Annotated in this window: 42 protein-coding genes and 1 tRNA gene (1 of these 43 cut by a window edge); 27 read left to right on the top strand and 16 right to left on the bottom strand. The window is 64.7% G+C overall.

The features are described 5' to 3' along the window. On the top strand, nucleotides 1-2,275 hold a 2,275-nt coding region (locus J5M67_RS05880; RefSeq protein WP_207884385.1), incomplete at its 5' end, for a calcium-binding protein. Nucleotides 2,276-2,411: 136 nt separating this feature from the next. Here the strand turns inward: J5M67_RS05880 and glp are convergent. Both glp and moaB read right to left on the bottom strand, forming a co-directional pair. After that, nucleotides 2,412-3,626: a gephyrin-like molybdotransferase Glp gene (gene glp / locus J5M67_RS05875; protein ID WP_207884384.1), complete on the bottom strand. Its 1,215-nt coding sequence runs from the start codon at nucleotides 3,624-3,626 to the stop codon at nucleotides 2,412-2,414. Next, nucleotides 3,623-4,162 carry a molybdenum cofactor biosynthesis protein B gene (moaB, locus tag J5M67_RS05870; RefSeq protein WP_207884383.1) on the bottom strand — a complete coding sequence of 180 codons (540 nt, stop codon included), beginning with the start codon at nucleotides 4,160-4,162 and terminating at the stop codon, nucleotides 3,623-3,625. Before moaB ends, glp begins: the two co-directional genes overlap by 4 nt. A gap of 70 nt (nucleotides 4,163-4,232) precedes the next feature. On the opposite strand from moaB, the gene mobA reads away from it, so the two are divergent. From mobA to J5M67_RS05855, 3 genes are all read left to right on the top strand, one after another. Next, nucleotides 4,233-4,820 carry a molybdenum cofactor guanylyltransferase MobA gene (mobA, locus tag J5M67_RS05865; protein WP_207884382.1) on the top strand — a complete coding sequence of 196 codons (588 nt, stop codon included), beginning with the start codon at nucleotides 4,233-4,235 and terminating at the stop codon, nucleotides 4,818-4,820. 92 nt (nucleotides 4,821-4,912) lie between these two features. Continuing rightward, nucleotides 4,913-5,134 (top strand): YgdI/YgdR family lipoprotein, encoded by a 222-nt coding sequence (locus tag J5M67_RS05860; RefSeq protein WP_207884381.1) that lies wholly within the window; start codon nucleotides 4,913-4,915, stop codon nucleotides 5,132-5,134. Nucleotides 5,135-5,279: 145 nt separating this feature from the next. Next, nucleotides 5,280-5,356, top strand: a tRNA-Pro gene (locus tag J5M67_RS05855). A gap of 151 nt (nucleotides 5,357-5,507) precedes the next feature. Here the strand turns inward: J5M67_RS05855 and J5M67_RS05850 are convergent. Both J5M67_RS05850 and J5M67_RS05845 read right to left on the bottom strand, forming a co-directional pair. Then, a complete protein-coding gene (locus tag J5M67_RS05850; protein ID WP_279381555.1) occupies nucleotides 5,508-5,747 on the bottom strand; it encodes a glutaredoxin family protein in 240 nt (79 codons plus the stop codon). A gap of 15 nt (nucleotides 5,748-5,762) precedes the next feature. After that, complete coding sequence (locus J5M67_RS05845; protein ID WP_207884379.1) at nucleotides 5,763-6,320, bottom strand: TetR/AcrR family transcriptional regulator; 558 nt, start codon at nucleotides 6,318-6,320, stop codon at nucleotides 5,763-5,765. Nucleotides 6,321-6,465: 145 nt separating this feature from the next. On the opposite strand from J5M67_RS05845, the gene J5M67_RS05840 reads away from it, so the two are divergent. From J5M67_RS05840 to J5M67_RS05825, 4 genes are all read left to right on the top strand, one after another. After that, the gene (locus J5M67_RS05840; RefSeq protein ID WP_207884378.1) at nucleotides 6,466-7,062 is read left to right on the top strand and encodes a glutathione S-transferase family protein; all 597 of its coding nucleotides are present in this window, start codon (nucleotides 6,466-6,468) and stop codon (nucleotides 7,060-7,062) included. 16 nt (nucleotides 7,063-7,078) lie between these two features. Beyond that, the gene (locus J5M67_RS05835) at nucleotides 7,079-7,993 is read left to right on the top strand and encodes a pyridoxamine 5'-phosphate oxidase family protein (protein WP_207884377.1); all 915 of its coding nucleotides are present in this window, start codon (nucleotides 7,079-7,081) and stop codon (nucleotides 7,991-7,993) included. A gap of 15 nt (nucleotides 7,994-8,008) precedes the next feature. Beyond that, nucleotides 8,009-8,932 carry an MBL fold metallo-hydrolase gene (locus J5M67_RS05830; protein ID WP_207884376.1) on the top strand — a complete coding sequence of 308 codons (924 nt, stop codon included), beginning with the start codon at nucleotides 8,009-8,011 and terminating at the stop codon, nucleotides 8,930-8,932. A gap of 115 nt (nucleotides 8,933-9,047) precedes the next feature. After that, the gene (locus tag J5M67_RS05825; RefSeq protein WP_207884375.1) at nucleotides 9,048-10,331 is read left to right on the top strand and encodes an OprD family porin; all 1,284 of its coding nucleotides are present in this window, start codon (nucleotides 9,048-9,050) and stop codon (nucleotides 10,329-10,331) included. Between the two features lie 59 nt (nucleotides 10,332-10,390). Here the strand turns inward: J5M67_RS05825 and J5M67_RS05820 are convergent, their stop codons facing one another. Further along, nucleotides 10,391-11,599 (bottom strand): ammonium transporter, encoded by a 1,209-nt coding sequence (locus tag J5M67_RS05820; RefSeq protein ID WP_207884374.1) that lies wholly within the window; start codon nucleotides 11,597-11,599, stop codon nucleotides 10,391-10,393. Between the two features lie 406 nt (nucleotides 11,600-12,005). Here J5M67_RS05820 and J5M67_RS05815 point away from each other — a divergent pair, with 406 nt between their 5' ends. From J5M67_RS05815 to J5M67_RS05795, 5 genes are all read left to right on the top strand, one after another. Continuing rightward, nucleotides 12,006-12,323 (top strand): YqjD family protein, encoded by a 318-nt coding sequence (locus J5M67_RS05815; protein WP_207884373.1) that lies wholly within the window; start codon nucleotides 12,006-12,008, stop codon nucleotides 12,321-12,323. A 3-nt stretch (nucleotides 12,324-12,326) separates the two neighbouring features. Then, entirely contained in the window at nucleotides 12,327-12,710 is a 384-nt protein-coding gene (locus J5M67_RS05810) for a phage holin family protein (RefSeq protein WP_207884372.1), read from the top strand. Next, nucleotides 12,707-13,027, top strand: a complete 321-nt coding sequence (locus J5M67_RS05805; RefSeq protein ID WP_207884371.1) for a hypothetical protein — start codon at nucleotides 12,707-12,709, stop codon at nucleotides 13,025-13,027. The genes J5M67_RS05810 and J5M67_RS05805 overlap by 4 nt, the downstream gene beginning before the upstream one ends. Nucleotides 13,028-13,102: 75 nt before the next feature. Beyond that, nucleotides 13,103-14,269, top strand: a complete 1,167-nt coding sequence (locus J5M67_RS05800) for an EAL domain-containing protein (RefSeq protein ID WP_207884370.1) — start codon at nucleotides 13,103-13,105, stop codon at nucleotides 14,267-14,269. A gap of 70 nt (nucleotides 14,270-14,339) precedes the next feature. Next, a complete protein-coding gene (locus J5M67_RS05795) occupies nucleotides 14,340-15,671 on the top strand; it encodes a deoxyguanosinetriphosphate triphosphohydrolase (RefSeq protein ID WP_207884369.1) in 1,332 nt (443 codons plus the stop codon). A gap of 3 nt (nucleotides 15,672-15,674) precedes the next feature. Here the strand turns inward: J5M67_RS05795 and J5M67_RS05790 are convergent, their stop codons facing one another. The 3 genes from J5M67_RS05790 to J5M67_RS05780 form a co-directional block, all read right to left on the bottom strand. Next, the gene (locus tag J5M67_RS05790; protein ID WP_207884368.1) at nucleotides 15,675-19,322 is read right to left on the bottom strand and encodes a transporter substrate-binding domain-containing protein; all 3,648 of its coding nucleotides are present in this window, start codon (nucleotides 19,320-19,322) and stop codon (nucleotides 15,675-15,677) included. 8 nt (nucleotides 19,323-19,330) lie between these two features. After that, the gene (locus tag J5M67_RS05785; RefSeq protein ID WP_207884367.1) at nucleotides 19,331-19,957 is read right to left on the bottom strand and encodes a response regulator transcription factor; all 627 of its coding nucleotides are present in this window, start codon (nucleotides 19,955-19,957) and stop codon (nucleotides 19,331-19,333) included. 940 nt (nucleotides 19,958-20,897) lie between these two features. Next, nucleotides 20,898-21,242: a YggL family protein gene (locus tag J5M67_RS05780; RefSeq protein WP_207884366.1), complete on the bottom strand. Its 345-nt coding sequence runs from the start codon at nucleotides 21,240-21,242 to the stop codon at nucleotides 20,898-20,900. Between the two features lie 267 nt (nucleotides 21,243-21,509). On the opposite strand from J5M67_RS05780, the gene dacB reads away from it, so the two are divergent. Then, nucleotides 21,510-22,955, top strand: coding sequence for a D-alanyl-D-alanine carboxypeptidase/D-alanyl-D-alanine-endopeptidase (dacB, locus tag J5M67_RS05775; protein WP_207884365.1), 1,446 nt, complete (start codon nucleotides 21,510-21,512; stop codon nucleotides 22,953-22,955). A gap of 31 nt (nucleotides 22,956-22,986) precedes the next feature. On the opposite strand, the gene J5M67_RS05770 is transcribed toward dacB, so the two are convergent. Together J5M67_RS05770 and rlmKL are read right to left on the bottom strand one after the other, a co-directional pair. Then, nucleotides 22,987-25,401, bottom strand: coding sequence for a diguanylate cyclase (locus J5M67_RS05770; RefSeq protein ID WP_207884364.1), 2,415 nt, complete (start codon nucleotides 25,399-25,401; stop codon nucleotides 22,987-22,989). 113 nt (nucleotides 25,402-25,514) lie between these two features. Continuing rightward, nucleotides 25,515-27,698: a bifunctional 23S rRNA (guanine(2069)-N(7))-methyltransferase RlmK/23S rRNA (guanine(2445)-N(2))-methyltransferase RlmL gene (rlmKL, locus tag J5M67_RS05765; protein WP_207884363.1), complete on the bottom strand. Its 2,184-nt coding sequence runs from the start codon at nucleotides 27,696-27,698 to the stop codon at nucleotides 25,515-25,517. A gap of 485 nt (nucleotides 27,699-28,183) precedes the next feature. Between rlmKL and rmf the strand changes: the two genes are divergently transcribed. Further along, on the top strand, nucleotides 28,184-28,402 hold the full coding sequence (rmf, locus tag J5M67_RS05760) for a ribosome modulation factor (protein WP_207884362.1): 219 nt from the start codon (nucleotides 28,184-28,186) through the stop codon (nucleotides 28,400-28,402). A 103-nt stretch (nucleotides 28,403-28,505) separates the two neighbouring features. Here rmf and J5M67_RS05755 read toward each other — a convergent pair whose 3' ends face one another. Together J5M67_RS05755 and J5M67_RS05750 are read right to left on the bottom strand one after the other, a co-directional pair. Further along, on the bottom strand, nucleotides 28,506-29,531 hold the full coding sequence (locus J5M67_RS05755) for a quinone-dependent dihydroorotate dehydrogenase (protein ID WP_207884361.1): 1,026 nt from the start codon (nucleotides 29,529-29,531) through the stop codon (nucleotides 28,506-28,508). A gap of 53 nt (nucleotides 29,532-29,584) precedes the next feature. After that, complete coding sequence (locus J5M67_RS05750) at nucleotides 29,585-29,806, bottom strand: DUF2835 domain-containing protein (protein WP_207884360.1); 222 nt, start codon at nucleotides 29,804-29,806, stop codon at nucleotides 29,585-29,587. Between the two features lie 149 nt (nucleotides 29,807-29,955). On the opposite strand from J5M67_RS05750, the gene J5M67_RS05745 reads away from it, so the two are divergent. Continuing rightward, complete coding sequence (locus tag J5M67_RS05745; RefSeq protein WP_207884359.1) at nucleotides 29,956-30,837, top strand: DUF6685 family protein; 882 nt, start codon at nucleotides 29,956-29,958, stop codon at nucleotides 30,835-30,837. Between the two features lie 11 nt (nucleotides 30,838-30,848). On the opposite strand, the gene J5M67_RS05740 is transcribed toward J5M67_RS05745, so the two are convergent. Continuing rightward, nucleotides 30,849-31,262 carry a helix-turn-helix transcriptional regulator gene (locus J5M67_RS05740; protein WP_207884358.1) on the bottom strand — a complete coding sequence of 138 codons (414 nt, stop codon included), beginning with the start codon at nucleotides 31,260-31,262 and terminating at the stop codon, nucleotides 30,849-30,851. Nucleotides 31,263-31,385: 123 nt separating this feature from the next. Between J5M67_RS05740 and J5M67_RS05735 the strand changes: the two genes are divergently transcribed. Both J5M67_RS05735 and J5M67_RS05730 read left to right on the top strand, forming a co-directional pair. Further along, on the top strand, nucleotides 31,386-31,595 hold the full coding sequence (locus J5M67_RS05735; RefSeq protein WP_207884357.1) for a DNA-binding protein: 210 nt from the start codon (nucleotides 31,386-31,388) through the stop codon (nucleotides 31,593-31,595). After that, nucleotides 31,592-31,861: a hypothetical protein gene (locus J5M67_RS05730; RefSeq protein ID WP_207884356.1), complete on the top strand. Its 270-nt coding sequence runs from the start codon at nucleotides 31,592-31,594 to the stop codon at nucleotides 31,859-31,861. Before J5M67_RS05735 ends, J5M67_RS05730 begins: the two co-directional genes overlap by 4 nt. Here the strand turns inward: J5M67_RS05730 and J5M67_RS05725 are convergent. Then, nucleotides 31,852-32,382: a hypothetical protein gene (locus tag J5M67_RS05725; protein ID WP_207884355.1), complete on the bottom strand. Its 531-nt coding sequence runs from the start codon at nucleotides 32,380-32,382 to the stop codon at nucleotides 31,852-31,854. The genes J5M67_RS05730 and J5M67_RS05725 overlap by 10 nt on opposite strands. Before the next feature lie 201 nt (nucleotides 32,383-32,583). Here J5M67_RS05725 and J5M67_RS05720 point away from each other — a divergent pair, with 201 nt between their 5' ends. Further along, nucleotides 32,584-32,796, top strand: a complete 213-nt coding sequence (locus J5M67_RS05720) for a hypothetical protein (protein ID WP_207884354.1) — start codon at nucleotides 32,584-32,586, stop codon at nucleotides 32,794-32,796. Between the two features lie 159 nt (nucleotides 32,797-32,955). On the opposite strand, the gene J5M67_RS05715 is transcribed toward J5M67_RS05720, so the two are convergent. Further along, on the bottom strand, nucleotides 32,956-34,896 hold the full coding sequence (locus J5M67_RS05715; RefSeq protein ID WP_207884353.1) for an amidohydrolase: 1,941 nt from the start codon (nucleotides 34,894-34,896) through the stop codon (nucleotides 32,956-32,958). A gap of 162 nt (nucleotides 34,897-35,058) precedes the next feature. Between J5M67_RS05715 and J5M67_RS05710 the strand changes: the two genes are divergently transcribed. Beyond that, complete coding sequence (locus J5M67_RS05710; protein ID WP_207884352.1) at nucleotides 35,059-35,685, top strand: TetR/AcrR family transcriptional regulator; 627 nt, start codon at nucleotides 35,059-35,061, stop codon at nucleotides 35,683-35,685. A gap of 322 nt (nucleotides 35,686-36,007) precedes the next feature. On the opposite strand, the gene J5M67_RS05705 is transcribed toward J5M67_RS05710, so the two are convergent. Continuing rightward, nucleotides 36,008-40,870, bottom strand: a complete 4,863-nt coding sequence (locus tag J5M67_RS05705) for an NAD-glutamate dehydrogenase (RefSeq protein WP_207884351.1) — start codon at nucleotides 40,868-40,870, stop codon at nucleotides 36,008-36,010. 320 nt (nucleotides 40,871-41,190) lie between these two features. Here J5M67_RS05705 and J5M67_RS05700 point away from each other — a divergent pair, with 320 nt between their 5' ends. The 7 genes in view from J5M67_RS05700 to J5M67_RS05670 are tightly spaced (at most 47 nt apart) and all read left to right on the top strand, a layout consistent with a single transcriptional unit that may run on beyond the window. Beyond that, nucleotides 41,191-42,072 carry a DUF1353 domain-containing protein gene (locus tag J5M67_RS05700; protein WP_207884350.1) on the top strand — a complete coding sequence of 294 codons (882 nt, stop codon included), beginning with the start codon at nucleotides 41,191-41,193 and terminating at the stop codon, nucleotides 42,070-42,072. 47 nt (nucleotides 42,073-42,119) lie between these two features. After that, nucleotides 42,120-43,079 carry a MoxR family ATPase gene (locus J5M67_RS05695; protein WP_207884349.1) on the top strand — a complete coding sequence of 320 codons (960 nt, stop codon included), beginning with the start codon at nucleotides 42,120-42,122 and terminating at the stop codon, nucleotides 43,077-43,079. Between the two features lies 1 nt (nucleotide 43,080). Then, a complete protein-coding gene (locus tag J5M67_RS05690; RefSeq protein ID WP_207884348.1) occupies nucleotides 43,081-44,025 on the top strand; it encodes a DUF58 domain-containing protein in 945 nt (314 codons plus the stop codon). After that, complete coding sequence (locus J5M67_RS05685) at nucleotides 44,022-44,519, top strand: DUF4381 domain-containing protein (RefSeq protein ID WP_207884347.1); 498 nt, start codon at nucleotides 44,022-44,024, stop codon at nucleotides 44,517-44,519. Before J5M67_RS05690 ends, J5M67_RS05685 begins: the two co-directional genes overlap by 4 nt. After that, entirely contained in the window at nucleotides 44,512-45,555 is a 1,044-nt protein-coding gene (locus J5M67_RS05680; protein WP_207884346.1) for a VWA domain-containing protein, read from the top strand. Before J5M67_RS05685 ends, J5M67_RS05680 begins: the two co-directional genes overlap by 8 nt. Beyond that, the gene (locus J5M67_RS05675; RefSeq protein WP_207884345.1) at nucleotides 45,552-47,315 is read left to right on the top strand and encodes a VWA domain-containing protein; all 1,764 of its coding nucleotides are present in this window, start codon (nucleotides 45,552-45,554) and stop codon (nucleotides 47,313-47,315) included. The genes J5M67_RS05680 and J5M67_RS05675 overlap by 4 nt, the downstream gene beginning before the upstream one ends. Continuing rightward, a protein-coding gene (locus tag J5M67_RS05670) for a BatD family protein (RefSeq protein ID WP_207884344.1) crosses the window boundary here: on the top strand, nucleotides 47,312-48,285 show its 5' portion. 676 nt of this gene lie beyond the right edge of the window; 974 of the gene's 1,650 nt are visible here — the first part of the coding sequence; its start codon is at nucleotides 47,312-47,314; its stop codon lies off the right edge, out of view. Before J5M67_RS05675 ends, J5M67_RS05670 begins: the two co-directional genes overlap by 4 nt.

Below are 48,285 nucleotides of genomic sequence, written 5' to 3'. Positions count from 1 at the left end.
GACCACGGCAGACCGTGATGCCGGCGATAGCAAGGCCTATACGATCGACAGTGCCGGTACGACCAGCGGGTCCTTCGATATCAACGGAACCAACTACCAGCAAAAACTGGTCGGCAACTTCGGCACGCTTTACCTGGCTAACAGCGGCGCCTATGAGTACGTCCCCAACGACAGCGCCATCGAGGCGCTGGAGGCGAACACCAGCGAGGGCTTCACGCTCAAGGTGACCGACGGCTCGGGCGCGACCGACACCAAGACCCTGACCATCAGTTTGACCGGTGCTCAGGACGCTCCGGAGGTGACAGCGGTGGTTGCCGGCTACACCGACACGGCGGCCGACAATACCTTCGCCGACACGGTAGGCACCCTGAGCGTCAGCAGCCGCGACGGCGATACCAGCTTCACCTTCGCCCTGGCTGGCAGCAGTGACTCGCTGATGTCGGGTTACGACCGGCAAGACGCCAGCAGCAACTTCGGCACCCTGTACCTGAACAGCAGCACTGGGGCCTACAAGTTCGTCGCCAACGATGCTGCCATCGAGGCCCTGGAGGCTGGCAACAATCCGAGTGCGATCTATCACGTGACCGCTTCGGCCGATGGCATTGCCTCACCCAGTCAGACCATCACCATCAACCTCACCGGTGCCGAAGACGCACCAGTGGTGGCACCGGTAGTCGCCTCCTACACCGATACGGCAGCCGACAATACCTTCGCCGACACGGTAGGCACCCTGAGCGTGACCAGCCGCGATGGCGACACCAGCTTCAGCTTCGCCCTGGCCGGCAGCAGCTCATCGCCGCTCCCGGGTTACGACCGGCAGGACGCCAGCAGTACCTATGGCACCCTGTACCTGAACAGCACCACTGGCGCCTACAAGTTCGTTGCCAACGACGCGGCCATCGAAGCGCTGGAGGCCGGCAACAATCCAAGCGCGATCTATCACGTGACGGCAGCGGCTGATGGTGCGACTTCGACCAGCCAGACCATTACCTTCAACTTCACTGGCGCCGAAGACGCTCCAGTGGTGGCGCCTGTGGTGGCGTCCTATACCGACACGGCGGCTGACGACACCTTCAATGACACGCTTGGCACCCTGAGCGTCAGCAGCCGCGACGGCGACACCAGCTTCACCTTCGCCCTGGCCGGCAGCACCACGACGGGACAACTGGACTACAACCTGCAGAACACCAGCAGCGGCTACGGCACGCTGTACCTGAACAGCAGCACCGGCGCCTACAAGTTCGTCGCCAACGACGCAGCCATCGAGGCGCTGCAGTGGGGCGCCAATCCGAATCTGGTGTACAACGTGACCGCTGCGGCCGATGGCGTAACCTCGGCCAACCAGACCATCACCATCGGCATCACCGGAGGCAACGATGCGCCGCGCGACCTTACCTTGACTGCGGACACCTCCAATTCGTTCGTTACAGGCAATGGTGTTCCCGGCAACAACGGTGCCATCGGAACTATCAGCGTGACCACCGGTACCGACGTGGACGGCGGAGGCGCATACACCTACAGCCTCTTCAGCGCCAAGTCCGGAGCCCTGGGCGCCGCGAGCATCATCACCGACGCGAGCGCGCAGTTCGCCGTCAGTGCCGCTGGCGCGCTCAGTACCCCGACTGGGCTCGCTTCCGGCACCATCTACGAAGTGACCGTCCAGGCAAGCCAGGGCACGGGAAGCGCGCAGGCCACCTACAACGAAACCTTCAGCATCGTCACCGGTACCAATGCCGGGACCGAAAGCCTGCCCGGCGGTGGCTATGACTTCCGCTCCGGCGACGACGTCATCTATGGCCGGCAGAACGTCGACATCATCGTGGCGGGGTCGGGCAATGACACCGTGTTCGGCCAGGACGGCGACGACGAGATCTACGGCGGCACCGGCGTCGATCTGCTGTATGGCGGCAAGGACAACGACTCCTTCGTGTTCTCCACCGGCGACACCGGCATCACCCTGGCCACCGCGGATACCATCGGCGACTTCAACTCGGCGAACGACACCATCGTCACCTCGCTGAACGCAGGCAATGTCACCATCGCCAATGGCTCGGGGCTGGCTGACTTCAATGCCTTCGTCGCTGCCGCCAACACCGTAATGGCAAGCGGCTCTGCGACCAACGGCGCCTACATGGCCTGGAACGCAGCGGGCTCCGGCAATGGCTGGCTGGTCATCGACGAGAACCAGAACCACTCCGTTGATACCGGCGACACCCTGATCGTTCTGACCGGGGTAAATGCGGCGAATGCGTTCTCGACGACCGATATCGCCTGAGCCGTTGCTGATCCGTCAGCACTAAAAAACGGGGCCGCAAATTGCGGCCCCGTTTTTTTCCGGCCAAGAGCCGGCGCATCGGAACGATGCGGCGTTCGCGAGCAAGCTCGCGCCTACAAATCAGCCTGCGAGCGGATCAATCGAGCAATTCGCTGAAGGGAATGAAGGCCAACGAGTCGCCCTCGGCCAGCGTCGTCCCTTCGCGCACTTCCGCCAGGCCTTCGGCCCAGGCTGCGCTGCGCAGCACGCCGGAGCTCTGGTTGGCATAGGGCACCGCGCGGCCATTCTCCAGACGCGCGCGCAAGTACTCGCGGCGGTTGCCCGGCTTGGTCCAGCTGAACCCGGCGGGTACCTGCACACGCAGCGGCTCGACCTTCTGCATGCCCAGGCGACGCATCAGATAAGGCCGCGCCAGCAGCGCGAAGGTCACCAGGGTGGACGCGGGATTGCCCGGCAGGCCGATCACCGGAACCTGCTGGTAATGGCCGACGGTCAGCGGCTTGCCCGGCTTGATCGCCAGTTTCCACAGCGCCAGCTCACCTGCCTCGCGCAGGGCGGCGCCGAGGAAGTCCGCCTCGCCGACGGACACGCCGCCGGTGGAAAGGATCAGGTCCACGTTCGACAACCCGGCCAGCGCCTGGCGGGTGAGTTCGAGATCGTCCGGCAGGATGCCCGCGTCCACTACCTCGCAGCCGAAGCGTTGCAGCCAGGTGCGCAGCAGGTGGCGGTTGCTGTTGTAGATCTGCCCGAGCGCCAGCGGCTTACCCGGTTCGACCAGCTCATCGCCAGTGGACAGCAGCGCCACGCGCGGGCGGCGGCGCACGTTCAGTTCGGATTCGCCGAGCGAAGCGGCGAGGCCAATCTCGATGGGCCCCAGGCGCGTGCCGGCCGGCAGCACGCAGTCGCCCTTGCGGGTTTCCTGGCCCTGCGGACGGATGTGCTGACCGACCTTGAGCGCTTCGAGAAAGCGCACGCGGCCATCGTCCAGCACCTCGGCGTTTTCCTGCATCTCTACGCAGTCGGCGCCTGCCGGTACCGGCGCGCCAGTAAAGATGCGCGCGCAGGTGCCCGGCTGCAGCGGTTCACCCGCCTGGCCGGCAAAGATCTTCTGGCTGACCGGCAAAGGCTCGCCCTGCCAGTCGGCCAGGCGCAGCGCGTAACCGTCCATGGCGCTGTTCGGCCACGGCGGCAGGTCCAGCCCGGCCAGCAGCGGCTCGGCCAGCACACGGCCATCCGCTTCGGCCAACGACAAGGTTTCGCTCCCGGTGATCGGGGATTGTTCGGCCAGGGTCAGCAGACGGGCCAGGGCATCCTCGACCGGCAGCAGGCCGGGCTTGTCGCAGCCGCTCATCCGCGGCTCTCGCAGGGCGCCGCCTTCTTCAGGTGCGGCACGAAGTTGCACGGGCGATGACGAGCATCGAGCTGCTCGCCGAGGATGCCGTCCCAGGCGGTGCGGCAGGCGTTGGTGGAGCCCGGCAGGCAGCAGACCAGGGTGCCGTTGGCGAGGCCCGCCAGCGCGCGGGACTGCACGGTGGAGGTGCCGATGTCGGCCACGGAAATCTGTCGGAACAGCTCGCCGAAGCCGTCCACCACCTTGTCCAGCAGGCAGGTCACGGCTTCCGGGGTGCTGTCGCGGCCGGTGAAGCCGGTGCCGCCGGTGATCAGCACGACCTGCACTTCATCCTCGGCAATCCAGGTCGCCACCTGGGCGCGGATGCGGTAAAGGTCATCCTTGAGCAGGACGCGCGCCGCGAGGTTGTGCCCGGCGGCCTTCAGTCGGTCAACGAACAGCTGGCCGGAGGTATCGGTTTCCAGGGTGCGGGTGTCGCTGACGGTGAGGACGGCGATGTTCAGCGGGACGAATGGCTGCTCGGCCTTGTGGCTCATGATGAGGGCCCTTGCTTGTGAGGTTGGAATGCGCGGTGTTATATCACAGGCCCGCCCTGGAGACCCTGACATGCCACACGCCCCACTGCCGCCCTGTTCCGTGCTGATCCTCGCCGGAGGCCGTGGTCAACGCATGGGCGGGCAGGACAAGGGCCTGCTGCCCTGGCAGGGCCGGCCGCTGGTGAGCTATGCCGCCGCCCTCGCCCGCCCGCTGAGCGACGACCTGATCATTTCCTGCAACCGCAACCCGGACGAGTACGCGCTCTACGCGGACCGCCTGGTGCACGACGACAGCCCCGACTTCCCTGGCCCCTTGGCCGGTATTCGCGCCGGGCTCGCCGTGGCGCGGCACTCGCACCTGCTGGTGCTGCCCTGCGATGCCCCGTTGCTGGACCGCGCACTGCTGGAGCGGCTGTTGCAAGCCGCGGCCGCATCGCCGAGCGACGTGCAGATGCTACGCAGCGGCGATCAGTGGGAGCCGCTGTTCTGTGTGATCCCCGCCGCCCTTCGGCCGCAGATAGAGGAAGCCTGGCAACGCGGCGACCGCAGCCCCCGCCATGTTTTCTCGCACTTGGGTTTGCAGGCGGTGGACTGCCCTGTCGCCGACCCGCGCCTGGCGAACCTCAATACACCCGAACTGCTCTACGACGCCCGCTAGCGACGATCTCGAAAAAATTCCGGGAACTTTGACGGAAAAATCCCTGTCGGAACCGTCGTACATTTTTGTTCGCTCATCAGGAGATTCACCCCATGACCAACCGGATGCTTCCCGCCTTCCTGCTCGCCCTGGGCATTGGCGTGCTTGCAGGTTGCTCCACACCGTCCGTCATCACGCTGAACGACGGCCGCGAGATTCAATCGGTCGACAAGCCCAAGTTCGATGATGAATCCGGCTTCTATGAGTTCGAACAGCTGGATGGCAAATCCATCCGCGTGAACAAGGATCAGGTGCGGACCGTCAAAGAGCTCTGAGTTCCCCGTGCATGAAAACGCCCTGCAGGCCCTGGCCGGTCTGCGGGGCGTTCGCTTTTTTACGGGGAGCGAAAAATATTTCTGAAAAATTTTTCGCTAACCCCTTGTGCATCAAAAGTTTTTCGGTAGAATGCGCGCCATCAAACGGAGCGTAGCGCAGCTTGGTAGCGCGTCTCGTTCGGGACGAGAAGGTCGCTGGTTCGAATCCAGTCGCTCCGACCAAATCCCGAAAAACCCGCCTAACGGCGGGTTTTTTATTGCCTGCAATTTTTCATCCCAGGAAGAATCCGCAGGCACAAAAAAGCCCGTCCAATGGACGGGCTTTTTCATGAGCGGATCCCGGCGGCCCGGAGTTGCCCGTCGACACGCGCACTCAACTACTGAGGAAGCTGGCGACCTGCTCGGTATCGAAGGGCCAATTGAGCTCGGCGCCGCTATCGCAGCGACGCAGCACGGGGATGGTCAGGCCATAGCGCTCGACCCACTCCTCGCGGTCGGCAATGTCCACCAGTTCGACCATCAGGCCATGTTCGACGAAGGGCATCAGCACCGCTTCCGCCACTTCGCACAGATGGCAACCCAGGGTGCCGAAGAGCTGGCATTCGGGGGGCATGTTCGACTCCATGGTTCAGACTCCGGCGTGTTGCAGCAGCGCGTCGGCCGCCGCGCGGGCTTCCAGGGCCTGGTTCGCCGGCCCCTGCATGTGCGCCATCACCAGCACGCCTTCCAGCAGGTATTGCAGCTGCCGCGCCAGCACCTGCGGCTGGATAACCCCCAGGCGCTCCAGCTGGGCAACGTAGTAGCGCTCGATGAAAGCCTTGTGTTCCGCAGCCTGGCGGTGGATCGGATGATCGCGATCGTGGAACTCGCCGGCGGCGTGGATGAAGGCGCAGCCGCAGAAGCCCTCCGCGCCGAGCATGTCCTGCAAAGCGTCGAAGGTCACCAGGATCGCAGCACGCGGCTCCATGTGCCGCTCGGCGACACTCATGCGCTCGGCCATGCGAGCGTGGCGCTCTTCTAGCGCCGCCATGATCAGCTCGTCCTTCGACTTGAAGTGTTTATACAGGGTCATCTTCGCCACGCCGGACTCCGCGAGGATGCGGTCGATGCCGGTGGCGTGGTAACCCTCGCGGTAGAACAGGTCCTGGGCGGTGCTGAGCAGCAGTTCGCGTTTGCTGGATGCCATGGAATTACCTCCTGACCCGACATTATGCGCGAGCCGTGGGCCTGTGGCGCGACCGACGGGCAATCTTTCCGCTTGAACTATACAGACCTGTCTGTCTATTATCCATTCCGCAGTCGCCACAACAATCAACGCAAAGGAATTCGCCATGAAACTGCACGACGTCCCGCTCTCCGGTAATTGCTACAAGGTGCGCCTGTTCCTCGGGCTGATCGGTCAACCCGCCGAACTGGTGCCGGTCGACCTCGTCGGTGGCGCGCACAAGCGCCCGGCCTTCCTCGCGATCAACCCGCGCGGCCAGGTGCCGGCGCTGGAGGACGGCGAGCTGCGCCTGGGCGACTCCCACGCCATCCTTGTCTACCTCGCCCGGCAATACGCCGAGCCGCGCTGGAATCCGCAGGACGCGGTGACGCAGGGGCGCATCGCCCATTGGCTGAGCTTTTCCGCCAACGAAGTGCAGCATGGCCTGGCGCAGGCGCGCGTGATCCTGCTGTTCAAGCGCCCCGGCGACCTGCCCGCCGCCCAGGCCAAGGGTCGCCATGCGCTGGAACTGCTCGACGCCACCCTCGCCGGGCATCGCTGGCTGGCGCAGACCCAGGAACCGACCATCGCCGACGTTGCCGTCTATCCCTATGTGACGCTGGCGGAAGAAGGCGGCCTGGAGCTTTCCGGCTATCCCTATGTACAGGACTGGCTCGCCCGCGTCCGCGCGCTGCCCGGCTACGTACCGCAACCTCGGCTGTAAGGCCCGGAGGTATTCGATGGACACGCCCTTCCACCCCGGTGAACTGGCGATTCAGGAGCAGGCCGGCGTACGCGAGAGGGTCGCCGAGTTCGGTAGCCGGGTGGTCCGCAGCTTCATGCCGGACCAGCACCGCGAGTTCTTCGCCCTGCTGCCGTGGCTGCTGGTCGGCAGTGTCGATCCTGACGGGCAGCCCCAGGCCTCGGTGCTCTGGGGCCCGCCCGGCTTCACCCACTCCCCGGAACCGGAGCGCCTGCGCATCGATGCCCTGGCCGAAGCGGACGACCCGCTGCACGCCAACCTGCGCGAAGACGCCCAGCTGGGCCTGCTCGGACTCGAACTGCCGACCCGGCGGCGCAACCGCCTCAACGGCCGGGTGGAGGCCGTGGATGACGAAGGCTTCAGCGTTCGCGCGATGCAGTCCTTCGGCAATTGTCCGAAGTACATCCAGTCGCGCCACTGGCAGGCCCTGCCACGCACGCCGGGGCCGAGTCTGGGTGGCGTCGGACTCGACTCACGCTGGGTAGCGCTGGCGACCCGCAGCGACACCCTGTTCATCGCCAGCCGCCATGCAGGCGAGAACGGCGGCGTCGATATCTCCCACCGCGGAGGCCCGCCGGGCTTCCTGCGGCGGGGCGAAGACGGCCTGCTCTGGCTGCCGGACTACGCTGGCAACAACCTGTTCAACACCCTTGGCAACCTGGCGCTGGAGCCGCGCTGTGCCCTGTTGCTGATCGACTTTGACAGCGGCGACCTGCTGCACCTGCAAGCGACCGCACGCATCCACTGGCCACAGGACGGTACGCCGAACTGGGCACCCGGAGCCCAACGCATGCTCAGCCTGCAACCCGGCGCCTGGTGCCTGCGGCGCGCACGTCTACCCCTGGGCTTCTCCGAATTGCAGTACTCACCCTTCCTGCCGACCGCTGACTGAAAAGGAATCCGTCCCATGCGTCTGTTCTCCCTGCTGCTGGCCGGGGCGCTCGCCCTCGCCTGCCTGAATGCCACCGCGGCCGATCTGCGCTTCGCGCTGGTCCGCACCGCCGGCGTGACCACCCTGGAGGCCTTCACCGTCGCCGGCGGCGACTGGACCCGCCCGGTACCGGTCAACCACACCGCCGTGCTGATCCAGCACCACGCCGCGACGCTGCTGTTCGACACCGGCCTGGGTAGCCAGGCGGACGCGCAGTTCAAGCAGGACATGCCCTGGTGGGACAAGCCACTGTTCCGCTATGAGGGGCTGAACCCGGTGCGCGATCAGTTGCAGGGCAGCGGCATCCGTATCGACCGCATCCTGCTGTCCCATGCGCATTGGGACCACGCCTCCGGCCTGTCGGACTTCCCCGACGTACCGGTCTGGGCGCCCTATGAGGAGATCAACTACGCCCACATCGCCCAGCCGCCGGCCGTTTTCCCCAGCCAGTTCCGCCACCCGGTGAAGTGGGTGCCCTATCAGTTCGAGCCGAAGCCTTTCATGGGCTATGACGAGAGCCTCGACCTGTTCGGCGACGGCAGCCTGGTGCTGGTGCCCATGCGCGGCCATACGCCCGGTGCGGCAGGCCTGTTCATCACCCTGGACGACGGTCGGCGCTTCTTCTTCACCGGCGACACCACCTGGCGGCTCTCCGGCTTCACCGGGCCCCACGAGAAGTTCTGGATCAGCAGCAAGCTGGTGGACAACGACCGCGAGCGCACCCTGGCGGAAGTGGCGCATGTGCACCTGCTGATGCGTTCGCACCCGGAACTGACCGTCATCCCCGCCCACGACGCCCAGGTGCAGGACCGCCTCGGCTACTACCCGCACTGGGTAGAGGCAAACCCACGGCCCACGCCGCCCGGCGCTTCGATAGCCAGCTCACTAATCAACGACTAAGGTCTAAGAGTCGTCAACTATTTGTAATGATTTAGTAGGTAGGCTGTAACAGTTCGACATGCCGACCCCATCCGGCATCACCGACCTGCCCCAAGCGCTCGAGGAGACAATAACAATGAGCAAGACCCCGATCGCCCGTGCCGTGGCCCTGGCCGCGCTGGGTACCAGCGTTACCGTTCCGAGCATTGCCCACGCTGAGTTCATCAAGGACAGTAAAGCCAGCGTCGAGATGCGCAACTTCTACTTCAACCGCGACTTCCGTAGCTCTACCCCGGCCCAGCAGAGCAAGGCCGAGGAATGGGCTCAGGGCTTCATTCTGCGTTACGAGTCGGGCTTCACCGAGGGCACTATCGGTGTGGGTCTGGATGCCATCGGCATGCTCGGCTTGAAACTGGACTCCAGCCCGGACCGCACCGGCACCGGCCTGCTACCCAAGCAGGCCGACGGCTCCGCTCCGGATGACTACAGCAAGCTGGGGGCCACCGCCAAGTTTCGCTACGAGAAGAACGTGCTGAAGACCGGCACCCTGATTCCGAAGCTGCCGGTCATCGTGTCCAACGACAGCCGCCTGCTGCCGCAAGTCTTCGTGGGTACCGGTGTCAACTCGACCCAACTCGACGGCCTGACCTTCGACGCCGGCCGCCTGAACCAGACCAACCTGCGCGACTCCTCCAACTACCAGGAGATGACCCTCACCACCGGCGGCAAGAAGAACATCGCCGTCACCAAGGGCCTGACCAGCAACGAGTTCTACTACGGCGGCGGCACCTACAACTGGACCAAGAACTTCAGCACCGGCTACCACTACGGCGAGCTGAGCGACTTCTACAAGCAGCACTTCGTGACCATGGGCTGGACCCTGCCGATCGCCGACGGCCAGTCGCTGAAGACCGACCTGCGCTACGCCAAGTCCACCGACGACGGCGGCAGCAACGTCGACAACAAGGCCATCAACGGCATGGTCACCTACAACCTGGGCTACAACGCCTTCGGCCTGGGCTTCCAGAAGATGAGCGGCGACACCGGCTTCGCCTACGTCAACGGCACCGATCCCTACCTGGTCAACTTTGTGCAGATACTGGACTTCGCCAACAAGGACGAGAAATCCTGGCAGGCCCGCTACGACTACAACTTCGCCGGTCTCGGCATCCCCGGCCTGACCTTCATGACCCGTTACGTGAAGGGCACCGACATCGATCGCCTGAACACCACCGAGGAAGGCCGCGAGTGGGAGCGCGATACCGACATCGCCTATGTGTTCCAGGACGGCGCACTGAAGGGCCTCGGCGTCAAATGGCGTAACGCGACCACCCGCAGCAACTATGCCGCCAACACCGCGTCGAGCAACTACGCAGACGAAAACCGCCTGATCGTCAGCTACACCATGCCGCTCTGGTAACCCCGGCAGCGGAACGCAAAAAGCCCGGCACATGCCGGGCTTTTTTCATACCGCGCCACCTAGTCCTGGTTGATCGCACCGATCTTGTGGATCGACAGGTCGGCACCGTAGTACTCCTGTTCCTGGGTCAGGCGGATTCCCACCGCAGTCTTGATCAGGCCATAGACCAGCAGGCCACCGGCGAATGCCAGGGTCACCCCGGTCAAGGTTCCGACGAGCTGGCTGGCCAGACTCACACCACCGATGCCGCCCAGCGCCGACTGGCCGAAGATCCCGCAGGCGATGCCACCCCAGGCGCCGCACAGGCCATGCAGCGGCCAGACACCGAGCACGTCATCGATCTTCCAGCGCACCTGGGTCGCAGTGAACGCCCAGACGAACAACGCACCCGCCAGCATGCCGGTGACCAGCGCACCGATCGGGTGCATCAGGTCGGAGCCGGCACAGACCGCCACCAGTCCGGCCAGCGGACCGTTATGCAGGAAGCCCGGGTCGTTTCGCCCCACCAGCAGCGCCGCCACGGTGCCGCCGACCATCGCCAGCAATGAATTGACCGCCACCAGTCCGCTGGCACCGACCAGGGTCTGTGCGCTCATCACGTTGAAGCCGAACCAGCCGACGATCAGCACCCAGGAACCCGCCGCCAGGAACGGGATGTTCGACGGCGCGAAGGCCACCAGGCGCCCCTCGCGATAGCGGCCATTGCGCCGCCCCAGCAGCAGCACCGCCGCCAGCGCCAGCCAGCCGCCGAAGGCGTGCACCACGACGGAGCCGGCGAAATCGTGGAAGGTCGCGCCGAACTCCGCCTTCAGCCAGTCCTGGAATCCGAAATTGGCGTTCCATACCAGCCCCTCGAAGAAGGGATAGAGGAACGCCACGATCAGCGCCGTGGCGCACAACTGCGGGCCGAACTTCGCGCGCTCGGCGATGCCTCCGGAGATGATCGCCGGAATCGCAGCGGCGAAGGTCAGCAGGAAGAAGAACTTCACCAGGGCATAACCGTTCTCCGTCGCAAGCGTCGCCGCCGGGTGCAGGAAGTTCACGCCGTAGGCGATCCAATAGCCGACGAAGAAGTAGGCCAGGGTCGAAATGGCAAAGTCCGAGAGAATCTTCGACAGCGCATTGACCTGGTTCTTCAGGCGCACCGTGCCGACTTCGAGGAACGCAAAGCCGGCATGCATGGCCAGGACCATGACCGCGCCCATCAGGATGAACAGCGTGTTGGAGCCGTGGACCAGGGTTTCCACGGCGCTATTGAGGTTTTCCATCGCTACAGGCAGCCCCGAAGGTCAAGGGGAAAGCACCAAAACGGCCCGCGACCACCACACCCCGCACCACCCTGAAGCAGCGATGCACCAAGCGGGAGCCGACTGCCGCCCCGGATTCGCTCACAGGCGATTGGGCCAGCCAGGCAATTTCCTGTACTTCCTTTTGTTTTTCAGTGTGTTGAGCGGATTCCTCCGGCTTTCCATCACTCCGGAAGCGCCCCGCGACGGGGCACTCCGCTCTCCTTGCGCACCAGTGAAATGCAAGCGGCATACCATCCGCAGAAAAAATCAGCGGCTAGGCTTCAGCCCGTGGCTTCGGCATCGCCGGGTACGCAACTTATGAGAAACTTCCCCGGACTATGGGGCTCGAAAACTACAGAACCTCAACTCGATCAAGGAGCATCACATGCCTCGCAAGACCGCAGTGAACGCCGCCAAGGAAGAACTCCTGGCGGAATTCCAGGCCCTCGTCAGCGATACCGAGAAACTCCTGCAGAGCTCCGCCGACCTAGCAGGCGCCGAAGCCGATCAGATGCGCGACCAGATCAACTCCAGCCTCAAGCGCGCCCGTGAAGCCATCTACTCCACCAAGGACGCCGTACGCGACCAGGGCAAGGCTGCGGCGGATGCCACCGAGGAGTATGTCAACGAGCATCCGTGGCAGGCCGTGGGCATCGCAGCCGGCATCGGTTTCCTGCTCGGCCTTCTGGTAAGCCGGCGCTGATCCATGAGCGACGGAACGGATGCCGACAAGGCCAACTCCCCTTCCCTGCGGCGCCTGGGCGCCGCATTCCTCGGGCTGCTGCATGGGCACGTCGAACTGTTGGGCATCGAACTGCAGGAGCAGAAGGCACGCACCGTACAGCTCCTGCTGCTGGCAGGGCTTGCCCTGGTGTTCGCACTGCTCCTGCTGATCGGCCTGTCGACGCTGATCCTGCTGCTGTTCTGGGACAGCTATCGGCTGCAGGCGGCCACCGGCCTCTGCCTCTTCTATATCGCGGGCGGCGCCCTGTGCGCCTGGCGCCTGTACCAACTGCTCAGCGACGAGAGCTCGCCCTTCAGTGCGACGCTCGACGAACTGGCCCGAGACCGGGAGCGCCTGTTGCCATGAGCGAACTGCCGGAATCTGCGCGCAACCTGTCACGGGCAGAATTGCGCAAGGCCATCGTACGACTGCGCCTGGAAATGCAGCGCCAGCAGCTCAAGCGCGAGAGCGACCTGCTGCTGCATCCGCTCAAGCATGCCCGCGAGATCGGCCAGAGCCTGCGCGGTAGCACACCGCTATGGGCCGGTGCCGGCGGCGCAGCGGCCCTGGCATTGCTGTTCGGCAAGCGTCGGTGGATTCGCCTGCTGCGCATTGGCATCGCCCTTGCGCCCCTTCTGCTGCAACTGCGCAAACCGCGGAGCGAAACACCGCCGCCGCCCTGAGTGGCCACATTCTTGCTACATGACAGTTACCCGCGCCGTTGGCGCTTGCTGTCACCCCCATCAAGGATGTGCCCCGTGACCGAAGGACAACCACTCGCCTGCTTCCAACCCTTCATCGACACCGCGACCGGCCTGGTCGCAGGTGTCGAGGCCCTGGGTCGCCTGCGCCAGGACAATGGAGAACTGCTGTCGGTCGGCCCGCTGTTCGTCAACCCGCGGGTGGGCCTGAGCGAACTGCGCCGGCTCGACCGGCAGATCCGCGATGCGGCTCTGGCGCGTATCCACGAAGCCCCCTCGGACTGGTTCCTCAGCCTGAACATCTCGCCGCGCTGGATCGGCCGCCTGCGCCCGAACCAGCCGCTCCCCAGCCTCAAGCAGCTGGAGCAGCAAGGCGTGCCGCCCAAGCGCGTGGTCTTCGAGATCACCGAACTGGGCGGCGGCCAGCAGCGGCTGCCAGAGGTGGTTGCGCGCTACCGCGAAGCCGGTGCGCGCATTGCCATCGACGATTTCGGCGCCGGCTACTCGCAGCTCGACCGCGTGCTGGCGCTGCAGCCGGACATCCTCAAGCTCGACATGCGCCTGTTCCAGGCGGCCGCTCGCGGCGGGCCAAGCGGCGACGTGGTGAAAGCCCTGGCGCAGATGGCCGAGAAGACCGGCTGCTGGATCATCGCCGAAGGCGTAGAGACCGAGGAAGAAATGGACTTCGCCCTGGAGTGCGGCGCGCGCTACGTGCAGGGCTACCTGTTCGCCAGGCCCGCACTGGAGTTCCCGGCCAGCAACGCTTTCCGCGACGCCTTCGCCCAACACCGGGATCGCTACGTGCGCCGCAAGCTGCAGGAACGCGCCAGCCTTATCCAGCTGCGCCGGCAACTCGCCGAGCTGGCGGACATGCTGCGCCCTTGGGCCGAGAGCGGCGCCATCCTCAGCAGCCTGCCTCCAGCACCGGAATCCTTCACCCGCCTGCTGCGCATCTACCAGTGCGACCGCCACGGCACCCAGACCTCACCGAACCTGGAGTGGAACGGCCTGTTCTGGAAGGAAGACCGGCGTTACCTGGGCCACAACTGGTCCTGGCGCCCATACTTCTACCAACTGCTGGCCGAAGGCTGGGAAGAACGTCGCCTGATGCTGTCCAACACCTACCGCGACGCCACCACCAACCAGTACTGCATGACCGCCGGCCAGTTCATCGACCAGGGCCGACGCCTGCTCCTCATCGACATCGATGCCGAAGGCCTGTAGCCGCGCGATTGAGATTGCCGGCGCGAACGGCTAGCGTTGCCGGTAACTCTTCACGATCGCGGAACCACGAATGGACTGGCACACCCTGCTCCCCCGAGAACGCCTCGGCAAACCGGTACACAGCAGCGCCGAACTCGGCCGCAGCGCCTTTCACAAGGACCACGACCGTATCATCTTCTCCGGTGCCTTCCGCCGCCTGGGCCGCAAGACCCAGGTACACCCGGTGTCGAGCAACGACCATATCCACACACGCCTGACCCACTCGCTGGAAGTCGGCTGCGTCGGCCGCTCGCTGGGTATGCGGGTCGGTGAAATCCTTCGCGACCGCCTGCCTGAATGGTGCGACCCGGCGGACATGGGCGTCATCGTGCAGTCCGCGTGCCTGGCCCACGACATCGGCAATCCGCCCTTCGGCCACTCCGGCGAAGACGCGATCCGCCACTGGTTCCAGCATGCCGCCGGACGTGGCTGGCTGGACGACATGCACGACGAGGAGCGATCCGACTTCCTGCATTTCGAAGGCAACGCCCAGGGATTCCGGGTACTCACCCAACTCGAATACCACCAGTTCGACGGCGGCACCCGCCTGACCTACGCGACCCTCGGCACCTACCTGAAATACCCCTGGACCGCCCGCCACGCCGACTCGCTGGGCTACAAGAAACACAAGTTCGGTTGCTACCGCAGTGAACTGCCGCTGCTGGAACAGATCACCCAGAAGCTGGGCATGCCGCAGCTGGAGACCGAGCGCTGGGCGCGCCATCCACTGGTCTACCTGATGGAAGCCGCGGACGACATCTGCTACGGCCTGATCGACCTGGAAGATGGCCTGGAGATGGAGTTGCTCGACTACGCCGAAGTCGAAGCGCTGCTGCTCGACCTGGTCGGTGATGACCTGCCGGAAACCTACCGCCAGTTGGGTCCCAATGACTCCCGTCGACGCCGGTTGGCCATCCTCCGGGGCAAGGCCATCGAACACCTGACCAATGCCGCGGCACGGGCCTTCGTCGAGCAGGAACCGGCGCTGCTGGCCGGGCAGCTGACCGGCGACCTGGTGGAACACATGCACGGCCCCGCCAAGCGCTGCGTGCAACGGGCCAAGGCCATGGCACGGGAGAAAATCTTCCAGGACAAGCGCAAGACGCTCCATGAAATCGGCGCCTACACCACCCTGGAAATCCTGCTCAACTCTTTCTGCGGCGCAGCCCTGGAGCAGCATGGCGGACGCACGCCATCCTTCAAGCACCGGCGAATCCTCGACCTACTCGGACATAACGCACCGGACCCGAGCTGGACGCTATACCGTTCCTTCCTGCGCGTTATCGACTTCATCTCCGGCATGACCGATAGCTATGCCACGGAACTCGCGCGGGAAATGACCGGCCGCTCCAGCCCGAGCTGAGCCTTAAGCCACCCGCCCTGAGCGGGACAGTTGCGCGTTGAGCCCCCGCTGCAGGTCGTCCATCGCCGCGATGACGATCGATACCCTCGCGCGGATCTCCGACAGGTCAGGATGATCACGGCAGGCGGTCTCCAGCCTGGCGCAACCGTCCTGCAAGGCAACGGCGTTCACCAGGCGTGCAGCGCCCTTCATGCGATGCGCCAGGTCCCCCAATTGCTTCCAGTCCCGCGCATCCAGCAAGGGGCCGACCTGCTCGATGTCGGCGTCGTTGCTGTTGTGCAATTCCTCCAGCAGGCGGCGGATAAGGACGGGGTTCCCTTCCGTCATTTCCTCCAGCAATCGCAAATCGACACCTTGCGCCGCTTCACCCTCGGCGTCAGCCACGATGCCGGGGACCGACTCCAGACGCTTGCGCAGGTTCTCAAGGCCAATGGGTTTGAACAGGCAGTCGTTCATACCGGCACGACGACAGTTCTCCACCTCGTCCGGCTGGGCATTGGCGGTGAAGCCGAAAATCACGCAGGGCTCCCCGTCCATCTCCGCCTCCAGCTCACGAATGCGGTGCGCCAGGTCGTAGCCGTTGAGCACCGGCATGTTGCAGTCGGTGATTACCAGATCGAAATCACCGGGATGCCAGATCTGCAATGCCTGAGCCCCATCGGATGCCACGTCCACCTGATGGCCCAGGTGCTCAAGCTGCTGACTCAACAGCAGTCGGTTGGCGGCATGGTCATCCACCACCAGCACCCGGAGCGAGCGGCCCCGCGCCTGAGGTGCAGCCTTGGGAGCCACCGTTTCTTCAGGCAACGGCTCCAGCACCTGCAGCAACAGACTCACCGAGACCTGCGTCCCCTGCCCCAGCTGACTTTCCAGGCACACGTTACCATCCATCATTTCCGCCAGCTTGCGGCAGATGGTGAGCCCTAGGCCAGTCCCGCCACGCGAGGCATGGCTGTTCTGCGAGGCCTGGCTGAAGGGTTCGAAGAGCTGGGCCTGATCGCTGGCGGATATCCCGATACCGCTGTCGTGAACCGAAACATTCAGCGCAATGCGCTCCCCGGCGAGGCGCTCCCCGCGTACCCGGATCCGCACCTGGCCCTTGTCGGTGAACTTGATGGCGTTGCTGACCAGGTTCGACAGTATCTGCTTGAAGCGCAGCGGATCGATGAGCACATCGACGGCAGCCTCCGCCTCTATCTCGACCTTGAGCTCCAGCCCCTTCTGCCGCGCCAGGCCATCGAACACCCTGGCGATGGACTCGACCAGCTCGCGCAACCGGGCCCGCTCCGGCATCAGGGTCAAACGCCCGGACTCGATCTTGGCGACATCGAGAATGTCGCCGATCAGCGTCAGCAGCGACCTGGCCGAGTCATAGGCGACTTCGACCGGCTCGCGCTCCCAATGGCCATGATCGGCGCGCGTCAACGCCAGTTCGAGCATGCCGATCACCGCGTTCATCGGGGTACGGATTTCATGGCTCATGGTGGCCAGGAACGTGCTCTTGGCGCGGTTGGCCTCTTCGGCCTGATCCTTGGCGGCCTGCAACTGATGATGCAGACGCTCGCGCTCGGTGACATCGAGCCAGCCGCTCACCAGCCCCAGCACCTCGCCCTTTCCTCCGTGATAAGGCGTCGCCCAGTGGTAGACCTCCATTTCCTTGCCGCGCAGTCGGAAAACCCGGTCCGCGGTCAACGCCGTCCCCCGATCCATGGCCTGGAGAAGCTCCTCATGCAGCGCCCTGGCCTCCTCGGCGGGCAGCCAGTCGCAATCGATGAGACGGCTGCCCTGCGCGGTATCGCGGCTCATGCCCGTCACCTCGAGGAAGCTGCGGTTGCAGGTAATCAGCCGCCCCTCCCGATCCCGCACTGCAACGGGGTGGGGAATGCCATCGATCATCGCGCGCTTGAACCCGAGTCGATAGCTGAGCTCCTTCTCCGACACCTGTCGGCGGCGGACCTTCACCTGCAATCGCCAATTCCACAGCAACACCGCACAGAGCAGCACGATGCCGCCCCAGACCAGTCGCATGATCTGGCTGCGGTAGCCGTCCCAGATGCTATCGGGATTTTCGGCAGTCGCGGACCAGCGGCCGATGACGTTGGCCATATCATCTGGAGAAATCGCCAGTATCGCCTTGTTCAGGATGCTCAGCAGCTCCGGGTCCGCCAGGGAGACGGCGATGGAGAACTGACCCGGCTCCCGATCCAGGGAAGCCGCCACGCGCAGGTCGCGGTAATAGCGAGAAAGCAGGTAATTCGCCGATGTCGACAGGTGTATGCCTGCATCCACCCTGCCCTCGCTGATCATCGGCAGGTCATCGACATTGTTCTCCACGAGGACGAGCTGCACCTCCGGGTGCCGCTCACGCATGAAGCTTTCCAGAACCGAGCCCTTGGGCACGGCCACTCGCCGCCCACGAAGATCGTCCAGGGAACGGAACCACTCAGCGCTCTTCGCCACCACCACGACAAAGGACGCGGTCATGTAAGGACGGGTGAAGGTCAGCCACTCCTCCCTGTCCGCGGTCGGCGTCAGCGCGCCAATCGCCTTCGCCCTGCCATTCCTGACGTCCTCCAGCATCGCGGCGACGCCGGGCTCGGGCTGCACGTCGAAGCTGAGTCCCGTACGCGCGTGTATGAGGCCCAGCACGTCCGCTGCAATCCCGCGGAAGTTCTGTTGCGAATCGAAGAAGGAGATCGGGGCCAACGCGCGATCGACTACCAGCACCGGGTGCGGGTTGCGCTCCATCCAGCGCTGCTCCTGGGGCGTGAGGATCAGTCGCTGGTTGGCGATGGAATAGGCACCGCCAGGACTCCAGCGTCGCTGGATGCTGTTGTCGAGCTGTTGCGGCGTGGCTGCCAGCGCGTGATCCAGGATTCTCAGCAAGACATCGTCGGAGCTCCTGACGGCAAAGCTGAATCCTGCACCATTGAAACCGGCGAAGTTGAGCGACTTCAGGTTGGAAAGATAGCCCTGGCTGATCAGGTACTGCGCGCTGAACGCGTCCCCCACGAACAGATCCGCCTGGCCGAATGCGACCGCCTCGAGCGCCTGTCGCACGGACTGGAAAGGCATGATCGTGGCCTTGGGTAAGTACCTCGCGATCTCCTCGCTGGAGAAGTAATCGCTGACCACCGAAATCCGCTTGCCCAGCAGTTGCTCCCCGCTGTCCAGGCGCACGCCCTGCGGACCGACGACAATCGGCTGGTTGGTGAAGTAAGGCTGGGACAGGCTGATCCCGGGGGCACTCGACTCATAGTGGGTCGCACGGCTCAGCAGGTCTATCTCGCCGTGCTGGAGTGCGTCGATCGCGGACTTTCTATCGGCGTACCGGCGCACTTCGACACGAACGTTCAACGCGTCGGCGAGCACGCCCATGTAATCGGCGGTGACACCTTCAAGGTCCGTGCCGCTGGCAGTGATGTCGAACGGCGCATAGTCAGGTGCCGTCACCCCCAGCACGAGGGTGCGCTTGCTGCGCAGCCACTGCCAGTCCGCCTCGTCGAGATGAACCTTGACCGGTACGTCCGAAGCGCGCGCCAACAGATTCATGGAAGACCAGGAAGGGGACTCCTCACCCACGGCACCCAGGCATCCCAGCAGCAGTATCGCGCCAAGTGCAATGCGAAGGTGCCTACGCCAGTTGAACATCACCCACCTCAGACCAAGGCATTACGCTTGGCAAATTCGATCAGGTCGACCAGGGAATGAGCATTCAGCTTCAGCAGCAACCGGGTCTTGTAGGTACTGACCGTCTTGTTGCTGATGAACATCTGCTCGGAGATTTCCTTGTTCGAGTAGCCATTCGCCAGGTACTGGAGCACGGCCATCTCGCGGTCGGAGAGACGCTGGATAAGCTCCTGGTCATCCATCTGCCCACTGTTTCTGCGTGTTTGCCGAATGGCCGTGCTGGGGAAGTAGTTGTATCCCGCGACCACGGCGCTGACCGCGCTGACCAGTTCGGCGAGCCCGCCCTGCTTGCAGACGAACCCCGAGGCGCCGGCCTGCATACAGCGCATGGCGAACAACGAGGCGCTCTGCCCGGTCAGCACCAGGATTTTCAGTGGCAGCTCGAAGGCGGAAATTCGGCTGATGACTTCCAGGCCATCCAGGCGGGGGATTCCGATGTCCAGGACAACCAGATCCGGAACCAGGTCCTTGACCAAGGAGAGCGCGTCCACGCCGTTGTCCGTCTCGCCCACGACGACATGGCCTTCTTTTTCCAGCAATACCCGCATTGCCATGCGGATTACCGGGTGGTCATCGACAATAAGTACCTTGCTCACGGAATCCCTCCGACAGTTTTCATCAAGTGAAATATCTGCCGGTAAGATATCTTCTGAGCTTATTCTGTCGAGATGAGACCCCCTCGATATTTGACGACTAAGGATATTCCTACGCAACAAGCGTATATATCCTACAAAACCGTCAAAATACGGATTTACGCGCCACGTAAAAAAGCAAATCCTTATGCAAAAGTCTGATTTCGCATAAGAACTTTCTGATGCAAAACAGCGAAGCCCTGACATCGCTTTCTGGACAGGACCAGTAACACGACCGACAGACTCCGGGATGGCCGCTTCCCTGCTGAGGGATCCACTTCAGAAAGCAGCGGCCCTCCCCTGAAACCCCTGCCCATCATGCCGCCAGCCGGCTGGTGGGCGTGCAGAAGCGCCACCGCGATATCGCACCTGGCCAATCCGTACAAACTTGAAGCACTGGGAAAGACTGGCCAGCCAGACGGTCTGTCAATACTGGAAAAACAGATCGAAAACTAGGAATCGCCCAATGAGCCTGCGATATACAAACTTCCCTGCACCATTTCACCCGACATAATCAATCTGGCCTTATAAAGACATTCTTTTCCAGTCCTCCCCAGCCAAATATCAAATTACCCGCAAACCTCAAACACCGCCAAGACACACACTTGGCGAAATAGCAAAACCCCAACACCACTACACTATATTTACAACCCGGCACAACTTCGAACCAGCAACTCGAGCCAGCACAAGTTGTATGGGTAGCGCAGGAAGACTGCGCGCAGCGCGGATTGCCCTTCGACCTGAGATTGGGCGACATCAATCTCCCGAGCATCAACGGCATAGAGCTGCCGGGCAAGTTGGCACAAAGCGGCGGAATACGGCGGGCGATACTGTTCAGGAAAATACGAGACCACCCGGATGCACCGCCGCCGTCAGCAGCAGGTGCATACCGGGCACACCACGACTACACCCTGGCGTTGATGGGCTGATCCGGATACCAGGCATCCATCAGCGGCCCCGCCGTGAAACCGGCGAGTTCCGACTGCTGCTTGAGCCATCCGTCGACGATGGCGCGCTGCTCCTCACTGACCGAGCCACGGTGCGCCAGGCAGATGAAACCGTACTCGTCGCACCCGCCGTATACCAGGTCATTGGGCTCCACCGCCTCGGCCGCGAAGCGCTTCATGAACGCGGCGATCGCCGCTTCATCTACCCCTTCCCTGTATTGGAAGCTCAACTCGAACCCCAACTCCTGGAATTCATCGACACACAACTTCTTGCGCAAACGACGGGAACGATGGGTGGCCATCTGACAATCTCCGGCGGACAAGGCGACAATTCGACCTCATCGTGATTATTCCAACTGTCCGGCGCGATCCGGACAGGTCATCCACAACTTTAACAGCTCCACCGCCCTCGCCCATGACAACTGGCATGCGTTGCCCAGCGCAACACGCGGCGGCTTGCGGCATAATGTCGGCAGCTCCGGGGGAACAAGGAGCGTTCATTCGTATTGTTGCGTTTCATCTTTTCATTTTTCAGTTCAATGCCCGACCACTGGGATGTCATCTTTCCTATGTTCAAATCGCTGCGTGTTCTCGCCTTCGCCACATTGTTGCCCTTTACCGTGCCAGCCCTGGCCCAGATCAACACCACCCTGCCCGATCGCGTCGAAAAGGCCCTGAAGGCCAGCAAACTGACCAATGACGCCCTGTCGCTGGTGATGATTCCCCTCGAGGGTCCCGGCAACGCCACCTATTTCAATGCCGACGTCTCGGTGAACCCGGCGTCGACCATGAAGCTGTTCACCACCTACGCCGCTCTGGAGATGCTCGGCCCCACCTACCAGTGGCAGACCGAGTTCTACACCGACGGCCAGCTCAAGGATGGCGTGCTCAACGGCAACCTCTACCTCAAGGGGGGTGGCGATCCCAAGCTGAACATGGAGAAGCTCTGGCTGCTTATGCGCGACCTGCGCGCCAATGGCGTCAGCAAGGTCACCGGTGATCTGGTGCTGGACCGCAGCTACTTCAACATTCCGCAGCTGCCGGTGTTCAACGACGACGGCGGCGACGACAACAAGCCCTTCCTGGTCGGCCCCGACTCGCTGCTGGTCAACCTCAAGAGCGTGCGTTTAGTGGTGCGCTCCGACGGAGGCAAGGCCAGCGTGCTGATGGACCCGCCACTGGCCAACGTGCGTATCGACAACCAGATCCAGGTCAGCAAGGCCGCGCCCTGCCCCGCATGGCCGAAACTGCGCTTCAATCCCGTCACCCAGTTCGACGGCACCTCGCTGGTAGCGACCGGCCAGATCCCGCAGGGCTGCAGCGCGCAGACCTACATGTCGCTGCTCGATCATCCGGGATATACCGCCGGCGCCGTTCGAGGCATCTGGCAGGAACTGGGCGGCACCATCATGGGCAAGGATCGCGAAGGCAGCGTGCCGAAAGGCGCCAAGCTGGTTGCCCGCGCGGACTCGCCGGACGTGGTGGAAGTCATCCGCGACATCAACAAGTACAGCAACAACACCATGGCGCGTCAGCTGTTCCTGTCCCTGGGCGCGCGATTCCGCAACGGCGCCGACGCCGATGACGCCCAGGCCGCACAACGCGTGATTCGCCAATGGCTGGCGCGCAAGGGCATCACCGCCACTCACCTGGTGATGGAGAACGGCTCCGGCCTGTCGCGCGACGAGCGCGTCAGCGCCCGCGAGATGGCCGCGATGCTGCAAGCCGCCTGGCACAGCCCGTACGCCGCCGAATACATCTCCTCGCTGCCGATCGTGGCGAAGGACGGCACCATGCGCAAACGCCTGCGCGGCACACCGATGGCCGGCGAGGCGCACGTCAAGACCGGCACCCTGAACACCGTACGCGCGTTGGCGGGCTTCAGCCGCGACGCCAACGGCCGCACTTGGGTGGTGGTGGCGATCCTCAACAGCAATCGGCCGTGGGGGGCGTCCTCCATCCTCGACCAGGTACTGCTGGACCTCTACAGCACCACCAAGCGCGCCGGCGAATGATGAACAAGGGCCCCGGCACCGGCCGGGGCCCTCATTCCTCCGCACACTCCAGGCGATCCCGCCCCAGACGCTTTGCCCGGTAAACCGCCCGATCCACCCTGCACATCAGATCGTCGGCCGTTTCGCCGAGGCGCCAGGCAGCCACCCCGAAGCTCGCGGTCACCACGCCAACCCCCTCCATGGGCTGACTGCGCAGTGCCTGCCACAGCGCTTCGGCCAGTTGCATGGCCTGCTCCACCGAGCTGCCCGGGCACAGCACCACCAGCTCTTCTCCTCCGACGCGGCAAAACACATCGGCCTTGCGCAAGCGCTGGGCAACCCGCTGGCACAACGTGACCAGCACCGTGTCACCCGCCTCATGGCCGAAACGATCATTGATGCTCTTGAAGTGATCGACGTCGAACATCACCAGCGACAACGGCTCGCCGCTGCGCGAGCAGCGCGCCATGCTCAGCTCCAGCTGCTCCTTGAAGTAGCGCCGGTTGTGCACCCCGGTCAGCGCGTCGGTCACCGAAAGCCGCCGTAACTCCAGCTCCGCCTCCTTGCGTCGGGTGATGTCGGTGGCGATGCCCAGATAACCGGTCATCACGCCCGACGAATCCCGCACGCCGGTGATGATCAGATTGATCTTCAGCTGCCGACCGTCGCGGCGAATGCAGGTCCACTCGTACTCCTCATGCCCTTCGCCGACCAGCGCACCGACCACCTCGAATCCCCGGATCTCACGCCCGAGCACGATAGACAGGTCATGCGCGCGGCGGCGGATCTCCTCCTTGACGAAGATACTCTCCGGCACTGGCCGGCCCAGCACCTCCCGCGCGCTGTAGCCGAAAAGGCGTTCGGCGCCGACGTTGAAGCTGCGGACATAACCCCGCAGATCGGTGGACACGATGGCCACCTGTGTCGCCGCATCGAGCAGTCCATGCAGGCGACTGTTGACCTCGCCCAGTTCCAGTTCCACCGCCTTGCGCGAGCTGATATCGGTCTGCGTGCCGATCATGCGCCGCGCCGCGCCATCGCTGCCCCGCTCTACCACCTGCCCCCGGTCCAGCACCCATAACCAGCGGCCACTCTTGCAGCGCAGGCGATGCTCACTCTGGTACAGAGAGGACTCGCCACGCAGGTGCCGCTGCAACGCCTCGTTGCGCGCGACCTGATCATCGGGATGAATCCGGCGCGTGCACTCCTCGGGGCCCGCGCCGATCTCCGCATCGCGGAACCCCAGCATGGCCTTCCAGGCGTGGGAATAGAACACCTTGCCCAGGTCGACGTTCCAGTCCCACACGCCGTGCCCGGCACTGTCCATGGCGAAATGCAGGCGAGCCTGGTTCTCCTGCAGCTCCAGCTGGTTGGCACGCAGTTCGGCGGTGCGTTCCTCCACCAGTTGCAGCGCCCGCTGGCGCTGCCCCAGCAGCGCCAGCACGTAACCGGCCAGCAGCAATGAGGTCAATAACCCGCCCAACACCACCCACAGCTGCGGATGTCCCTCGTTGCGCTGCAGAAAGTCGCGGGAAGGCTCGATACGGACGAGGTAGTCGCGCCCGGCGAAATCCAGGTGCCGCTCCGCCACCAGACCGGAACCCTGCGCGGCCGACACCGCACTGCGGTACATCGGCAGGTCCGCCCCCGGCTCGGCGCTATCGCGCAGCGTGATCGCCAGTTGCGCCAGGCTGTCCACATCCATGCCCTGCTCGATCAGCAGGCGGTAGCTGATCGCGGCAACCAGCATGCCTTGCAGGCCGCCCAGGCTTTCCTCCCCAGGGCTGGTCGTCACGCTGCCCCGGTAGAATGGCGCGGCCAGCAGGACACCGGCCGCATCCTCCGCCGGCGCACCGGGCAGGACCACCGGCATCGACGCAGTCAACTGCCGGCTGATGAGCACCCGCTGTGTCAGGTCGCGCCCCGGCAGGGTGGAACTCAGGTCGAGCCCCAGCGGCAACTCCTGCAGATATTCGGAGGCCCCGTACAGCACGGGGAAGTAGCGCTCACGCGCTTGCGCGGGAACCGGATGGTTCTGCGGGTCGAGATCGTGGATCAGATAGTCGAGCATTCCGGACGCCTGGACCTGCGCTTCGAAGGTCGCTCGCTCAGCCTGCTCGACCCTGGGCAGCCAGGCGTATCCCAGGGCGTCTCCCAGCAAGGGGCCGACGAAACGCTCGAACTCCTCGCGCGATACATCGTTGGAGTTCTCGAAGAAGCGCTGGATGGACTCCAGCTCGCTGCGCTGCAACAACAGCCGCTCGCGCACCCGGTCGACCCGCTCGTTGGCCGCCAGGGCGAACTGCTGCTCCAGGGCCGTGCGTGCGTTGCGCCAGACATTCCAGCCCAACAACCCGGTCAGCAGAACCCCCGCGGCGAGCACCAGGCCGGCTGCGCGTAACGCCTTCTTTTGGCGAACGATTCCCTGAGCGGCGGGCAATTGCTCATAGGCCGGCAACTGAGTCATGGGGACTCCCGCGTCAGGGCTGCGGACAGGGTACCCAGTTCTTATAGCAGATGGTGGCAGATTGCCCAGAAACCACTCGACGCACGGCCGGCAAGGCCGTGCGCCAGTTGGCATCAGCGCACGGTAATGCGCCAGGCGCGGTGGATCCTGCTGTTGCGGGCGAAGTCCTGGTCCAGCGTCTGGGCACTGATTTCCTCGACCTGGTAACGCGCGGCCAGCCCTTCGTCCAGCTCGAACTTGCGGAAGTTGTTGGAGAAGTACAGCACCCCACCCTTGGCCAGACGCGCCATGGCCAGGTCGAGCAGCTCGACATGGTCACGCTGCACGTCGAACACACCTTCCATGCGCTTGGAGTTGGAGAAGGTCGGCGGGTCGATGAACACCAGGTCGTACTCGCCGCGATCTTCGCGCAGCCACTCCATCACATCGCTCTGCACCAGGCGCTGCTTGTCGGAGAAACCATTGAGCGACAGATTGCGCCGCGCCCAGTCGAGATAGGTTTTCGACAGGTCGACGCTGGTGGTACTGCGCGCATCGCCCTTGGCCGCATGCACGGTGGCCGTGGCGGTGTAGCAGAACAGGTTGAGGAAGCGCTTGCCTGCGGCCTCGCGCTGGATGCGCAAGCGCATCGGGCGATGGTCGAGGAACAGGCCGGTATCGAGGTAGTCGGTCAGGTTGACCAGCAGTTTTACGCCGCCCTCTTCCACTTCCATGAAGCGGCCTTCGGCGTTCTGCCGCTCGTACTGCTTCTTGCCGGTCTGGCGTTCACGGCGCTTGATGACGATGCGCTCGGTGGGAATCCCCAGCGTCTGCGGCAGGGCGGCCAGCGCGTCGAGCAGACGGATCTGGGCCTTCTCCGGATCGATGGACTTGGGTGCGGCGTACTCCTGCACGTGCGCCCAGTCGCGGTATAGGTCCACGGCCAGAGCGTACTCGGGCATGTCGGCGTCATACACCCGGTAGCATTCGATCTTTTCCTTGCGCGCCCACTTGCCCAGCGCCTTGAGATTCTTCTGCAGGCGGTTGGCGAACATCTGCCCGCCTTCGCTCAGGCGTGCCTGCTCGATTACCGCAGCGCCCTGGGTCGGCGCCGACTCGCTGCGCTCACCGCGATCGCCGGTCACGAACTGGCGCGGCTCCACGTCGAGCATGATCAGTTTGCAGGGCAGCGCGCCGTTGAAGAAGGCGTATTGCTTGTGACTGCGGATACCCATGCGCTTGCCCAGCTCCGGCGCACCGGTGAAGACGCCGGCGCTCCAGCCCAGGCAGCTCTGGCGCAGACGTTCGCCCAGGTGCTGGTAGAGGTACAGCAGGCTGGCTTCGTCACCCAGGCGCTCGCCGTAGGGCGGGTTGCAGATGATCAGGCCCTTCTGGCCCTTGTCCGGACGCGGCTCGAAGGTGGCCAGTTCGCCCTGGTAGATCTTCACCCACTCGGCCAGCCCGGAACGTTCGATGTTGTTGCGCGCGGGCTGGATCAGCCGCGGGTCGGCCTCGTAGCCGCGAATCCACGACGGGGTCTTCGACAGGCCGACGTCAGCCCGGCGCTGGGCTTCTTCGACCAGCTTCTTCCAGATGGCCGGCACATGGCCCAGCCAGTTGCTGAAACCCCAGCGCTCGCGCTTGAGGTTCGGCGCAATGTCGGCGGCGATCAGGCCGGCCTCGATCAGGAAAGTACCGACACCGCACATGGGGTCGGACAGTGCACCGCCTTCAGCGGCGATCTTTGGCCAACCGGCGCGGATCAGCACGGCAGCGGCGAGGTTTTCCTTCAGCGGCGCGGCGCCCTGCTGCAGGCGGTAACCGCGCTGGTGCAGGCTGTGGCCGGAGAGGTCCAGGGACAGCACGGCCTGGCCACGATCAAGGTGCAGGTGCACGCGGATGTCCGGGTTGACCTTGTCCACGGTCGGGCGCTTGCCGAACTCGGCGCGAAGGTTGTCGACGATGGCGTCCTTCACCTTCAGTGCGCCGAAGTGGGTGTTGTCGATGCCCGAGCCCTTGCCGCTGAATTCCACCGCCAGGCTGCCGCCTGCGTCCAGGTGATCGCTCCATTGAACGGCATTGACGCCCATGTAAAGGTCTTCGGCGTTGTTCACCGGGAAGCGCGAAAGCACCAGCAACACCCGGTTCGCCAGGCGCGACCACAGGCACAGGCGATAGGCCGTCTCCAGGTCGCCCTGCCCGCGCACCGCCGACACCTGCGCGCGCGCCTCCTCGAGGCCCAGCGCCTGGGCTTCGTCCAGCAACAGGCCATCGAGCCCCTTGGGGCAGGTGAGGAAAAGTTCGTAGTGTTCCGCCATGTCAATCTTCCCGGGCCGCGCCCTTTCTTTTTCAGGAAGCTCCACCAGGGAGCCTCGTCGGCCATCCGCGCGCTTGGTTTTCCGCGAACAGCAATCGGTGTTCATTCTCCGGGACGGAAGTTCAATCCGTCTGCGACCTCGAGTCGCATCTCACCGGCCCACTCGTCGGAATGAGAGAAAGTCGCAATTAGACACACTTTCTCCTTGACCCGGTACAACCCCGCGCCCCTGGTGGGTTACGCGATGATGGCACTTCCAAACCGGGCCAACTCTTATGGCTTGATTCCATAAGCGTTAAGTCTTTATGACAAATTGGTCGTTCACAGGCCCCAAGGCATTGGTTAGAACTCAGCTTAATCCGTTATCGCAACGATGACGGGCGGGGCGTGTCACGCCGGCAATGCGCCCCATTGGCGGAATTTTCCGCCCGGCCTCCCAGGGGGGGCCAACGGGACATAACAGTCAACAAGTGAGGGCAACACCCTATGAGAAGACTTAAGCGTGATCCGTTGGAAAGAGCCTTTTTGCGCGGTTATCAGCACGGCATTACTGGAAAATCTCGCGACCTCTGTCCGTTTACTCATCCCACTGCCCGGCAATCCTGGCTCAATGGCTGGCGTGAGGGCCGTGGCGACAACTGGGATGGTTTGACCGGCACCGCCGGTATTCAACGTCTGAACCAGATGCAGCACGCGACCGGCTGAATCGACGGACCACACCGACTTCCCCAAGCCGCCCCATCCGGGCGGAAAAGGGCGCAAGCCCAAGGGCTCCGAAAAGGAGCCCTTTTTATTTCCCTGCTACTGCTCAGCCCCGCTTGGCCGCAGCGATGGCATCCACCGCCTCACGGATCAGCGCGGGGCCCTTGTAGATGAAGCCCGAATAGATCTGCACGAGGCTGGCACCGGCGGCGATCTTCTCCGCCGCATGGATACCCTCGGTGATTCCGCCTGCGGCGATGATCGGCAGGCGCCCGCCCAGCTCACCGGCCAGCACCTTGACGATGTGGGTGCTCTTCTCGCGCACCGGCGCACCGGACAGGCCGCCCGCCTCATTGCCGAACGGCAGGTTCTCCACACCTTCACGGCCCAGCGTGGTGTTGGTGGCAATCACCGCGTCCATGCCCGATTCGATCAGCGCAGCGGCAACCATGGCGGTTTCCTCGTCGCTCATGTCCGGGGCGATCTTGATCGCCAGCGGCACACGGCGGCCATGCTGCGTGGCCAGGTCTTCCTGACGCTGGCGCAGGGCTTCGAGCAATTGCTTGAGTGAGTCGCCGAACTGCAGGCTGCGCAGGCCGGGCGTATTGGGCGAGCTGACATTGACCGTAACGTAGCTGGCGTGGGCATAGACCTTGTCCAGGCAGATCAGGTAGTCGTCCACCGCGCGCTCGACCGGCGTGTCGAAGTTCTTGCCAATGTTGATGCCCAGCACGCCACGGTACTTAGCCACCTTGACCCGCTCGATCAGGTGATCGACGCCATGGTTGTTGAAGCCCATGCGGTTGATGATCGCGGTGGCCTGCGGCAGGCGGAACAGTCGCGGCTTGGGGTTGCCCGGCTGGGGGCGCGGAGTGACGGTGCCGATCTCGACGAAACCGAAGCCCAGTTGCGCGAAGCCGTCGATGGCATCGCCGTTCTTGTCCAGGCCGGCCGCCAGCCCTACCGGGTTGGCGAACTCCAGGCCCATCACCTTCACCGGCAGGCTCGCCGGGGCCTTGGTGACCAGGCCGTTGAGGCCAAGGCGGCCGCCGGCACCGATCAGGTCGATGGACAATTCGTGGGACGTTTCCGGGGATAGCTTGAACAGGAGCTCACGGGCCAGGCTGTACATGGTCGGGCATCGGTCGGCAAAATGGGGCGTTATTATAGCCGGCCGCACCTCGCTCAGGCGAGGCGACGCAGCGCCAATAGCCGCCCGGCATCATCGAACTCCAGTTCGAAGCTACCCTGTTCGCCCGCATGCGTGATGAAAGGGCGCAGATGATGGGCCGGCAGGTTGACCCGACGACCGCCGCGGCTGGTCACCAGCACACGGTTGGCGTCCCCGCGGTAGACTGCCTGCAACCTGTCCGCAGGCAGGCAGATGTCCAGCACCACGCAAGCCATGGAGGCCTCCCCCGAGTGAAGGGAAGAATTTTGCCACAACGCATGCGCCAAACAGCGCCAGGGTTTTCTATGCTTAGGGCAATTCGCCGTGCATTCTCTCCGGCGCTTCCTGCACTGACCGTCCGGCCATCGGGAGTCTTGCGTCGCACATGAGTCAGCCGCCTCGCCACCGCAGCATGAGCAGCCGCCTGGCCTCCCTCGCCCAGCGCCTGGGGCTTGGTGGCGCCGATGCCCATAACCTTGCACAACGCAGCCGCACCCTGTCCCTGCCGTTCAAGACCCTCGAAGCCTGCGCCAGCGGCATCGGCTGGCAGTCCGGAACACCGCTGCACCGTCTGATCGACCTGCCACGCGGCGCCCTCTCCGGACCGGTGCAGGAAGACAAGGCGCGCATTCACGCCGTGCTCAAGCGCCTGGTCGGCAGCCACAGCGACGAGCAGCCGTCCCTCGACCTGCGCTCGCTCGACGGCCTGTGCCAGCGAGGCCTGCAGGACAGCCCGCTGGCAACATTGGAGGAACTGGCGCACAGCGACAATGGCCGCAAGGTGCGGATCATCAGCTACAACGACTTCACCCGGGTGCTCGGCCAGGCGCTGCCGGGCTTCGAACGCCGGGCTGCCTTGCAGCTGCGACGCGCCAGCTGGCATGGCAAGCGGCTGTTCTGGAATGACGACAATCACGCCTACGAGATGGCCAGCGCGGTGGTCTATGCCCGGCGGCGCGGACTGGAGATCAGCCTGCCGGCGATCATTCAGAGCTTCGAGCTGCGCACGGCGGTACTGGACGAACTGGATCGCGACTTCCACATGCTGGCGATGCCGGCGCAGGCCTGGAGCGACCCGGCGTTCATGGGGCTGCTGCTGGAAACCGGCATGCCCTATGCCCGCTTCGGCCTGTTCAATACGGAAACCCCGGAAAGCCTGCTACTGCCCAAGGATCATCCGCAGTCCGACACCTTCGGCCAGGGCTTGCGGGAGGCGGGTGCGCCTGATGTCATCGGCTATCTGCGGCGCACCGGCAACACGGGCTGACAGCCGCCTCGCTACAGGTCGGCGTCTTCCTCGCGCAGCCGCCGCTCCTCCTCGCACAGGCTGTCCAGTACCTCGCGATGGCGCGCCTGCCACTCCTCCAGGCTCAGGTCGCTGCTGTCGAGCAGTTGCGGATGACGCTTGACCAGATAGACCGCCGCGCGCTGGGCGGAATCGGCGACCTTCCAGGTCACCTCGGTGGAATCGATCGGTCCCTCGTAGGTGATCCAGCGGCTGAAGTCCTCGTATTCGCTGCAGACTTTCTGGAAGTCTTCGTCACGCATGCGCTGGTTGCCGTACTCGATGTTCTCCACATCTTTCTCTTTCATACCGACGGTTTCGGCAAATGCGCGGCGCGACAGGCCAGTCAGCGAACGAAGCGCCCGTAGTCTTTCTCCTGCAGTGAACAGGAAACGTTTCTTCACCATGTGTCATCCGTGTCCGAGACTGCGAAGCCCGGCTAAAAAGTCCTAACAATCAGGATAAATTCCCACTTCTACAGGGGCTCGAACCTGTCGTTTCGAGCGATTTCCGATGGTGCAGGATGCAGCATGAAAGTGGAAGAATCGTTCTCCCCGGACCTCATCGCGGGCAAGTACTACCTGACGCCGGAGCGCTTTGCACGATTGATCGGCATGGGCGACCGGCTGGCCGTGGTGCAACGCTGGATCGACCTCGGCGAGGTGCCGTCGCGGATGATCGGCGGCCATCTCCTGGTGGACCTCGGCGCCCTGCTCAGACGTACCGATCCACAACGATGAGCCTGCCTCTGCTGCCGCGGCTCTGCCTTCACGCCGCCGACCTGGCGCGCGGCAAGCAGGTGCTGCTCGCGCGGGAGGAATGTGATGCCCTGCGGGATCTGCAGCGTATCGGCCTGCTGCACATGCAGGCGCCGGAGCTCGGCCGGCAGGCCACGCTCTGCACCTGCCGGCATCCCCGCTTGTTCGCCTTCCATTTCTATTACCGCTGGCTGCCGACCCACATCGGCAGCTTTCGTCCGTCAGGCAAGGACTTCGATCACTCCTGAGCGGCTTCCTGCGCAGCCTGCAGTGCCGGTGCCGCGGGAATGCCGATCTCCACGCAGAGCTCCATGACACGCGCAAGGTCCTCGCGGTAGACCAGCACGCACTGCAGCTCGTCATCCAGCGGCTCACTGAAGTCCACCAGCACATAGCCACCCTTCTCCGGATAGAGCGCGCCCAGCTGGGTCTGGATGCGGTTCAGCGCGGTGAGCGGCTCGGTCTTGCGCAGTTGCTTGGCCTGCAGGATGAAGTTGACGCTGGGGTCGAAGGACGCGCGAATCTCCCCGAACAGTTCCTCGAAGCTGTCGCCCTGGAACAGCACGATTTCCGGCAGGCTGCCCACCACGACCCATTCGCCCAGGGGAATCGGGAAGCTTTCGTCGTAGTTGATTTCCGGATTGGCCGCGTGGAAAGCCTCCGGATCGGCATAGGCCTGGGCGGCCTCGTCGGCGATCTGCTCGATCTCCGCCTCGCCCAGGCAGCCCGAGCTGATCAGTGTGAGGAGTTCGACGAGTTGCGCTTTCATGGGGGAGTCCTGAGAAAAAGATGAACAGCCGCGAAGGATATCCGCAATCGCGAAAAAACGCCGTAGTCAGGGAACCTTCTGACAGACTGATCGGTCGGAAGTCGCCATAACGATACTCACTATCAAACGGGATGATTTCTGCTCGATCCGTGCGATTGCTAGGCTGATATCCATTCCGAACTTCCCTGCGTGCATAAAACCATGAACCGTGCTCTCGCCCTCCTCACCCTGATCACGCCTCTCTGGCTGGCAGGCTGCAGCAGCCAGCCGGCGTCGCAGCAACCCTATAGCGATGCTGAAGTGAAGTCCTTCGGGCTGAAGATCCTGGGCGCCAGCAACATGTCCGACGATCTCTACGCCAAGTACCGCCGCGCCCTGACCGAGCCGCACCAGGATGGGCGCAGCGGGAGCTGAGCAGACCGCGGCGAACACCCACGTGTTCGGATGAGCAGGACCTGCACATAAAAAATCCGATGCCAGTGCTGGCATCGGATTTTTGATTTCATGCGGTCAGCGTCGAGTCTGGAGATTCCCCCCTGACGTCAGCCGCAAAGGGCCCATGCCTACGCCGATCTATCGGCTGTAGACAGTCTTGCCGCGGAACACCGTCTGCATGACCTGGGTGTCGGCGATCTTCTCAGGCGAGCCCTGCTGGACCAGATCGAACAGGTTACGGTCCAGGACGATGAAGTCGGCGGACTTGCCCGGCTCGATCGAACCCATGAGTTTCTCCTGGCGAACTGCGCGGGCGCCGTTGATGGTGTAGGCGTCCAGCATCTGCTCCAGCGTTGCGCTCTGCGCGGGGTTGTAGGCCGGCTTGCCGGGGATGGCGCGGGTGATCCCGGCTGCGATGTTCACGAACGGCCGCGGATCACGCGTGTCGACCGGAGCATCGCTGCCTGCCACCAGCACGGCACCGGCCTTGGCGGTATTACCCACCGGGTAGACGGCGCCCCAGGTGTAGTTCTTCGGGTTGTAGAGCAGGTCGTTGATGTCCTGGCCTTTCTTGCTCGGTTCGAGGAAAGGAGTGATCAGGACGTCGTATTCGGGCTGCTCGTTGATCCAGGCGTAGGTGTAGGTGAGGTAGGTGCCCAGTTCGCCCAGACGCTTCTGGTCGTCCGGGTGGACCATCTGCAGGTGGGCAATGGTGTGCGGGATATGGCGATCGCCGTTGCGCTGGCGGGCCGCTTCCAGTGCATCGATGGTCACGCGGGTGGCACGGTCGCCAACGCTGTGGACATGGATGCTGAAGCCATCGGCATCGAGCGCGGTGGCGTAATTCTTGAAGTCCTCTGCCTTGTAATTGACGATGCCGTTGTTCTTCGTCTCTTCGCTGTCCCGAGTCACGGTGACGGCGCCGGTCTCTTCATCCTGCTTGAGATGGGGTTTCTGGTAATGGTGCAGCATCCCGGCATTAGGCGAGAACGGCGGCTTGCTGAAGGGGTCGCCTTCGAGTACGCCGTCGGCAAAGATCTTCACCGCATCCGCCTTGATCAGCGGGTTGCCGGCGAACTCGGCGCGGACTTCCCGGGACTTCTTCAGGTGTCCGGCGATGTCCACCTTGCCCTTGTAGTCATCGGCGATGAAACAGGTGGCGGCGGTGACGTGCATGTTCAGCAGGTTCTGCTGCTGCATCTTCAGCAATTGTTCGCGGATGAAATCATTGGCACAGGCATCCTGAATACTGGTGATGCCGCTTTGTGCCATGACCTGCGCGACCTTCGGCAGGATGGCGCCATAAACGGCTTCGCCACGCGGATCGCCCACCTCCTGGGCGAACATGTCGAAGCTGCCAACCGGAATCTTCTCCTTGGCGGCATCGCGGACTACGCCGCTGTCCAGGCTGACGTAGGGCGCAAGCTCGGCAAACACGCCACCCTTGCCCAGGCTTTTGGCATCGAAGCCAACGACCTTGCCGCTGTCGTCCTGGGCCAAGCTCAGGGCTTTCGAGTTATAGGCGCTGGCGTGGCCGTCCACGCCGGAGAGAACGACTGGGTGGCCGTCGGCCACCGCATCCAGGGCCTGGCGGATGGTCTTGTAGTTGCTGGTGGGCTCGTTGTTCTCATAGGGCACCCACTGTTCGATCTTCAGCCAGGCGCCGGGCTCGCTGGCGTAGCGCGGCAGGCACTCCTTCACCTTGCTGGCCAGTTGATCGAGGTTCACCCCCTTGCCTTCAAGGTCGCAGACATCCAGCGGGACCACGCCCATGACATGGATGTGGTTGTCGTGCAGGCCCGGCAGGACCATCTTGCCGCCCAGGTCGACCACGCGGTAACCCTGGTTGATGTAGCTTTCCGCGCCTTCGCGATTACCGGCATAGACGAACTTGTCGTTCGACACGGCGATGGCCTCGACCTTCCGGCGCTGGGCATCCTGGGTATAGAACTGGCCGTTCAGGTACACCGTGTTGTCGCTGTTATCGATGCCCGGCGCTGGCGTCTGGCTGCATCCGACAAGCCCGGAAAGCAGGACGAGGGAGGATAGCGTCAGGTGTTGTTTTGGTTTGAGCCGCATAAGTTCTCCAATTAAATTACAGTATTTACTGTAATTTAGACTTCTACCAGCGAAGTTCCGGGGCGTCAATTGCTGCGGTTTGACTCCCTCGGGCTGGTCAATGTGAAATGCGCAGCACCGAACGATGAGGCTGGGCACTGGATGATTCCGCACGATTTGAAGATGCGCCGCGAGCCGCGCCAGCAGCGCACCCTGGAGATCATCAGGAAGATCGAGCAAGCAACGCTGGCGTTACTCAAGGAGGGTGGCATGACCCTGCTGAACACCAACGCCATTGCCGAACGTTCCGGCGTCGACATCAGTTCGCTCTACCGCTTCTTCCCGAACAAGGAAGCGATCGTGTATCGCCTCGGGCAGCAATGGCTGGATGCGATCCGCAGCCGGGAAAAGGCGATCTTCGACGGCGGGCTGGGCCTGATCGAAACCTGGGATGCGCTGGGTGAGATGATCGACGAGATCGAGCAGGAGTACTCCGGTTACGGCGCACTCTGGCAGGCCATGGATGTGATTCCGGAGCTGTACGACCTCGAGGTGGAGCATGAGACCTTCCAGCTCGACAATATGCGGGTACTGCTGAGAAAGCATGGCTGCCAGTGGCCGGAGAAAGAGCTGACGGAACTGTTGCGCTACCTGTATCGCACCTGGGACGTGGTCAAGCAGGGCAGTATCGAACAAGGCGACGCGAGCGGGCTGATGTGGCGTGCGCATCAGAAATGGCAGTACCGGCTGCTGCGGCTGGCCGTCAGCACCCAGGGCGCGGCCGAATTCGAGCGCGAGCTGCAGGTTTGACACAGGTAGGGCGTACAACCGTTCGCGGTTGTACGCCGTTACACCCTGCGTCCGTCACCGTCTCCGGGGCTAGGCCCGGAGCGCCCTGAAACCAAGGCCAAGCGGCGTATAACGTCGAACGTTATACGCCCTACGATAATCGCCGGATCGCGGATAGAGTCCGCTCCTACAGGTTGAACCCTGCGCGGCTTTCGCAGGAGCGGAGCTTCTCCGCGATGCTTTTGACGATTCTGCATACCTTCCTTCCCGCACGAATCCACACCCGAAAAAAGCCCCGCACTAGGCGGGGCTGGAGCATCAAAGGCTTAACTGGCGGTGCGCATCAGGGGATGCACACGCCGTGCTGGTTGCTTTGCGCAAGGTCCAGCAGTTCCCGGTTGGCGACGGCGTACATCGCGTAGTCGGTGCTGTTGGATGCACGCAGCTCGGTGAGCATGGTGCGCCAGCGCTCGACCATCGGCGCGTGCTGCGCCAGCCAGAGGAGCACGCGCGCATCGATCTCCGCCGGGCCGTCCTGCATCTGCAGAACCGACACGGTGATGGCGCGCTGTTGCCAATCCAGGTCGTCTCGGAAGGCTTCGCGGGCCAGCGCCTGCCAATTGTTCTCCACCGGCAGGGAGCTGATCTGCTGCAGGTACCAGGTCAGTTCCAGCTCGCTGCCCAGGGCGAAGTAGGCGCGCGCCACGTCGGCCGGGTCGCGGCCGGTGACGTCCGCCGCCTCGATGATCGGCAGCAGGGTGTAGAGGTGGCTGGTACCGGCGACCATGCGCGCCAGCAGCTCCGGCACGCCGGCATCGACGTAGCCCTGGTAACGCGCCTGCCACAGCTCGCGGGTGGGCCCTTCGAGCAGCTCGTTGAGCTTCAGGCCGAGGGCGGCGATACGCGGACCGAAGTGCGCCACGTCGCGGGCGGCATCCTGCTCGTTACGGCGGCTGCGCAGGAACCAGCGGGTCGCGCGGCGGCCCAGGCGCATCAGTTCGTCCATCAGGGTCAGCTGCACTTCCGCCGGCACCTGGTAGTCCAGCGCCTCGATCTGGCGGAACCAGTGCGGCAGGTGGAAGACGTCACGCACGATCACGTAGGCGCCGGCCACGTTCGCCGGCGTCATGCCGGTGGACTCCTTCAGGCGCTGCACGAAGGTGATGCCCATGTGGTTGATCAGGTCGTTGGCGATCTGCGTGCTGACGATCTCGCGCTTCAGGCGGTGCTTGCGCATGGCCGGGGCGAAGGTGTCGACCAGGGTCTGCGGGAAGGCCGTCTCCATGTCGCGGGTCAGGTAGTCGTCGTCCGGCACCAGCGAACCCAGCAGCTGCTCCTTCAGATCGATCTTGCTGTAGGAAATCAGCACGGACAGTTCGGCGCGAGTCAAACCCTGGCCTGCGGCGATACGCTCGGCGAGCATCTCGTCGGTGGGCAGGAATTCCAGCGCACGGTCCAGCTTGCCGCGACCTTCCAGGTCGTTCATCAGCCGCTTGTACTCGGCAATGCGCTCGCGGGCGCGACGCTCGGCCAGGGACAGCGCCTGGGTCTGCTTGTAGTTGTTGCCCAGCACCAGGCCGGAGACCTGGTCGGTCATTTCCGCCAGCAGCTTGTTGCGCTGCTTGCTGGTCATGTCACCGGCGGCCACCACCTCGTTGAGCAGGATCTTGATGTTCACCTCGTGGTCGGAGCAGTCCACACCACCGGCGTTGTCGATGAAGTCGGTGTTGCACGCGCCACCATTGAGGCCGAATTCGACCCGCGCCAGCTGCGTCATGCCCAGGTTGCCGCCCTCGCCCACCACCTTCACCCGCAGGTCGCGGCCGTCCACGCGCAGGCCGTCGTTGGCCTTGTCGCCGACGTCGGCATGGGTTTCCTTGCTGGACTTCACGTAGGTGCCGATGCCGCCGTTCCACAGCAGGTCGACCGGCGCCTTGAGCAGCGCGTTGATCAGCTCGGTGGGGGTCAGGCGCTCGGCGTCGATGTCGAAGCGCGCACGCACTTCCGGGGTCAGGGTGATGCTCTTGGCGCTGCGCAGGAAGATGCCACCACCGGCGGAGATCAGCGACGCGTCGTAATCCGCCCAGCTGGAGCGCGGCAGGTTGAACAGGCGCTGGCGCTCGGCGAAGCTCGCCGCCGGGTCCGGATTGGGGTCGAGGAAGATGTGCATGTGGTTGAAGGCCGCGACCATCTGCAGCTTGTCCGACATCAGCAGGCCGTTGCCGAACACGTCGCCGGCCATGTCGCCGATGCCGATGACGGTGACGCTGTCCTTCTGCACGTCGATGCCGCGCTCGCGGAAGTGACGCTGCACCGAGACCCAGCCGCCACGGGCGGTGATGCCCATGCCCTTGTGGTCGTAGCCGGCGGAGCCGCCGGAGGCGAAGGCGTCGCCCAGCCAGAAGTCATACTCGGCGGAGATGCCGTTGGCGATGTCGGAGAAGGTCGCGGTGCCCTTGTCGGCCGCCACCACCAGGTAGGGATCGTCCGGGTCGTGGCGTACCACGTTGGCCGGCGGCACGACCTTGCCTTCCTTGAGGTTGTCGGTCACGTCCAGCAGGCCGGAGATGAAGATGCGGTAGCAGGCAATGGCCTCAGCCTGGATTTCATCGCGCGTGCCACCTACCGGCAGGCGACGCGGGATGAAGCCGCCCTTGGCACCCGTGGGCACGATCACCGCGTTCTTCACCTGCTGCGCCTTCACCAGGCCCAGCACTTCGGTGCGGAAGTCTTCCTCGCGGTCGGACCAGCGCAGGCCGCCACGGGCCACGTCGCCGAAGCGCAGGTGCACGCCTTCCACGCGCGGGCAGTAGACGAAGATTTCGAACTTCGGCGTCGGCCGCGGGATTTCCGGAATGGCCTTGGGATTGAACTTGAAGCTGAAGTAGCCCTTGTTTTGCCCGGCCGCATCCGGCTGATAGAAGTTGGTGCGCAGGGTCGCCTTGATCAGGTCCAGGTAGCGCCGCAGGATGCGGTCCTCGTTGAGCACCTGGACATCGTCCAGCGCGGTGAGGATGGCCTGCTCCAGTTTCTGCTGCTTGTCGTCCAGGTCCTCGGCGGTGAGCTTGCGGGCCAGGTAGAAGCGGGTCTTGAACAGGCGCACCAGTTCGCGGGCGATGTCCACATGGGCGTTCAGCGCGCTGGCAATGTAGCCGAGGTCGAAGCCCAGGCGAATCTGCTTGAGGTAGCGGGCGTAGGCACGCAGCAGCGCCACGTCGCGCCACGGCAGGCCGGCGGTCAGCACCAGGCGGTTGAAGGCGTCGTTCTCGGCGTCGCCGTTGACGATATGGACGAAGGCGTCCTGCAGGGTCTCGTTGAGCTCCTGGATGTTGACGTCCAGGCCTTCGGCGTAGGTGAAGGCGAAGTCGTGGATCCAGTACTCACGGCCGTTGCTGTGGCGCAGGCGGTAGGGGAACTCGCCGAGCACGCGCAGGCCGAGGTTCTCCAGGATCGGCAGGACGTCCGACAGCGCCAGCGGCGAATCGGCGTGGTACAGCTTGCAGTGCAGCTGCTGCTCACCCTGGGCCAGCGGCTGGTAGAAGCTCATCACCAGCGGGCGGTTCTCGGACAGGCTGGACAGGTGCTGCAGGTCCACCACCGCGAAGTGCGGGGCGAAGCGCTCGCGGTAGCCGGCGGGGAAGCCTTTGGGGAAGTCTTCCAGCAGGTTGTTGCCCTGGCCTTCGCCGAAGTTTTCCAGCACCAGCGCGGCGTAGTCGTCCTGCCAGGAGCGGCAGGCCTGGATGGCTTCCTGCTCCAGCTGGGCGGCATCGACGTCGATGCGGTTCTTCGGATCGACGCGCAGGATGAACTGCACGCGCGCCAGGGTGGACTCGGAGAAGAAGGTCCAGAACTCGCAGTCGCTGGCCTTCAGGCGATCGCGCAGGACCTGCTCGATCTTGATGCGCGTCTCGGTGGAATAGATGTCGCGCGGCACGTACGCCAGGCAGTAGGCGAAGCGGCCGTAGGGGTCCTTGCGCAGGAACAGGCGGATCTTGTTGCGTTCCTGGATCTGCACGATGGACATGGCGGTGGCGAACAGCTCGTCCACCGAGGTCTGGAACAGGTCGTCGCGCGGCAGCACTTCCAGCACCTGGGCCAGTTCCTTGCCCAGGTGGGCATTGGCATCGAAACCGGAGCGGCGCTCGACTTCGAGCACCTTGCCGCGGATCGACGGGATCTGGGTCACGCTGTCGTTGTAGACCGACGACGTGAACAGGCCCATGAAGCGGAACTCGCGCAGCACCTTGCCCTTGGCGTCGATCTCGCGGATCGATACGTAATCCGGGTAGGCCGGGCGATGCACGCGGCTGGGATGCGAGGCCTTGGCGAAGGACAGCAGCAGCGGCTCGCGCAGGTAGGCCACCGCGTAGTCTTCGATGTGCAGCTCCTGCTGGCTGAGGCCGGTGCGCAGCAGCTTGGCCACACCGAGGAAGGACTTCTCGTCGTAGACCATGCGACCGCCATCGGTCTCGTCAGCGACGGTGAATTCCTCGTAGCCGAGGAAGGTGAAATGGTTGTCCAGCAACCATTCGAGGAAGGCACGCACTTCGGCGGTTTCTTCCGCACGTGCCTTGGACTTCGATTTGCCCAGCCAGGCCAGCAGTTCCTCGGCCTTGGCGCGCATGGCCGGGAAGTCGGCCACTGCCAGGCGAACCTCACCCAGCACTTCGAGCAGGCTCTTCTCCAGCGTGCGCAGTTCGCCGACATGGGAGGCGCGGTCGATCTCCAGATACATCAGCGATTCCTGATGCACGTCCTTGCCATGGGTGCCCTTGGGCAGGATTTCCAGCAGCTCGCCCTTCGCGTTGCGGCGCACGCTCAGCACGTTGGTCTGCAGGGTGTGGATGCTGTAGCCACGGCGGTTCAGTTCCATGCGCACCGAGTCGACCAGGAACGGCTGGTCCGGATGCAGCACCTGCACGGCGGTATGGGTGGATTGCCAGCCGTGCTTCTCGTAATCGGGGTTGTACACCTGCACCTCGGGCTGCGCGGGGTCGAACCGCTCCAGCAGGCGCCAGGACGACAGGGTGCAACCGACCAGGTCGGACAGCCTGCGCTGGGTCAATTCGTCGAGGGAGATGAAACCGAAGAACTGTTCGGCGAACAGGGCCACTTGTGGCATGCCCTTTTCGTCGACGTGCTGCGCCAGGGCCGTCTGCAGTTGTTGCTGGAAGTCGGCTTTGCTGGCTGCGGTGAAGAACGCCATGGTGTTACTCCGCTGGGCTCGAATTATTGGATTGAGCGTAGTTCGCTTGTGCGTCTTGGGCAGGTCACGGATGTAATTGGGCAGTGTGACCCTCGATTGACCGTCCCGACCGGACGGTCACCGGTCCGCCGAGCTTATCGGGAGTGGACTACCGAGCGCTTACGGGGCTGCGACATATTCGTTCAACGGCTTGCTCCGGACAGGTGCCGGGGAATCCATTGGGTCATGACCGAAATACTTGGATGGCCGCTGACGCAGTAGATAGCAAAGCGCTACCATGATCCTGACTTCGCCTGGAATGCTCGCCTGGAATGGATGCCATGCAACGCCGCCCGCCCCTGCACCGCCCATTGCTGCGCCACCTGGACAACCTGCTGGTCACCTTGCTCGGCGTTGCTCTGGTCGTCCTGGCCTGGCTGTTCCTCGATCAAGCCGTGCGCCCGCTCCTGCTGGGGGCCGTACCGGTCTACCTCGGCGTGCTGCTGCCGCGCTGCATCGGCCGCCGTGAGCGCCTGCACCGGGTACGACTGGCACGGGAGCGTTCGATCCACGAGTGGGGCTTCTGCAGCCGGGACCGCAACGGGCCGTGGATCAACTACATCGACTTCCCGCTGGTGCGCGAAGACGCCGTGTTCAACGGTCGCTTCTTCTATAGCGAGTGGCTGGTGGTGCACGACGGGCGCATCATCATCAACCCCGGCCCGGCCCGCGTGGACCTGGTCGCCGGCACCGTGAGTTACGACTTGTCCTGCCAACGCACCTACGCCTGGGACGGCTGCTCGCCCAAGGTGCCCTTCTACTGGATCGCCACCTTCGGCACGCCCGACTGGTGGGACCACTTGGAGCCGGTGCAGTACCTGTGCCACGGCGAGCAGAAGCAGCGCCTGATGTTCTGGCCGGTGGCCCACCACGCGAGCCTGGTGCACGACGCGCTGTACCAGTTCCTCAACGTCGCCCCGGTGACCAAGGCCGAGGCGGACGAGTTGTTCCATCGCATGCTGCTGGAAGCCGGCATGCCGCGCCTGGTCGCCTGGGTCTACCGCTTCGCTGTCGTCCACGGCGGCGCCCGCGAGATGCGCCATGTGCGCAACCCGAACAGCCCGCTGCGCTGCCTGACGTCGCTGCCCGGCGACCCGGCGTCGCAGGCCGCTCTGCCCCAGGTGAGAACCCCGGCGCTCCCCGCGGAACTGCCGATGCAGTAAAGTATGGGCCCCGACACAGCCCTACCCTCGTCCAGGAACCCCACGCGATGGAACATCGTGAGTCGCTGCTTGCGCTGCGCCAGTACCTCTCCAGCCAGATCCTCGGCCAGGAAAAGCTCATCGAGCGTCTGCTCATTGCCCTGATCGCCGACGGCCACCTGCTGGTGGAAGGTGCGCCGGGCCTGGCCAAGACCAAGGCGATCAAGGACCTGGCCGAAGGCCTGGAAGCCGAGTTCCACCGCATCCAGTTCACCCCCGACCTGCTCCCGGCGGACATCACCGGCACCGAGATCTATCGCCCGGAGAACGGCACCTTCGTCTTCCAGCAGGGGCCGATCTTCCACCACCTGGTGCTGGCGGACGAAATCAACCGCGCCCCGGCCAAGGTGCAATCGGCGCTGCTCGAAGCCATGGCCGAGCGCCAGGTCAGCGTGGGCCGCAGCACCTATGACCTGCCGCCGCTGTTCCTGGTCATGGCCACGCAGAACCCCATCGAGCAGGAAGGCACCTACCCGCTGCCCGAAGCCCAGCTCGACCGCTTCCTGATGCACGTGAAGATCGGCTACCCCGAGGCTTCGGTGGAGCGCCGCATCCTCCAGCAGGCCCGTGGCGAAGCCCTGCATGGCGAGACCCGGCCCGAGCGCCAGGTGACCCAGGAATCGATCTTCGCCGCCCGCAAGGAAATCCTCGGCCTGTACATGGCCGACGCGGTGGAGGAATACCTGGTGCAACTGATCATGGCCACCCGCAACCCGGCCAAGTACGACGCCGAGCTGGCCGAATGGCTGTCCTACGGCGCCAGCCCGCGCGGCTCCATCGCCCTCGACCGATGCGCGCGCGCCCATGCCTGGCTGGCCGGCCGCGACTTCGTCAGCCCCGAGGACATCCAGGCGATGCTGTTCGACGTGCTGCGCCACCGCCTGATCCTGTCCTTCGAAGCCGAAGCCGCCGGGATCGACCAGGACCGCGTGGTCCAGCGCATCCTCGACGTGGTCGCCGTCGCCTGACATGCACAACGTCCTGGCGCCAGGCGTAGCCGTCTCGCTCGGCGAGCTGATCGAGATCCGCCACCGCCTGCGCGAAGCCCAGCTGTTCTCCACGCCGTCGCGGCGCAGCCCGCTGATCGGCCTGCACCATTCGCGCCTGCGCGGGCGTGGCGTGGACTTCGACCAGGTGCGCGTCTACCAGGCCGGCGACGACGTGCGCACCATCGACTGGCGCGTCACCGCGCGCACCCAGGAGCCGCACACCAAATTGTTCCATGAGGAGCGCGAGCGGCCGGTGTTCGTCCTCGTCGAGCAGAGCTCCCGGCTGTTCTTCGGCTCCGGGCTGTGCCTGAAGTCGGTCCTTGCGGCCCGCGCCGCCGCCTTCATCGGCTGGTCCGCGCTGGCGCACAACGACCGTATCGGCGGACTGGTGTTCACCGACAGCGAATGCCAGGAGATCAAGCCACGGCGCAGCAAGCAGAGCCTGCTGCAACTGCTCAACCTGGTCGTGCGGGCCAACCACGGCCTGCTCGCCGGCGCAGGCCTCGGCCATGGCGGCGACGGTTTCAGCATGGCACTGCGCCGCGCCCGCGAAGTGCTGCGCCCCGGCAGCCTGATCCTGGTGGTGTGCGACGAGCGCGCCCTGGGCGATCTGGCCGAGCAGCAACTGTCGCTGTTGGCGCGCCATACCGACCTGGTGCTGCTGCCAGTGTCCGACCCGCTCGACCACGCCCTGCCGGCAGCCGGACTGCTGCGCTTCGCCGAAGGCCCGGCGCAGCTGGAGATGGACACCCACATCGACGAGCAGCGCCTGGCCTACCGCGCCCTGGGGCAGGCCCGCCGCGAACGCTGGACGCGCCTGGCCCAGCGCCTGGGCGTACCGCTGCTGCCGCTGTCCACCCAGGAGGAATTGGTGGAACAGTTGCGCAACCTGCTGGAACAGCACCAGCCGGGGTACGCACCATGAACCCGCTCGACCAGCTGCAACCCCTGATCGCCCCAGCGCCCGTCGCCTGGTGGCCGCCCGCCCCCGGCTGGTGGGTGGTCGCCGCGCTGATTCCGATAGCGCTGTGGGGGCTCTGGCTGACACGCCAGCACTGGCAACCACGACGCAAGCCGACGGAAGTCGCCGAAGCCCCACTCGATCCCTTGCGCCAGGCGGCGCTGGAAGAACTGGCGCGGCTGCCGCGACCCTATGACCGCGCTCCCGCCGGCCCCTGGCTGCAGGCGATCAACGGCCTGCTCAAGCGCGTGTCGCGGGCGCGCTGGCCCGACAGCCACAGCCATACCCTGAGCGGCCGCGCCTGGCTGGCCTTCCTCGATAACCGCTGCCCCGCCGCCGGCCTGACCCGCTGGATGATCCTGGTGGAGGGCGGCTACCGCGCCGAATGCCAGCTCGACGACAAGGCCATCAACGGCCTCGCCGCCGCCGTGGAAACCTGGGTACGCAAGCATGTTTGAGCTCGCCTGGCCCTGGGTCTTCCTGCTCGCGCCCCTGCCCTGGGTGATGCGCCTTATCCTGCCGCCGGCGGACAGCGGCGAGGCGGCACTCAAGGTCAGTTTCCTCCAGGAGCTCGAAGGCCTCGCCGGCCGCCGAGCCCGCGCCCGTCTGCCGGCCTGGCGCCAGCAGGCGCCCTTCGCCCTGCTCTGGCTCTGCCTGCTGATGGCGGCGGCGCGTCCGCAGTGGGTCGGCGACCCGCTGCCGATTCCCGCCAGCGGTCGCGACCTGCTGCTCGCCGTGGATGTCTCCGGTTCCATGGACTACGCCGACATGCGCTGGGAAGACGACGACATCAGCCGTCTGGAACTGGTGAAGAAACTCTTTGGCGGCTTCATCGAGGCGCGCCGTGGCGACCGCGTCGGCCTGATCCTCTTCGGCACCCGCGCCTACCTGCAGGCGCCACTGACCTTCGACCGCGACACCGTGCGCGTCTGGCTCGACGAGGCGATGATCGGCATCGCCGGCAAGGACACCGCGCTGGGCGATGCCATCGGCGTGGCGGTCAAGCGCCTGCGCCAGCGCCCGGCACAGAGCCGCGTACTGGTGCTGATCACCGACGGCGCCAACACCGCCGGCGAGATCGATCCGCAGACCGCCGCCCGCCTCGCCGCCGAGGAGCAGGTGAAGGTCTACACCATCGGCATCGGCGCCGATCCCCAGCAGGGTGGCGTGAAGGGCCTGTTCGGCCTGAACCCTGGCCTGGACCTGGACGAGCCGACGCTCAAGGCCATCGCGCAAATCACCGGCGGCGAGTATTTCCGCGCCCGCAATGGCGAGGAGCTGCAACGCATCTCAGACAGCCTCGACGCCCTGGAGCCGGTGGAGCAGAAACCCACCCAGGCGCGCCCTGCCCTGGCGCTCTACTGCTGGCCGCTGCTTCTTGCGCTGCTGATCAGCGTGACACTGGTGGTCCGCGAACTCTGGCCGCCGGAGGACTGGCGCTGGCCGGCCCGCCCGGCCTGGCTGGCACGCCTGCGCCGGGAGCGGCAGCCATGAGCGCGTTCTGGCCCCACCTGCTGCGCCCCTGGTCGCTGCTCCTGCTGCCGCTGCTCGGCTGGCTGCTGTGGAAGCTCTGGCACCGCCAGCGCCGCGCCGGCCGCTGGCAATTGCTGCTGCCGGCGGCCTTCCACCCCTGGATGCTGTCCGGCGGTCACGGCCGCCACGAACGACGTCCGTGGATATTCCTCGGCCTGGCCTGGCTGCTGGCAGTACTCGCACTGCTCGGCCCGAGCTGGCAGTACCTGGAACAACCGGCGATGGAGCGCAGCGATCCGCTGGTGGTGGTCCTCGAACTGACGCCGGAAATGCTCGCCACCGACCTGCCGCCCAGCCGCCTGGAGCAGGCACGGCGCAAGGTGCTCGACCTGTTGCGGGCACGCAGCGACGCACAGACCGCCATCGTCGTCTACGCCGGCAGCGCTCACACCCTGGTGCCGCTGTCCAATGACCTGGGCACCGCGCGCAACCTGCTGGACGCGCTCAAGCCCTCGATCATGCCGGCGCCGGGCCGCCGCGCCGACCTCGCCGTCGAGCAGGCGCGCCAGTTGCTGAACCACGGTGCCGAAGGCAACGGCCACATCCTGCTGATCGCCAGCGCCCTGGATGCGCAGGAACGCCAGGGCATCCGCAAGGCGCTCAAGGGCAAGGGCAAGGACCTCCTGCTGCTCGCCATCGGCACCCCCGGCGGCGCGCCGATCGCCCAGGAAGACGGCACCTTCCTCAAGGACGAGCAAGGCAACATCCTGGTGCCGCGGCTGGACGAAAACACCCTCCGCCAGTTCGCCACCGACCTCGACGGACGCTTCCAGCGTCTGCGCCCGGGCAACGCCGACCTGCGCGCGCTGGGCCTACTGAACAACACCCAGGGCCTGCAGGCCAGCGAGGACGACGCCCTTCTACGCCTGCAACGCTGGGCCGACCAGGGCTACTGGCTGCTGCTGCCGCTATTGTTGCTCGCCGCCTGCGCCGGTCGCCGGGGCTGGCTGTTCAGCCTGCCGCTGCTGTTGCCGCTGTTGTGGTCCACGCCGCAGAGCGCCAATGCCTTCGAACTCGCCGACCTCTGGCTGACCCCCGACCAGCAGGGCCAGCGCCTGCTCGAAGCGCAGAAACCGGCCGAAGCCGCCGAGCGCTTCGAGGACTTCCGCTGGCGGGGCCTGGCCCTCTTTGAAGCCGGCGACTACGCCGACGCCGCGCGGGCCTTCTCCCAGGGTGACAGCGCCGCCGACCATTACAACCGTGGCAACGCCCTGGCCCGCCAGAACGAGCTGGAAGCCGCGATCGACGCCTACGACCAGGCCCTGGAGCGCGCACCCGACCTGGCCGCCGCGCAACGCAACAAGGCGTTGCTGGAGGAGCTGCTGCGTCAGCGGCAGAAAGCCTCCGGCGACGAAGCAAGCCAGTCCTCCCCGCAGCAGAATCCGTCCCAGGGCGAAACCAGCGAACCCCAGCCGCTACAGCCCAGGGAGTCGAAACCCAAGGAAGAGCAGTCCGAGGAACAGGCCTCGCAGCCCACCCCTTCGGCCCAGACGCCGGAACAGCGCGACGCCGACAAGCCCGCCGCCAGCCAGAGCGTCCCGCCGCAAAGTTCCCATGTCGAAGAAGGCGAAACCAACCTGGCGAGCACCGGTCCATTGAGTGACGAGCGCCGCCAGGCCCTGGAACAATGGTTGCGCCAGATTCCCGACGATCCATCCGAACTGCTGCGCCGCAAGTTCTGGTACCAGCAACAGCAGCAGCGCCAGGAACCCACGCAATGAAAAGGCTGATCTGCCTGACCCTGCTCTGCCTCGCCGCCGTCCGCGCCGAGGCCAGCTTCACCGCCAGTGTCGACCGCACGCGCCTGAACGAAGGCGAAAGCATCGACCTGACACTGGAGTCCGACGACCCGACCCTGTTCGGCAAGCCGGACCTCAAGCCCCTGGACGATCAGTTCGTCGTGCTCGGCACCCGCCAGGTCAATCGCCTCACCACCCTGAACGGCAAGACCCAGGCCACCACCCGCTGGATCGTCACCCTGCAGCCGCGCAACGAAGGCACAGTGGTGATTCCGCCGATCCACCTGGGCGGCAATACGACCGAGTCGATCAGCCTGCACGTCCTCAAGGCCGAACAAAGCGCCAGCAGCCAGAAACTCGCCCCCGTGTTCATCGACGCCAGCGTGGACCAGGAGGAAAGCTATGTGCAGGCGCAGGTGATCCTGACCCTGCGCATCTACCATTCGGTGTCGCTCTACGACGACAGCAGCCTCACGCCCCTGCAGATCGCCGACGCCCGCGTCGAACCGCTGGGCGAGGCGCGCACCTACGAGAAGGAAATCAACGGCGTGCGCCATGGGGTCATCGAAGTTCGCTACGCGATCTTCCCGCAGAAGAGCGGCCCCCTGGAAATTCCCGGCCAGACCTTCAACGCCACCCAGGCCGGCCAGCAGCGCAGCCCCGACGACAGTCCCTTCGGGCCGCCGCCGGGCAAGCAGATCCGGGTGGTCTCGCCGACCATCCCGCTGCAGATCAAACCCAAGCCCGCCGATTACCCCGCCGACGCCCCCTGGCTGCCGGCCCGGTCGCTGAGCCTGAGCGAAACCTGGAGCCCGCAACCGGAGCAGGCCCGTGCCGGCGAAGCGCTGACCCGCAATATCATGCTGCGCGTGGAGGGGCTCTCCAGCGCCCAGTTGCCGCCGCTGCCGCAGACCTTGCCGGGCGAGTTGCGCCACTACCCCGACCAGCCGCA

This window comes from Pseudomonas sp. 30_B, assembly GCF_017491605.1.
Taxonomy (GTDB): Bacteria; Pseudomonadota; Gammaproteobacteria; order Pseudomonadales; family Pseudomonadaceae; genus Pseudomonas.
The sequence above is the reverse complement of the archived record's forward strand: the minus strand, read 5'-3'. Positions and strand labels throughout refer to the sequence as shown.

Coding starts and splice junctions, on each gene's coding strand:
- glp (WP_207884384.1), bottom strand. CDS start 3,626: ATGAGCGGCTGCGACAAGCCCGGCCTGCTGCCGGTCGAGGATGCCCTG.
- moaB (WP_207884383.1), bottom strand. CDS start 4,162: ATGAGCCACAAGGCCGAGCAGCCATTCGTCCCGCTGAACATCGCCGTC.
- mobA (WP_207884382.1), top strand. CDS start 4,233: ATGCCACACGCCCCACTGCCGCCCTGTTCCGTGCTGATCCTCGCCGGA.
- J5M67_RS05860 (WP_207884381.1), top strand. CDS start 4,913: ATGACCAACCGGATGCTTCCCGCCTTCCTGCTCGCCCTGGGCATTGGC.
- J5M67_RS05850 (WP_279381555.1), bottom strand. CDS start 5,747: ATGCCCCCCGAATGCCAGCTCTTCGGCACCCTGGGTTGCCATCTGTGC.
- J5M67_RS05845 (WP_207884379.1), bottom strand. CDS start 6,320: ATGGCATCCAGCAAACGCGAACTGCTGCTCAGCACCGCCCAGGACCTG.
- J5M67_RS05840 (WP_207884378.1), top strand. CDS start 6,466: ATGAAACTGCACGACGTCCCGCTCTCCGGTAATTGCTACAAGGTGCGC.
- J5M67_RS05835 (WP_207884377.1), top strand. CDS start 7,079: ATGGACACGCCCTTCCACCCCGGTGAACTGGCGATTCAGGAGCAGGCC.
- J5M67_RS05830 (WP_207884376.1), top strand. CDS start 8,009: ATGCGTCTGTTCTCCCTGCTGCTGGCCGGGGCGCTCGCCCTCGCCTGC.
- J5M67_RS05825 (WP_207884375.1), top strand. CDS start 9,048: ATGAGCAAGACCCCGATCGCCCGTGCCGTGGCCCTGGCCGCGCTGGGT.
- J5M67_RS05820 (WP_207884374.1), bottom strand. CDS start 11,599: ATGGAAAACCTCAATAGCGCCGTGGAAACCCTGGTCCACGGCTCCAAC.
- J5M67_RS05815 (WP_207884373.1), top strand. CDS start 12,006: ATGCCTCGCAAGACCGCAGTGAACGCCGCCAAGGAAGAACTCCTGGCG.
- J5M67_RS05810 (WP_207884372.1), top strand. CDS start 12,327: ATGAGCGACGGAACGGATGCCGACAAGGCCAACTCCCCTTCCCTGCGG.
- J5M67_RS05805 (WP_207884371.1), top strand. CDS start 12,707: ATGAGCGAACTGCCGGAATCTGCGCGCAACCTGTCACGGGCAGAATTG.
- J5M67_RS05795 (WP_207884369.1), top strand. CDS start 14,340: ATGGACTGGCACACCCTGCTCCCCCGAGAACGCCTCGGCAAACCGGTA.
- J5M67_RS05790 (WP_207884368.1), bottom strand. CDS start 19,322: ATGTTCAACTGGCGTAGGCACCTTCGCATTGCACTTGGCGCGATACTG.
- J5M67_RS05780 (WP_207884366.1), bottom strand. CDS start 21,242: ATGGCCACCCATCGTTCCCGTCGTTTGCGCAAGAAGTTGTGTGTCGAT.
- dacB (WP_207884365.1), top strand. CDS start 21,510: ATGTTCAAATCGCTGCGTGTTCTCGCCTTCGCCACATTGTTGCCCTTT.
- J5M67_RS05770 (WP_207884364.1), bottom strand. CDS start 25,401: ATGACTCAGTTGCCGGCCTATGAGCAATTGCCCGCCGCTCAGGGAATC.
- rlmKL (WP_207884363.1), bottom strand. CDS start 27,698: ATGGCGGAACACTACGAACTTTTCCTCACCTGCCCCAAGGGGCTCGAT.
- rmf (WP_207884362.1), top strand. CDS start 28,184: ATGAGAAGACTTAAGCGTGATCCGTTGGAAAGAGCCTTTTTGCGCGGT.
- J5M67_RS05755 (WP_207884361.1), bottom strand. CDS start 29,531: ATGTACAGCCTGGCCCGTGAGCTCCTGTTCAAGCTATCCCCGGAAACG.
- J5M67_RS05750 (WP_207884360.1), bottom strand. CDS start 29,806: ATGGCTTGCGTGGTGCTGGACATCTGCCTGCCTGCGGACAGGTTGCAG.
- J5M67_RS05745 (WP_207884359.1), top strand. CDS start 29,956: ATGAGTCAGCCGCCTCGCCACCGCAGCATGAGCAGCCGCCTGGCCTCC.
- J5M67_RS05740 (WP_207884358.1), bottom strand. CDS start 31,262: ATGGTGAAGAAACGTTTCCTGTTCACTGCAGGAGAAAGACTACGGGCG.
- J5M67_RS05735 (WP_207884357.1), top strand. CDS start 31,386: ATGAAAGTGGAAGAATCGTTCTCCCCGGACCTCATCGCGGGCAAGTAC.
- J5M67_RS05730 (WP_207884356.1), top strand. CDS start 31,592: ATGAGCCTGCCTCTGCTGCCGCGGCTCTGCCTTCACGCCGCCGACCTG.
- J5M67_RS05725 (WP_207884355.1), bottom strand. CDS start 32,382: ATGAAAGCGCAACTCGTCGAACTCCTCACACTGATCAGCTCGGGCTGC.
- J5M67_RS05720 (WP_207884354.1), top strand. CDS start 32,584: ATGAACCGTGCTCTCGCCCTCCTCACCCTGATCACGCCTCTCTGGCTG.
- J5M67_RS05715 (WP_207884353.1), bottom strand. CDS start 34,896: ATGCGGCTCAAACCAAAACAACACCTGACGCTATCCTCCCTCGTCCTG.
- J5M67_RS05710 (WP_207884352.1), top strand. CDS start 35,059: ATGCGCCGCGAGCCGCGCCAGCAGCGCACCCTGGAGATCATCAGGAAG.
- J5M67_RS05705 (WP_207884351.1), bottom strand. CDS start 40,870: ATGGCGTTCTTCACCGCAGCCAGCAAAGCCGACTTCCAGCAACAACTG.
- J5M67_RS05700 (WP_207884350.1), top strand. CDS start 41,191: ATGCAACGCCGCCCGCCCCTGCACCGCCCATTGCTGCGCCACCTGGAC.
- J5M67_RS05695 (WP_207884349.1), top strand. CDS start 42,120: ATGGAACATCGTGAGTCGCTGCTTGCGCTGCGCCAGTACCTCTCCAGC.
- J5M67_RS05690 (WP_207884348.1), top strand. CDS start 43,081: ATGCACAACGTCCTGGCGCCAGGCGTAGCCGTCTCGCTCGGCGAGCTG.
- J5M67_RS05685 (WP_207884347.1), top strand. CDS start 44,022: ATGAACCCGCTCGACCAGCTGCAACCCCTGATCGCCCCAGCGCCCGTC.
- J5M67_RS05680 (WP_207884346.1), top strand. CDS start 44,512: ATGTTTGAGCTCGCCTGGCCCTGGGTCTTCCTGCTCGCGCCCCTGCCC.
- J5M67_RS05675 (WP_207884345.1), top strand. CDS start 45,552: ATGAGCGCGTTCTGGCCCCACCTGCTGCGCCCCTGGTCGCTGCTCCTG.